The 53,681-nt window shown below is 71.8% G+C and carries 55 protein-coding genes (2 of these 55 cut by a window edge); 25 read left to right on the top strand and 30 right to left on the bottom strand.

What is annotated here, in order from left to right:
• Nucleotides 1–212, top strand: the 3' end of a protein-coding gene (locus AACH10_RS12150) for an RNA polymerase sigma factor (protein ID WP_341410685.1). It extends 1,144 nt beyond the left edge of the window; 212 of the gene's 1,356 nt are visible here — the last part of the coding sequence; its start codon lies off the left edge, out of view; the stop codon is at nucleotides 210–212.
• Nucleotides 213–225: 13 nt separating this feature from the next.
• On the opposite strand, the gene AACH10_RS12145 is transcribed toward AACH10_RS12150, so the two are convergent.
• Nucleotides 226–1,206, bottom strand: coding sequence for a Bug family tripartite tricarboxylate transporter substrate binding protein (locus AACH10_RS12145; RefSeq protein WP_341410684.1), 981 nt, complete (start codon nucleotides 1,204–1,206; stop codon nucleotides 226–228).
• 260 nt (nucleotides 1,207–1,466) lie between these two features.
• On the opposite strand from AACH10_RS12145, the gene AACH10_RS12140 reads away from it, so the two are divergent.
• From AACH10_RS12140 to AACH10_RS12125, 4 genes are all read left to right on the top strand, one after another.
• A complete protein-coding gene (locus AACH10_RS12140) occupies nucleotides 1,467–2,147 on the top strand; it encodes a response regulator (RefSeq protein WP_341410683.1) in 681 nt (226 codons plus the stop codon).
• Complete coding sequence (locus tag AACH10_RS12135) at nucleotides 2,113–3,492, top strand: sensor histidine kinase (RefSeq protein WP_341410682.1); 1,380 nt, start codon at nucleotides 2,113–2,115, stop codon at nucleotides 3,490–3,492. Before AACH10_RS12140 ends, AACH10_RS12135 begins: the two co-directional genes overlap by 35 nt.
• A gap of 11 nt (nucleotides 3,493–3,503) precedes the next feature.
• Nucleotides 3,504–4,475 (top strand): tripartite tricarboxylate transporter substrate-binding protein, encoded by a 972-nt coding sequence (locus AACH10_RS12130; protein ID WP_341410681.1) that lies wholly within the window; start codon nucleotides 3,504–3,506, stop codon nucleotides 4,473–4,475.
• 119 nt (nucleotides 4,476–4,594) lie between these two features.
• Nucleotides 4,595–5,515 carry a dienelactone hydrolase family protein gene (locus tag AACH10_RS12125; protein WP_341410680.1) on the top strand — a complete coding sequence of 307 codons (921 nt, stop codon included), beginning with the start codon at nucleotides 4,595–4,597 and terminating at the stop codon, nucleotides 5,513–5,515.
• 6 nt (nucleotides 5,516–5,521) lie between these two features.
• Here AACH10_RS12125 and AACH10_RS12120 read toward each other — a convergent pair whose 3' ends face one another.
• The 11 genes from AACH10_RS12120 to AACH10_RS12070 all read right to left on the bottom strand — a co-directional run bounded on the left by AACH10_RS12120 (nucleotide 5,522) and on the right by AACH10_RS12070 (nucleotide 15,668).
• Nucleotides 5,522–6,469 (bottom strand): LysR family transcriptional regulator, encoded by a 948-nt coding sequence (locus tag AACH10_RS12120; RefSeq protein ID WP_341410679.1) that lies wholly within the window; start codon nucleotides 6,467–6,469, stop codon nucleotides 5,522–5,524.
• Nucleotides 6,470–6,594: 125 nt separating this feature from the next.
• Complete coding sequence (locus tag AACH10_RS12115; protein WP_341410678.1) at nucleotides 6,595–7,641, bottom strand: YeiH family protein; 1,047 nt, start codon at nucleotides 7,639–7,641, stop codon at nucleotides 6,595–6,597.
• A 21-nt stretch (nucleotides 7,642–7,662) separates the two neighbouring features.
• Nucleotides 7,663–7,959, bottom strand: coding sequence for a DUF971 domain-containing protein (locus tag AACH10_RS12110; protein WP_341410677.1), 297 nt, complete (start codon nucleotides 7,957–7,959; stop codon nucleotides 7,663–7,665).
• Between the two features lie 20 nt (nucleotides 7,960–7,979).
• Entirely contained in the window at nucleotides 7,980–8,882 is a 903-nt protein-coding gene (locus tag AACH10_RS12105) for an ABC transporter ATP-binding protein (RefSeq protein WP_341410676.1), read from the bottom strand.
• The gene (locus tag AACH10_RS12100; protein ID WP_341410675.1) at nucleotides 8,879–9,616 is read right to left on the bottom strand and encodes an ABC transporter permease; all 738 of its coding nucleotides are present in this window, start codon (nucleotides 9,614–9,616) and stop codon (nucleotides 8,879–8,881) included. Before AACH10_RS12100 ends, AACH10_RS12105 begins: the two co-directional genes overlap by 4 nt.
• A 322-nt stretch (nucleotides 9,617–9,938) precedes the next feature.
• Nucleotides 9,939–11,381, bottom strand: coding sequence for an ABC transporter substrate-binding protein (locus AACH10_RS12095; RefSeq protein ID WP_341410674.1), 1,443 nt, complete (start codon nucleotides 11,379–11,381; stop codon nucleotides 9,939–9,941).
• A 148-nt stretch (nucleotides 11,382–11,529) separates the two neighbouring features.
• Nucleotides 11,530–11,862 (bottom strand): ferredoxin FdxA, encoded by a 333-nt coding sequence (gene fdxA, locus AACH10_RS12090; protein ID WP_341410673.1) that lies wholly within the window; start codon nucleotides 11,860–11,862, stop codon nucleotides 11,530–11,532.
• Entirely contained in the window at nucleotides 11,859–12,821 is a 963-nt protein-coding gene (locus AACH10_RS12085; protein ID WP_341410672.1) for a HEAT repeat domain-containing protein, read from the bottom strand. Before AACH10_RS12085 ends, fdxA begins: the two co-directional genes overlap by 4 nt.
• Nucleotides 12,822–12,858: 37 nt before the next feature.
• Nucleotides 12,859–13,092, bottom strand: coding sequence for a 4Fe-4S dicluster domain-containing protein (locus tag AACH10_RS12080; RefSeq protein ID WP_341410671.1), 234 nt, complete (start codon nucleotides 13,090–13,092; stop codon nucleotides 12,859–12,861).
• An 82-nt stretch (nucleotides 13,093–13,174) separates the two neighbouring features.
• Nucleotides 13,175–14,917, bottom strand: coding sequence for a fumarate reductase/succinate dehydrogenase flavoprotein subunit (locus AACH10_RS12075; RefSeq protein ID WP_341410670.1), 1,743 nt, complete (start codon nucleotides 14,915–14,917; stop codon nucleotides 13,175–13,177).
• A 37-nt stretch (nucleotides 14,918–14,954) separates the two neighbouring features.
• Nucleotides 14,955–15,668 (bottom strand): GntR family transcriptional regulator, encoded by a 714-nt coding sequence (locus AACH10_RS12070; protein WP_341411163.1) that lies wholly within the window; start codon nucleotides 15,666–15,668, stop codon nucleotides 14,955–14,957.
• An 803-nt stretch (nucleotides 15,669–16,471) separates the two neighbouring features.
• On the opposite strand from AACH10_RS12070, the gene AACH10_RS12065 reads away from it, so the two are divergent.
• The 3 genes from AACH10_RS12065 to AACH10_RS12055 all read left to right on the top strand — a co-directional run bounded on the left by AACH10_RS12065 (nucleotide 16,472) and on the right by AACH10_RS12055 (nucleotide 19,608).
• Nucleotides 16,472–17,356, top strand: a complete 885-nt coding sequence (locus tag AACH10_RS12065; RefSeq protein WP_341410669.1) for an HpcH/HpaI aldolase/citrate lyase family protein — start codon at nucleotides 16,472–16,474, stop codon at nucleotides 17,354–17,356.
• A gap of 63 nt (nucleotides 17,357–17,419) precedes the next feature.
• Complete coding sequence (locus AACH10_RS12060) at nucleotides 17,420–18,409, top strand: tripartite tricarboxylate transporter substrate binding protein (protein ID WP_341410668.1); 990 nt, start codon at nucleotides 17,420–17,422, stop codon at nucleotides 18,407–18,409.
• A 17-nt stretch (nucleotides 18,410–18,426) separates the two neighbouring features.
• On the top strand, nucleotides 18,427–19,608 hold the full coding sequence (locus AACH10_RS12055; RefSeq protein WP_341410667.1) for a CaiB/BaiF CoA transferase family protein: 1,182 nt from the start codon (nucleotides 18,427–18,429) through the stop codon (nucleotides 19,606–19,608).
• On the opposite strand, the gene AACH10_RS12050 is transcribed toward AACH10_RS12055, so the two are convergent.
• The 5 genes from AACH10_RS12050 to AACH10_RS12030 form a co-directional block, all read right to left on the bottom strand.
• The gene (locus tag AACH10_RS12050; protein ID WP_341410666.1) at nucleotides 19,584–20,735 is read right to left on the bottom strand and encodes an acyl-CoA dehydrogenase family protein; all 1,152 of its coding nucleotides are present in this window, start codon (nucleotides 20,733–20,735) and stop codon (nucleotides 19,584–19,586) included. The genes AACH10_RS12055 and AACH10_RS12050 overlap by 25 nt on opposite strands.
• An 11-nt stretch (nucleotides 20,736–20,746) precedes the next feature.
• Complete coding sequence (locus AACH10_RS12045) at nucleotides 20,747–21,970, bottom strand: acyl-CoA dehydrogenase family protein (RefSeq protein WP_341410665.1); 1,224 nt, start codon at nucleotides 21,968–21,970, stop codon at nucleotides 20,747–20,749.
• 111 nt (nucleotides 21,971–22,081) lie between these two features.
• Nucleotides 22,082–22,948, bottom strand: coding sequence for an isocitrate lyase/PEP mutase family protein (locus AACH10_RS12040; protein WP_341410664.1), 867 nt, complete (start codon nucleotides 22,946–22,948; stop codon nucleotides 22,082–22,084).
• Complete coding sequence (locus AACH10_RS12035) at nucleotides 22,945–23,925, bottom strand: tripartite tricarboxylate transporter substrate-binding protein (RefSeq protein WP_341410663.1); 981 nt, start codon at nucleotides 23,923–23,925, stop codon at nucleotides 22,945–22,947. The genes AACH10_RS12040 and AACH10_RS12035 overlap by 4 nt, the downstream gene beginning before the upstream one ends.
• Before the next feature lie 28 nt (nucleotides 23,926–23,953).
• A complete protein-coding gene (locus tag AACH10_RS12030; RefSeq protein WP_341410662.1) occupies nucleotides 23,954–25,072 on the bottom strand; it encodes a TauD/TfdA family dioxygenase in 1,119 nt (372 codons plus the stop codon).
• A 130-nt stretch (nucleotides 25,073–25,202) separates the two neighbouring features.
• On the opposite strand from AACH10_RS12030, the gene AACH10_RS12025 reads away from it, so the two are divergent.
• The 7 genes from AACH10_RS12025 (at nucleotide 25,203) to AACH10_RS11995 (ending at nucleotide 32,190) form a co-directional block, all read left to right on the top strand.
• Entirely contained in the window at nucleotides 25,203–26,102 is a 900-nt protein-coding gene (locus AACH10_RS12025) for a LysR family transcriptional regulator (protein ID WP_341410661.1), read from the top strand.
• 22 nt (nucleotides 26,103–26,124) lie between these two features.
• The gene (locus tag AACH10_RS12020; protein ID WP_341410660.1) at nucleotides 26,125–27,345 is read left to right on the top strand and encodes an MFS transporter; all 1,221 of its coding nucleotides are present in this window, start codon (nucleotides 26,125–26,127) and stop codon (nucleotides 27,343–27,345) included.
• An 84-nt stretch (nucleotides 27,346–27,429) separates the two neighbouring features.
• Nucleotides 27,430–28,446 carry an NADPH:quinone oxidoreductase family protein gene (locus AACH10_RS12015; RefSeq protein ID WP_341410659.1) on the top strand — a complete coding sequence of 339 codons (1,017 nt, stop codon included), beginning with the start codon at nucleotides 27,430–27,432 and terminating at the stop codon, nucleotides 28,444–28,446.
• 288 nt (nucleotides 28,447–28,734) lie between these two features.
• Nucleotides 28,735–29,790 carry a TRAP transporter substrate-binding protein gene (locus AACH10_RS12010; RefSeq protein WP_341410658.1) on the top strand — a complete coding sequence of 352 codons (1,056 nt, stop codon included), beginning with the start codon at nucleotides 28,735–28,737 and terminating at the stop codon, nucleotides 29,788–29,790.
• A gap of 33 nt (nucleotides 29,791–29,823) precedes the next feature.
• Nucleotides 29,824–30,369, top strand: coding sequence for a TRAP transporter small permease (locus AACH10_RS12005; protein ID WP_341410657.1), 546 nt, complete (start codon nucleotides 29,824–29,826; stop codon nucleotides 30,367–30,369).
• The gene (locus AACH10_RS12000) at nucleotides 30,366–31,691 is read left to right on the top strand and encodes a TRAP transporter large permease (RefSeq protein WP_341410656.1); all 1,326 of its coding nucleotides are present in this window, start codon (nucleotides 30,366–30,368) and stop codon (nucleotides 31,689–31,691) included. Before AACH10_RS12005 ends, AACH10_RS12000 begins: the two co-directional genes overlap by 4 nt.
• Before the next feature lie 4 nt (nucleotides 31,692–31,695).
• Nucleotides 31,696–32,190, top strand: a complete 495-nt coding sequence (locus AACH10_RS11995) for a MarR family winged helix-turn-helix transcriptional regulator (protein WP_341410655.1) — start codon at nucleotides 31,696–31,698, stop codon at nucleotides 32,188–32,190.
• On the opposite strand, the gene AACH10_RS11990 is transcribed toward AACH10_RS11995, so the two are convergent.
• Entirely contained in the window at nucleotides 32,178–32,540 is a 363-nt protein-coding gene (locus AACH10_RS11990) for an Hsp20/alpha crystallin family protein (RefSeq protein WP_341410654.1), read from the bottom strand. The two genes, AACH10_RS11995 and AACH10_RS11990, sit on opposite strands and share 13 nt — an antisense overlap.
• Before the next feature lie 43 nt (nucleotides 32,541–32,583).
• Nucleotides 32,584–33,045: an Hsp20/alpha crystallin family protein gene (locus AACH10_RS11985; protein ID WP_341410653.1), complete on the bottom strand. Its 462-nt coding sequence runs from the start codon at nucleotides 33,043–33,045 to the stop codon at nucleotides 32,584–32,586.
• A gap of 142 nt (nucleotides 33,046–33,187) precedes the next feature.
• Here AACH10_RS11985 and AACH10_RS11980 point away from each other — a divergent pair, with 142 nt between their 5' ends.
• The 6 genes from AACH10_RS11980 to AACH10_RS11955 all read left to right on the top strand — a co-directional run bounded on the left by AACH10_RS11980 (nucleotide 33,188) and on the right by AACH10_RS11955 (nucleotide 39,108).
• Nucleotides 33,188–33,859, top strand: coding sequence for a TetR/AcrR family transcriptional regulator (locus tag AACH10_RS11980; protein ID WP_341410652.1), 672 nt, complete (start codon nucleotides 33,188–33,190; stop codon nucleotides 33,857–33,859).
• A 195-nt stretch (nucleotides 33,860–34,054) separates the two neighbouring features.
• Nucleotides 34,055–34,615, top strand: coding sequence for a TRAP transporter small permease (locus AACH10_RS11975; protein ID WP_341410651.1), 561 nt, complete (start codon nucleotides 34,055–34,057; stop codon nucleotides 34,613–34,615).
• Between the two features lie 16 nt (nucleotides 34,616–34,631).
• Nucleotides 34,632–35,912 (top strand): TRAP transporter large permease subunit, encoded by a 1,281-nt coding sequence (locus AACH10_RS11970; RefSeq protein WP_341410650.1) that lies wholly within the window; start codon nucleotides 34,632–34,634, stop codon nucleotides 35,910–35,912.
• Nucleotides 35,913–35,931: 19 nt separating this feature from the next.
• Entirely contained in the window at nucleotides 35,932–36,936 is a 1,005-nt protein-coding gene (locus tag AACH10_RS11965; protein WP_341410649.1) for a TRAP transporter substrate-binding protein, read from the top strand.
• The gene (locus AACH10_RS11960; protein WP_341410648.1) at nucleotides 36,933–37,808 is read left to right on the top strand and encodes a shikimate dehydrogenase; all 876 of its coding nucleotides are present in this window, start codon (nucleotides 36,933–36,935) and stop codon (nucleotides 37,806–37,808) included. The genes AACH10_RS11965 and AACH10_RS11960 overlap by 4 nt, the downstream gene beginning before the upstream one ends.
• Before the next feature lie 46 nt (nucleotides 37,809–37,854).
• Nucleotides 37,855–39,108: a YbfB/YjiJ family MFS transporter gene (locus AACH10_RS11955; RefSeq protein ID WP_341410647.1), complete on the top strand. Its 1,254-nt coding sequence runs from the start codon at nucleotides 37,855–37,857 to the stop codon at nucleotides 39,106–39,108.
• Nucleotides 39,109–39,127: 19 nt separating this feature from the next.
• Here AACH10_RS11955 and AACH10_RS11950 read toward each other — a convergent pair whose 3' ends face one another.
• Together AACH10_RS11950 and AACH10_RS11945 are read right to left on the bottom strand one after the other, a co-directional pair.
• Nucleotides 39,128–40,918, bottom strand: coding sequence for a trypsin-like peptidase domain-containing protein (locus tag AACH10_RS11950; RefSeq protein WP_341410646.1), 1,791 nt, complete (start codon nucleotides 40,916–40,918; stop codon nucleotides 39,128–39,130).
• A gap of 31 nt (nucleotides 40,919–40,949) precedes the next feature.
• Complete coding sequence (locus tag AACH10_RS11945) at nucleotides 40,950–41,567, bottom strand: glycoside hydrolase family 108 protein (protein WP_341410645.1); 618 nt, start codon at nucleotides 41,565–41,567, stop codon at nucleotides 40,950–40,952.
• A 134-nt stretch (nucleotides 41,568–41,701) separates the two neighbouring features.
• On the opposite strand from AACH10_RS11945, the gene parS reads away from it, so the two are divergent.
• Genes parS through AACH10_RS11930 form a run of 3 tightly spaced genes read left to right on the top strand, consistent with a single transcriptional unit; the run spans nucleotide 41,702 to nucleotide 43,349 of the window.
• Nucleotides 41,702–42,259 carry a type II RES/Xre toxin-antitoxin system antitoxin gene (gene parS / locus AACH10_RS11940; RefSeq protein ID WP_341410644.1) on the top strand — a complete coding sequence of 186 codons (558 nt, stop codon included), beginning with the start codon at nucleotides 41,702–41,704 and terminating at the stop codon, nucleotides 42,257–42,259.
• 32 nt (nucleotides 42,260–42,291) lie between these two features.
• The gene (locus AACH10_RS11935) at nucleotides 42,292–42,813 is read left to right on the top strand and encodes an RES family NAD+ phosphorylase (RefSeq protein WP_341410643.1); all 522 of its coding nucleotides are present in this window, start codon (nucleotides 42,292–42,294) and stop codon (nucleotides 42,811–42,813) included.
• 44 nt (nucleotides 42,814–42,857) lie between these two features.
• Complete coding sequence (locus AACH10_RS11930; RefSeq protein ID WP_341410642.1) at nucleotides 42,858–43,349, top strand: Lrp/AsnC family transcriptional regulator; 492 nt, start codon at nucleotides 42,858–42,860, stop codon at nucleotides 43,347–43,349.
• 30 nt (nucleotides 43,350–43,379) lie between these two features.
• On the opposite strand, the gene AACH10_RS11925 is transcribed toward AACH10_RS11930, so the two are convergent.
• Together AACH10_RS11925 and AACH10_RS11920 are read right to left on the bottom strand one after the other, a co-directional pair.
• Nucleotides 43,380–44,600, bottom strand: coding sequence for an aldo/keto reductase (locus tag AACH10_RS11925; RefSeq protein ID WP_341410641.1), 1,221 nt, complete (start codon nucleotides 44,598–44,600; stop codon nucleotides 43,380–43,382).
• 32 nt (nucleotides 44,601–44,632) lie between these two features.
• Entirely contained in the window at nucleotides 44,633–45,484 is an 852-nt protein-coding gene (locus AACH10_RS11920) for an aldo/keto reductase (RefSeq protein ID WP_341410640.1), read from the bottom strand.
• Between the two features lie 178 nt (nucleotides 45,485–45,662).
• Here AACH10_RS11920 and AACH10_RS11915 point away from each other — a divergent pair, with 178 nt between their 5' ends.
• Nucleotides 45,663–46,628, top strand: coding sequence for a LysR family transcriptional regulator (locus AACH10_RS11915; protein WP_341410639.1), 966 nt, complete (start codon nucleotides 45,663–45,665; stop codon nucleotides 46,626–46,628).
• A gap of 31 nt (nucleotides 46,629–46,659) precedes the next feature.
• Here AACH10_RS11915 and AACH10_RS11910 read toward each other — a convergent pair whose 3' ends face one another.
• The 7 genes in view from AACH10_RS11910 to AACH10_RS11880 are tightly spaced (at most 40 nt apart) and all read right to left on the bottom strand, a layout consistent with a single transcriptional unit that may run on beyond the window.
• Nucleotides 46,660–48,021 (bottom strand): ArgE/DapE family deacylase, encoded by a 1,362-nt coding sequence (locus tag AACH10_RS11910; RefSeq protein WP_341410638.1) that lies wholly within the window; start codon nucleotides 48,019–48,021, stop codon nucleotides 46,660–46,662.
• A complete protein-coding gene (locus AACH10_RS11905; RefSeq protein WP_341410637.1) occupies nucleotides 48,018–49,337 on the bottom strand; it encodes an aspartate aminotransferase family protein in 1,320 nt (439 codons plus the stop codon). The genes AACH10_RS11910 and AACH10_RS11905 overlap by 4 nt, the downstream gene beginning before the upstream one ends.
• A complete protein-coding gene (locus AACH10_RS11900; protein WP_341410636.1) occupies nucleotides 49,334–50,491 on the bottom strand; it encodes a phosphotransferase in 1,158 nt (385 codons plus the stop codon). Before AACH10_RS11900 ends, AACH10_RS11905 begins: the two co-directional genes overlap by 4 nt.
• A 3-nt stretch (nucleotides 50,492–50,494) precedes the next feature.
• The gene (locus AACH10_RS11895) at nucleotides 50,495–51,523 is read right to left on the bottom strand and encodes a histone deacetylase family protein (RefSeq protein WP_341410635.1); all 1,029 of its coding nucleotides are present in this window, start codon (nucleotides 51,521–51,523) and stop codon (nucleotides 50,495–50,497) included.
• Between the two features lie 31 nt (nucleotides 51,524–51,554).
• Entirely contained in the window at nucleotides 51,555–52,292 is a 738-nt protein-coding gene (locus AACH10_RS11890) for a GntR family transcriptional regulator (protein WP_341410634.1), read from the bottom strand.
• 40 nt (nucleotides 52,293–52,332) lie between these two features.
• Complete coding sequence (locus AACH10_RS11885) at nucleotides 52,333–53,235, bottom strand: DMT family transporter (protein ID WP_341410633.1); 903 nt, start codon at nucleotides 53,233–53,235, stop codon at nucleotides 52,333–52,335.
• Nucleotides 53,232–53,681, bottom strand: partial view of a histone deacetylase family protein gene (locus AACH10_RS11880; RefSeq protein ID WP_341410632.1) — the 3' end only. It continues 639 nt past the right edge of the window; 450 of the gene's 1,089 nt are visible here — the last part of the coding sequence; its start codon lies beyond the right edge, outside the window; it ends in the stop codon at nucleotides 53,232–53,234. Before AACH10_RS11880 ends, AACH10_RS11885 begins: the two co-directional genes overlap by 4 nt.

The following is a 53,681-nucleotide window of genomic DNA, read 5'->3' as shown; positions in this document are numbered from 1 at the left end:
CCGCCGCGCTGCCGCTGGTGCAGGCCCTGCAGGCCGAGCCGGCGCTGCGCGGCTACCCCTGGCTGGCCAGTGTGCACGCCGACCTGCTGGCGCGCCTGGGCCGCCATGCCGAGGCGGCCGAGGGCTTTCGCCAGGCCGCCGCGCTGACGGCCAACCAGGCCGAGCAGGCGCTGCTGCGGCGCCGGGCCGACGAGCAGGCGGGCCTGGCCTGACGCGTGCGCCGGCTCAGTCAGGCTTGATCTTGGCGCGCGCCACCACCTGCTTCCAGCGCTGCTGTTCGGTGGCGATGAACTTGGCGAACTCCGCCGCCGAGCCGCCGACGCCGATGGCCGCCTCGGCGCCCAGCTTCTCGCTGGCGGTGGGCGTCTTCACCGAGGCCGCTGCCGCGGCGCCCAGGCGCTCGGCCGCTGCGGTGGGCAGCGAGGCCGGGGCCAGCACGCCGTACCACTGCGTCATCTCGAAGCCGGGGAAGCCCTGCTCGGCCACGGTGGGCACATCGGGCAGTTGCGCCAGGCGCTGCGTGGTGCCGGTGGCGATGCAGCGCAGCTTGCCGGTCTTGATGAACTGCAGCACCGCCGGCGCACCCACCGAGGCGGCGTCCAGCCGGCCGGCCAGCAGGTCGGTCAGCTGCGGGCCGGTGCCGCGGTAGGGCACGTGCAGCATGAAGGTGTCGCTGACCATCTTCAGGTACTCCATCGCCAGGTGGCCGGCGCTGCCATTGCCGGCCGAGCCGTAGGTCAGCTTGCCCGGGTTCTTCTTGGCGAAGGCGATCAGTTCCTTCAGGTTCTTCACCGGCAGGTCGGGGCGCACCAGGTACAGGCTGGGCACCTTGGCCAGCAGCGAGATCGGGCGGAAGTCCTTGTTCGGGTCGTAGGGCAGCTTGTCGAACATGTACGGGTTGACCGCCAGCGTGCCGATGTGTCCCAGGATGATGGTGTGCTGGTCTTCGGCGCGCGCCACCTCCTGCATGGCCACGTTGCCGGCCGCGCCGGGCTTGTTGTCCACGTAGACCGACTGGCCCAGCTGGCGGCTCATCTCCAGCGCCGTGGTGCGGGCCACGATCTCGCTGCTGCCGCCCGGCGCGAAGGGCACCACGAAGCGCACGGCGCGGCTGGGCCAGGCGTCGGCGGCGTGCGCCAGCGAGGGCAGCAGCGCGCCCGCGGCGGACAGTTGCAGGAAGTGGCGGCGATCGATGCCGTGGGCCATGGGTGTCTCCGGGTGTTCTTGATGGCAGCGTGGCACTGTGCCTGCGCCAACCTCTCAACTGCCTTTCAACGCTGGGCGCCCACAGGTCTCACAATCCAGGGCATGAAGCCCCCATGCTCACTGCGTTCGCTGCCCCCCGAGGGGGTGCGTCATTGCCTTCGGGCGGCCGGGCGGCACTGACATGAAGCCCCCACGCTCACTGCGTTCGCTGCCCCCCGAGGGGGTGCGTCATTGCCTTCGGGCGGCCGGGCGGCACTGACATGCACATCCTTCTCGCCGAAGACGAACACGCCTTGGGCGAATGGCTCAGCAAGGCGCTGGAACAGTCGGGCTTCCGGGTCGACTGGCGTGACGACGGGCGCCTGGCCGATGCCGCGCTGGAAGAGGGCGACTACGACGTGGTGGTGCTCGATCTGGGCCTGCCGGGCCGCAGCGGACAGGAGGTGCTGCGCCGCCTGCGGGCGCGCCAGAGCCCGGTGCCGGTGCTGGTGCTCACCGCGCGCGATTCGTTGGCCGAGCGCGTGGCCACGCTGCACGAGGGCGCCGACGACTTCCTGCCCAAGCCCTTTGCGCTGGCCGAGCTGGAGGCGCGCCTGACCGCGCTGGTGCGCCGTTCGCGCGGGCTCGACCGCCCGCGCCTGGCCTGCGGCCCGCTGCACTACGACAGCGCCACGCGCCGCTTCACGCTGGCCGGCGAGCACCTGCCGCTGTCGCCGCGCGAGCAGGGCCTGCTGCGCGCGCTGATCAGCCGCAGCGGCGAGCCGATGTCGCGCCAGCAGCTGATGGACCGCGTGTTCAGCGACGAGGACGACGTGCAGCCGGCCGTGCTGGACACCCTGATGCACCGCCTGCGCCGCCGCCTGGACGACAGCGGCGTGCGCATCGCCACCTACCGCGGCCTGGGCTATGCGCTGGAACCCGATCCCCGGCGCGACGCTTAGAACCCGGCTGCTGGCCATGCTGCTGCCCGGCCTGAGCGGGGTGCTGGCGCTGGGGCTGTGGACGACGCGTGGCGACGCCGTGCATGCCGCCAACGCGGCCTTCGACCGCTCGCTGCTGGGCGCCATCAAGAGCATGGACCTGAGCGTGTCCACCGCGTCGGGCGGCCTGTCGGTGGAGCAGCCCTACCGGCTGTTCGAGTTCTTCGAGTTGACCGCCAGCGGCCCGGTGCACTTTCGTGTGGCCACCGACGACGGGCTGGTGGAGATCGGCTCGCCCGATCTGCCGCCGCCGCCGCAGCCGCTGGCCGATGGCCAGCCGCAGTTCTACGACGCCCAGTATCTCGACCAGCCGGTGCGCATCGGCGCGCTGCGCCGGCCGCTGGATCCGCCGGTGGGCGATGCGCGCCATGTGCTGATCCAGGTGGCCGAGACCACCGGTTCGCGCGAGCGCTTCACCGCCACCTTCGTGCAGCGCGCGCTGCTGCGCGACGCCGGCGTGCTGGGCGTGCTGGTGCTGGCCGTGGCCTGGGCCTCGGCCTGGGCGCTGCGCCCGGTGCGCCGGCTGGCCGAGGCCACGCGCCGCCGCGCCGCCGACGACCTGCGTGCGCTGCCGGCCACCGGCCTGCCATCCGACCTGGTGCCGCTGGTGGACGCCATCAACCAGCAGGTGGCGCGCACCTCGGCGCTGCTGGCGCAGCGGCGCCAGTTCCTCGACGATGCCTCGCACCAGCTGCGCACGCCGCTGACCACGCTGCGCGCGCAACTGGACTACGCGCTGCGCGAGACCGACCCGGCCCGTTCGCGCGAGGCCATCGATGCCCTGTCGCGCGAGCTGGCACATGCCACCCGCGCCACCAACCAGCTGCTGGCCCTGGCCCGTGCCGATGCCGGCGTGCTGCAGCCCGAGCGGGTGGAGTTGCGTGCACTGGCGCGCGAGGTGGCGCTGGCGCTGCTGCCGCAGGCGCGCGCCCTGGGCGTGGACTTCGGCGTCGAGGCCGACGAGCAGGCGGTGGACGCCGTGGGCGACCGGCTGCAACTGCGCGAGGCGCTGAGCAACCTGGCCCACAACGCGCTGGTGCATGGCATGGGCCCGGTCACGCTGGAGGCGGCGGCCGAGCCCGGCGGCGGCTGGCGCCTGGGCGTGGTGGATGCCGGCCCGGGCCTGCCGCCCGAGGTGCTGGCGCGGCTGGGCGAGCGCTTCGTCAAGGGCCGCGGCAGCCGGGGGGCCGGGCTGGGCCTGTCGATGGCGCGGGCCGTGGCCGAGCGGCACGGCGGCAGGCTGCAGGCCGGCCCCGGCGAGGGCGGGCGGGGCCTGCGCGTGGCGCTGCACTGGGGCCCGGCATGACGGGCGGCCCGATGAGCGGGATCACGCGGCGCAGCGCACTGGCGCTGGGCCTGGCGGCCGCGCCGGCGATGGTGCGGGCGCACGTGTCGCAGTGCGTGGCGCCGGCCAAGCCGGGCGGCGGCTTCGACATGACCTGCCAGCTGCTGCAGGCCCTGCTGGCCGGCCCGGCGGGGCCGCCGCGCATCGTCTACCAGCCCGGCGGCATCGGCGCGCTGGCCTACCGCGAACTGGTGCGCGGCCAGCGGCAGGACCCGCGCGAGCTGATCGCCTTTTCCACCGGCACGCTGCTGAACATCGCCCAGGGCCGCTTCGGCGCCTGGCGGCCCGACCGGCTGCACTGGGTGGCCGGCGTGGCGATGGACCATGGCGTGGTGGCCGTGGCCGCCACGGCGCCGTGGCGCACGCTGGGGGACCTGCTCGACGCGCTGCGGCAGCAACCCACGGCCGTGGCCTTTGCCGCTGGCGGCACCATCGGCAGCCAGGACTGGATGAAGGCGGCGCTGCTGGCGCGTGCCGTCGGCGTGAGCCACCGGGCCTTGCGCATCGTGGCCTTCGAGGGCGGTGGCGACGCGCTGCGGGCGCTGGAAGGCGGGCATGTCCATGTGCTGTGCGGTGACGCGGCCGAGCTGTTGCCGCGGCTGGGGCCGCAGCGCGGCGGCGTGCGCCTGCTGGCCACGCTGTCGGCCAGCCGATTGGCCGGCGCCCTGGCCGCGGTGCCCACGGCCGCCGAGCAGGGCGTGGATGTGCGCTGGCCCATCCTGCGCGGCGTCTACACATCGGCCGACCACCCCGACGCCGAACGGCTGGCGCTGGTGGAACGTCTGGCGCTGGCCCTGCGCACACCGGAGCACGCCGCGCGCGTGCGCGCCAGCGGCATGACGCCGCTGGCCCTGACCGGCGAGCCGCTGGCGCGCGAGGTGGCCGGCCAGCTCGAGGCCTTGCGCGAGATGGCGGCCGGCTTCGGCCTGGTGATGCCGCGTTGACGCCCGGATGACGGCTGTGCTGCCGTCGCGGCCGCGCCGCGGCGCAAACCCCTGCGGCAGCCAGGGCCGCGCCGCCGAAGGTACAAGCCAGCACCGTCATCCACTGCAGGAACCCTCCGATGCCGATCAGCCAGGCCCCCCATGCCGCCCCACCCGCGCTGCCCGCCGACCTCGACCCCGAGCTGTGGAAGCTGTTCGACCAGTACGTGCATGGCGACATCGACCGCCGCGGCTTCCTCGACCGCGCCGGCCGCTTCGCCTCGGTGCTGGGCCTCAGCAGCGCCGGCCTGCTGGCAGCGCTGAGCCCCGACTTCGCCCGCGCCCAGCGCATCCAGCCCGGTGATGCCCGGCTGAAGGTCAGCCGCGTGGACGTGGCCTCGCCCGCCGGCCACGGCAGCATCAAGACCTACGTCGTGCGCCCGGCGGCCGCCAGCGGCACGCTGCCGGTGGTGCTGGTGGTGCACGAGAACCGCGGCCTGAACCCGCACATCGAGGACGTGGCGCGCCGCCTGGCGCTGGAGGGCTACATGGCCGTGGCGCCCGATGCCCTCACCCCGCTGGGCGGCTACCCCGGTGACGAGGACAAGGCGCGCGAGCTGTTCGCCAAGCTCGACCAGGTCAAGACGCGCGAGGACTTCCTCGCCGCCACGCAGTGGGCGCGCACGGTGGAGGGCGGCAACGGCAAGCTGGGCGTGGTGGGCTTCTGCTACGGCGGCGGCATGGCCAACCTGTTGGCCGCGCGCGTGCCCGAGGTGCTGGCCGCCGCGCCCTTCTACGGCGCCCCGGCCCCGGCCGGCGAGGCCGCCAAGATCAAGGCCGAGGTGATGCTGGTCTTCGCCGAGAACGACGAGCGCATCAACGCCGCCTGGCCGGCCTACGAGGCCGCGCTGCGCGAGGCCGGCGTGCGCTACAGCGCCTTCAAGTACCCCGGCACGCAGCACGGCTTCCACAACGACACCACGCCGCGCTTCGATGCCGCCGCCGCGCAGCAGGCCTGGGAGCGCACGCTGGCGCTGTTCAAGCGCAACCTGGCCGGCTGACCGCGCCTAACGGCGCTTGGGTGCGGCGGCCTTGATGGCCTTGGCAGCCTTGGTGGCCGGCAACAGCAGCCGGTCCGCCTCGTGCTCCTGCACCGCCTGGCGGGCGTGCTCGGCCAGCGTCTCGATGGCGCGCTCGCGCACCGCGTGGCGCAGCCACACCATGCCGAAGCGGCGCGCCTCGGTGGCCTGCGGCAGCGGCAGGCGCACCACCGGCCAGTGCGACCACCAGTGCGTGGTGGCATCGGGCGCGATCGACACGCCCAGGCCCTGCGCCACCAGCATGGCAATGGCGGCCAGCGAGCTGACCTCGAAGCGCTCAGCGGGCGTGATGCCGGCGCGCTGCAGGTAGCGTTCGGCCGCCTGGCCGCCGCCCAGGCGGCGGTCGTATCGGATCAGCGGCTGCTCGCGCAGCAGCGTGTGCGGATCCTGCCCGGCCAGCGCGGCCGGGGCCAGCACCACCAGGCGCTCCTCGCGCAGCGAGGTCCAGCGCACGGTCTTGGGCAGCGTGAAGGGCGGGTGCAGGCAGATGGCGGCGTCGAGCTCCTCGCGCAGCACGCCGTCGTACAGCTCGTTGGTGAGGCCCGAGCGCACCACCACATGCGCCTGCGGGCGCTGGTGCACCAGGCGCGCCAACACGGCGGGCATCAGGCCGTGCAGCATGGTGTTGATGGCGCCCACCACCAGGTCGATGTGCTCGTCGGGATCGGCCACCACGGCGCGCAGCTGGCCCACGTCGCGCAGCAGCAGGCGCGCATGCTCCACCAGGCGGTGGCCGGCCTCGGTGGGGCGCACGGTGCGGCCGGCGCGGCGCAGCAGCGGGGCGCCCAGTTCCTGCTCCAGCACCTTGAGCTGCTGGGCCACGGCGGCGGGCGTGATGTCGAGCCGGCGCGCTGCCTCCGACATCGAGCCGGCCTCCACCACCGACAGGAAGCTGCGCAGGTAGTTGGTCTCCATGCGCGCAGATTGTGGCCGCAGCCCGGCGTGCAGGGGCTGTCGCCGGGCGCCGGACTGGTTGCCGCTGGCGCGACAGGCTGGCGACTTGCCGGCGCCGGCTGCTGCGGCTGACCCGGCCGCGCCGGTCAGTGCGTCCAGCCGGCCAGCAGGACCAGCAGCCAGGCGGCGCCCAGCCAGACGGTCTCGGTCAGCAGCAGCACGAACGGTCGCCAGCCGGTGCGCAGCAGCGCCTGGAACGAGGTCTTGACGCCGAGCGCGGCGATGGCGAGCACCAGGCAATCCCTCGAGACCTCGGCAAGCATCGGCAGCATGGCCGGCGGGATGGCGTGGGCGGACTGCAGCAGCACCAGCGCCAGGAACAGCCACAGGAACCAGGGCACCAGGGCCGTGAGGCGCAGGCGTGCGCCGGTGCCGCTGTCGGCCGTGCGCGAGCGGTAGGCCGCGGCGGCGGCGAGCACCACCAGCGCCAGCAACGAGACGCGGAACAGCTTGACCACGGTCGCGGTGTCACCGGCCACCGTGCCGAGCAAGTAGCCAGCGGCGACGACCTGCGCGACATCGTGGATCGACCCGCCGATGAACAGCCCGGCCTGACCGGGCGTCAGGTGCAGCGCATGCGCCAGCAACGGGTAGATCAGCATGGCCAGCGTGGAGAAGGCGGTCACCGTCACGACCACCAGCAGCGTGAACCGGTCCTGCTCGCGGCTGCGCGGCAGCACGGCCGACAGGGCCAGGGCCGCCGAGGCGCCGCAGATGGCCGTGGCGCAGCCCGACAGCAGGCCCTGCGCGGTGTCCAGCCCCAGGCGGCGGGCCAGCCCGATGCCCAGCAGCACGGTGCTGAGCACGCAGGCCACCACCGCCAGCGCGCTGGCCCAGCCGAGCGCGGCGATCTGCTCCAGCGTGATGCGCGCTCCCAGCAGGGCCACGCCCAGTCGCAGGACGAGGCTGGTGCACAGCTCCACGCCGGGCCGGATGCGCTCGTCCTCGTGCAGAAAGTGGAAGGACACCCCGAACAGCAGCGCATAGAGCAGCTGTGGACCGCCGTGCAGCCGCGCGATCAGGCTGGCCGCCATGGCGATGACCGCGCACAGCATCAGCCCCCGCCAGCGCGCAGCCAGCGCGGCGCTCAGCCAGGCCCGTGGTGCTGCGGGGCCGACGAAGGCGGGTTTCATCAGAGCGCCCCGCGGTGCGCGTCAGAGCCCGCCCAGCTGGCGCAAGTAGGCCCAGGGGTAGATCCCGCGGTCGTGCCCGTCGCTGAACTGCAGGTTCAGGCCCTGCGCACCGACAGGTGCGAGGTGTGTCAGCCGCACCGACGCGTCGGCGGGCGCGTCGCCGAGGCCCTGCCGGCGCTGTCGTTCGCAGGCGGCACATCGGCATCGGGCGCGCAGCAGCCCGTGGCGCAGTCGTTGGACCCGGCCATCCGGCCAGGTGATTTCCAGCACGCCTCCGCGGCGGTGGTCGACGATGGCCTGGGGAGCGTCGTGGTGCATGGCGGTGTCCCGTCGTCGGCCTAGACGATGTGTTGCACGCCGGCCGGACCCACCTCGGTGGCAAAGCCCTCGATGCCGCCGGCGTCCAGCTCGTGCCCCATGGCGGCCAGGCTCTCCTCACGAATCAGGTGGCGCAGCTGGTGCAGGACCTGGGTGAACGCGGGCGAGGACATCATCTCGGCGGTGCGCGGCCGGGGCAGCGGGATGGCCAGCTCGGCCTTGATGCGGCCGGGGCGCGCGGTCATCACGTAGACGCGGTCGGACAGGAAGATGGCTTCCTCGATGTCATGGGTGATGAACAGCACCGACAGGCGGAACTTCTGCCACATGTTGGTGAGGATCTGCTGCATCACCACCCGCGTCTGTGCATCCAAGGCACCGAAGGGTTCGTCCATCAGCAGCACCTGCGGGCTGGTGGCCAGCGCACGCACGATGCCCACGCGCTGCTTCATGCCGCCGCTCAGTTGGTCGGGGTAATGGTTCTCAAAGGCCAGCAGCCCGGCCAGGCCCAGCAGCGTGCGCGCGGTCTGCTCACGCTTGTGGGTGGCCACACCTTGCATCCTCAGGCCGAACTCCACGTTCTTGCGCACGCTCATCCACGGGAACAGGGAGTACTGCTGGAACACGACGCCGCGCTCGGGGCCGGGGCCGGTGATCGGCACGCCATCCAGCAAGGCCTGCCCGTCGGAGGGCCTGGCGAATCCGGCCACCACGTTGAGCAGGGTGCTCTTGCCGCAGCCCGAGGGTCCGATGATGGAGACGAACTCGCCCGGCGCCACCGTGAGGTCGACCGCCTGCACCGCATCGACGCGGCTGGCGCCCTGGCCGAAGGACATGGACAGGCGCTGGATCTCGATCCGGCCACGGGCCTGTGCCGCCAGGGCGGGTCCACCGTCCGGCATGGCGTTCAGGGCGGCGCTCATGCCTGGCTCCCGGGCTTGCTGTAGACCAGCCAGGGCAGGCACCAGCGGCTGGCAGCGCGGATCAGCCAGCTGCAGCCCAGGCCCAGCACGCCAATCGTGATCATGCCCAGCACGATGTCGGCGTACGAAATCAGCGCGTAGGCCTCCCAGGTGAAGTAGCCCACGCCGAACTGTCCCGAGATCATTTCGGCCGCGATCAGCGACACCCAGGCCACGCCCATGCCGACCGCCAATCCGGTGAACACCTGCGGGGCTGCGCCTGGCAGCACCACATGCCACATCAGCTGCGGCTCGCGCGCTCCCAGGCACTGGCCGGCGCGCAGCAGCACCGCGTCCACCGCCTGGACGCCGGCAACGGTGTTGAGCAGGATCGGGAAGAACGCGCCGATGAAGGTGATGAAGACGATGCTCACCTCGTTGTCGGGCCACAGCATGATCGAGATCGGCACCCAGGCGATGGCCGGAATCGGCCGCAGCGCCTCGATGGCGGGGAACATCAACTGGCGCAGCAGCCGGTAACGGCCGATGGCCAGGCCCAGGCCCACGCCCAGCACCGTGGCCACGGCGAAGCCGATGCCGATGCGCCGCAGGCTCATGCCCACGTTGTGGATGAACTTGGTGTTGTCCATCGCCTTGCCCAACTGCTGCGCCACTTCCAGCGGCGTGGGCAGGTTGGTGAAGCGGATGTAGAACTCCCAGCGGTACGTCGTCGCCAGGTACCAGAAGAGCACCATCGCCCCCAGCGAACAGGCGCCCAGGAGCAGCGCGAGGCCCTGCTGCCGAAGGACCTGGACGCCACGCGCCAGCACCCGCGGGGTGGTTGCCGGGCCGGCTGCGGGGCCCGGCGCGGCCGGCGGCCTGACCAGGGTCGGGGCGGTCGCCACCGCCGGGGCTGGTGCGCTGGCGGCCGAGGGCAAGCCGCCCGTGGCGGACCTCGGCGCTGCCGGCGCGTCGACGCGCCCGTCGGCCGGTATCAGGTGCAGGGGGAGAGAGGACATGGCGGCAACGCTCCGGTTCAGCGGTGGGGGCGGTCGGTGGGCAGGGCGCCGGGCTGGGTCAGAGTGCGGTGCCCTGGGCCACGGCGAGCACGTCGGCGTAGGCGCCCAGCTTGCCGCCGCCGGTCGCGGCATGGGCCTCGGCGTCCTTCTTCAGCAGGAAGGGGACGATCTCCGGCTTCTTCGGGTTGCCGAGGTTCACCGCGTAGAAGGCCTTGTCTGCGAACACCTTGATGCCCAGCGCCTTGTCATAGACGTAGGCCACCTTGATCTTCTGGCCTGCGGCCTGCGCCTTCGCCACCGCGGCCAGCGTGCACAGCGCGCTGGCATGGGCGGTGGGTGCGGCCGCGCCGTCCACCCAGACCTCGCCGGCCTCCCGGGGGCGGGTGATCGGCGCCTTGCACACCGGATCGGTGCCCCCGATGTCGTAGTTGGCCAGCGTCTGCTTCTGGGCCTCGTAGTCGAGCTTCAGTTCGGTGAAGGCCTGCCTCACATAGCGTTCGTTCACCCAGGCACCGATGTCCAGCGGCTTGACCCGGTTGAGCTTGGTCAGCACCTCGTGGCCGGTCTTGATCGTGTCCAGCCAGCGCGGCTTGATGGTCGGATCCAGCGTGTGGATGCCGCCCGGCCCCAGGTAGAGGTAGGCCACCTCCTTCTCGATCTTGGTCCACTCCTCGACCTTGGCGGCCGCCGCGGCCGGGTTGGCTCGCACCCAGGCGTTGGCTTCCATCAGCGCCTTCACATAGGCCACCACCACCTCGGGGTACTGGCTGGCGAAGTCCTTGCGGACCACCACGCCATGGAAGGTGGGCACCTTGGTCTCGGCCCCATCAAAGATCTTGCGTGCGAAGCCCCGGTAGGGCAGCAGGTCGGCGAAGGGCACGAAGTCGGCGTGCGCGTCGATCTTCTTTTCCTGCAGGTTGGTGGTGCCCACCTCGGGGCTCTGGCTGAGCAGGTTCCAGTACGACTCCGCCCAGCCACGGCTTTGCATGGCCTGCAGCACCATGCCGTGCGCGGCCGAGCCGAACGGCACCGAGAGGGTCTTGCCCTTGAGGTCGGCCAGCTCGTAGTACGGCGAGTCCTTGTGCACCACCACGCCGTTGCCCGAGCCGAAGGCGTTGTAGGCGATGACGGCCACCAGCTGGGTCTCGTTGCCGGCCTGGCTCTGGCCGGTGGCGCCGTTCACCAGCAGCGGATAGTCGCCCATCATGCCGATGTGCAGCTTCTTGGCCATCATCCCGTTGGTGATCGGCGGGCCGCTGGTGAAGTTCTGCCAATCGAGCTTGAAGCGGATGTCCTTGTACTTGCCGGTCTTGGGCAGGTGCTTTTCCAGCAGCTTCAGCTCCTTGACCACGACGCCGCCCGTGACGGTGTTGGTCGTGGTGTTCTGGGTGCCGATGCCGATCACCACCTCTTCGGCGGCTTGCGCACCCATCGCGGCGAAGCCGGTCAGGGAGCTGGTCATGGCTACGGCCAGCAGGCCGCGCAGGGAAAGTCGCGTCATCGTCGATGCTCCAGGATGGGGGGAACTGGGCGTGAAGGGGCGGTCTCCGTGGCTCGTAGCACGACCGGTGCCACGGTCCGGGTGGCTCGGCCCGCAGGCGGGGGGCCTGCGCGGGGCGTGGCACGGAGGCAACTGGCAGCGGGCCATCTCACGGTGCCCCGCGCTGCAGTTCGCTGCGCTTGCCGCGCACGGCGGCCCACTGCGCGGCGTCGGGCAGCGGCTCGCGCGCGTCGGTGATCGTCGGCCACAGCGGGGCCAGTTCGGCGTTGAGCGCCAGGTACTCGGCCTGGTCGGCCTGCAGTTCGGTGTCGGCCACGATGGCCGAGACGGGGCACTCGGGCACGCAGACCGCGCAGTCGATGCACTCATCGGGGTCGATCACCAGGAAATTCGGCCCCTCGCGGAAGCAGTCCACCGGGCAGACCGACACGCAGTCGGTGTACTTGCAGCGGATGCAGGCTTCGGTGACGACGAAGGTCATGCCGCCCCCCCGGTGCGTGCGCCCTGCGCCAAGCCGATGGCGGTGAGCGCAAGGCGCGCCAGCTTGCGCACGTCGGGGTCGGCATCGTTCAGGGCGGCCTCCAGCGGCGCGATGGCCCGGGTGTCGCTGATCTCGCCCAGGGCGATGGCGGCCTCCTTGCGCAGGTTGCTGATCGGGTGCTGAAGCGCGGCCACGAGCGGCGGCAGGCCGGCCTCGGCCTTGAGCTGGCCCAGGGCACGCGCCGCCTTCAGCCGCACCTGCCACATCTCGTCGTCCATGGCGCGGACCAGGTCGGGTATCGCCGGCGCCAGGCGCAGCTTGCCGATGGTCTGCGCCGCCTCGTCGCGCACAGGCCAGTGGGCGTCGCCCAGGGCGCGGGTCAGGGCCGGCAGCACGCTGACGCTGCTGGCATAGCCCAGTGCGCCCACGGCGATGCGGCGCACCTCGGCCGTCGGGTCGTTGGCGGCCACCTCGGCAAGCTCGCCGATGGCCGCCGGGTCCTTCAGGTAGCCCAGCACGCCCACGGCCTCGGCGCGCACGGCGGCGCTCGGGTCGCGCAGCGAGGCCAGCGCCGGCGCGAAAGCCGCCGGGTAGCGCAGGGCGCGCAGCGCCCGGAAGCCCTGCGCGCGGGCTTCGGCCGGCTGGTGCGGGGCGATCAGCGGCAGCAGGGCAGCGGCCGATTCCGGCAGCTTCAGCTCGCTGAGCACGTCGCCGGCCGCCTGGCGCACCCCGGGGTCCTCGTCCAGCAGCATGGGCACCATGGCGGCCAGCACCTCGGGCTCCTCGTAGCCCTCCAGGGCCTTGACCGCCTCGGTGCGCACGAGCGCGTCGGTGTCGGCCAGACAGGGCAGCAGCAGCGGCACGATCTCGTCCTCGTCGCTGTAGGGCAGGTCGATCACGGCCAGGCGACGCACGGTGGCGTCGGGGTCGCGCAGGCGGTCGGCGATGGCAGCAGTCATCGTGGTGGGTCCTCGGGGTCGGGCGCGGGCCGGTGGCTCAGCGCAGTAGGTAGGGGATGTCGACGGTGATGGCGCCAGTCGGGCAGTCCTGCTCGCAGGGCAGGCAGTACCAACACTCGTCGAAGGCCATGTAGGCCTTGCCCTTGACGATGTCGATCGCCAGCACATCGAGCGGGCAGACGTCGACGCAGACGGTGCAGCCCTTGTGGGCGATGCACTTGTCATCGTCCACGCGCACGGGCACTTGGGTGGCAGTGGTGGCCAGGGTCATGGCGGGGTGACCTCGATTCGTGGATGGGAGGGGTGGCGGGCGGCAGCCCGGCCGGTGCGGTGGCCCGTGGCGCCGGGCGCGGTCAGGCCGCCTGCGGCGCCGGGGTGGCGCCCGGGGCGATGCGCAGGCGCTGGTAGGCGGTGCGCTCTTGCTCGTCCACCGGCACGATGTACGGCTCCACAGCGCGCTTCTCGAGGACCATGGCGCCGCTTTCGCCCCGCTTGAGCAGAACATGGCAGAACCAGTTGGCGTCGTCGCGCTCGGGGTGGTCCACGCAGGCGTGGTACAGGCCCCAGCGGCTCTCGGTGCGAAAGAGGCTGGCGCGCGCGGCCATCTCGGCGCAGTCGAGGATGGAGTGCGCCTCCATCGCCCGCATCAGCTCGTGCGGGTTCGCGGCGGCCATCAAGCCCAGGTCCTCCCGGACCTCGGCCAGGCGCTGCAGTCCGATCTCGAACTTGCGGGTTACCTTGGGCGGTTGCAGGTAGTCGTTGACCAGGCGGCGGGTCTTGTATTCGATCTGGAAGGGTGTGAGGCCATCGCCGCGCTGCAGCGGTGCCAGGATGCGGGTGGCCTCGCGGGCCTCGGCGTCGTCGTCGTGGGCCGCCGGGCCGGTATCGGCGCAGTAGGCGGCGGCCTGCTCGCCGCAGATCTTGCCGTAGACGAAGGCGCCCAGCATGTAGTTGTGCGGCACGCTGGCGCAGTCGCCGGCGGCGTACAGGCCCGGCACCGAGGTCTCGCCGCGGGCATTGACATGGATGCCGGAGGCCGAGTGGCCGGAGCAGAAGCCGATTTCGGAGATGTGCATCTCGACCATCTTCTGGCGGTAGTTCGTGCCGCGGCCTTCGTGGAATCGGCCGCGGCTGGGCCGCTCGTTGCTGTGCAGGATGGTCTCGATCTCCTGGATGGTCTCTTCGGCCAGGTGGTCGAGCTTCAGGAACACCGGGCCGTTGCCGCTCTGCAGTTCGTTGTAGAACTCCTGCATCATCTGGCCGGACCAGTAGTCGCACTCGATGAAGCGCTGGCCATGGGCGTTGGCGGTGTAGCCGCCCAGCGGGCCGGTGACGTAGGCGCAGGCCGGGCCGTTGTAGTCCTTGATCAGCGGATTGATCTGGAAGCACTCCAGGTTGGCCAGCGCCGCGCCGGCATGAAAGGCCATGGCATGGCCGTCGCCGCAGTTGGTGGGGTTCTCGTAGGTACCCATCAGGTAACCCGACGAGGGCAGGCCCAGGCGGCCGGCTGCGCCGGTGCTGATCACCGCGGCCTTGGTGCGGATCACCACCAGTTCGGCCGTGCGACAGTCGAAGCCCATCACCGCCGCCACCTGCCCGTTCGGGCCGGTCAGCACGCGCGTGACCACCACGCGGTTGGTGATCTCCACCCGTGCCCGCTTGAGCTGCCGGTAGAGGATGCGCTTCATGTGGTGACCCTCGGGCATGGGCAGCACATAGGCGCCCAGGTGGTGCACCTTGCGCACGCTGTAGTCGCCGGTCTCGTCCTTCTCGAACTTCACGCCCCAGCGGTCCAGCTCCTCGATCATGGCGAAGCTGTTGGCGGCGTAGGCCATCACCGCTTCCTGGTCCACGATGCCGTCGTTGGCGACGGTGATCTCCTTGACGTACTGCTCGGGCGTGGCGTGGCCGGGGATGACCGCGTTGTTCAGACCGTCCATGCCCATGCTGATCGCGCCGCTGCGCTTGACGTTCGCCTTGTCGATCAGCAGCACGCGCAGCTTGGGGTTGGCCTCCTTGGCCTTCACGGCGGCCATCGGGCCGCCGGTGCCGCCGCCGATCACGACGAGGTCGAATTCCATGTTCAGGGTGTTCATCGGGTGCTCGCGTTGCGTTGGTGTGAGGGGAGGGGTTTCAGGTGCGGTCGATGCGCAGCCGGTACTGGAAGGCGTCGCCGCGGTAGTAGAGGTGTTCGTAGTCGACCGGCTGCTCGTTCACGTAGGTCAGGCGCTCGATGCGCAGCAGCGGCGCGCCTTCGGTCGTGGCCAGATGGCGGGCCAGGGTCTCGTCGGCGCTGATCGCCTCGATCTGCACATCGGCGTGCGTGAGGTGCAGCCCGTGGTCGTTCTCGAGGATGACGAAGATGTCGCGCGTCGGCAGGTCGGCGGTCAGCAGGCGCCGACCGATCGCTGCCGGAAACCAGCTCATGTCCACCGAGATCGGCTCGCGGTTCAGGTAGCGAAGCCGCTGGATCTGCACCACCGCTGCGCCGGGCCTGAGGCCGAGGTGGCGCGCCACCTGCTCGTCGGCCGGCTGCTCGCGGGTGGCAAGTACCTGCGAGAAGGTCTCGTAGCCGGCCGGGCCCATGGCCTCGCCGAAGCCCTGCAGCCGCGACAGGCTCTGGAAGGCCTTGGGCTTGGCGACGAAGCTGCCCTTGCCCGGCACCTTGAAGATCAGGCCTTCCTTTTGCAGGTCGCCGAGGGCCTGTCGGATGGTGATCCGGCTGACGCCGAAGGCCGCGATCATCTGCGTCTCCGAGGGCATCTGCGAATGCGGCGCATAGCTGCCGTCGAGCACGCGGCGGCGGATGATCTCGCGGATCTGCGCGTGCATCGGCACCGACGACATGGGCACCACGGTGCCCGGAGAGTCCACGGCCGCGGCGGTCGTCTGCGTCGCGGCGGGGCGGGGCGGTCGGCGCTGGGGCGAGGCGGACATCGGATGGGCGGAACCTGTTATGACAAGTCATGTCTAGCAACGCACGTGCCATGGTCCGGTCCGGCCAGGGCTTGCGCCGGCGCCAGAAGAACGCGCGCGGACGGGAGCGCACGCGGGCTCGCGCGACCGGACCTTGCGATTGCTCAAGCCGGTGCGCGCCGGGCTGCCGGCGCACCGTCGGGGGGTGGTCGGCACCAAGCCGGAACGGGGCGGCCCTGTCCGACGGCCGGGGTGCCGGCGGCCGCTGCGGCGTGATCGGTGGCGGACATCCACCGGGCGGTCGCGATCACGATGCACGCGTTCAAGCGCATGGTGCGTGACCGCGCCGTCGTGCGGTTGGACTGACATCGGACGTGACCGGCGCGGACCCGGGCCCCTCGCCCCGCGCCCCGCGCCCCGCGCCGATGGCGCCGCAGGTCTGCATGCACCGGTACCGCAGTGCCCTGGGGTGTGGGCATCCGTCCGGCCTGGGACGTGGAGGCCGACGTCACACGCCCGTTCCGGCGCAGGTGCGCCACCGGCACGCTGCCGGTGACCGTCCGCATGGGGTGCCCACCGCCGGCGCTTGGCCAGCCCTGCTGGGGCCGTTCACCGGCGGGTTGGACCGGACCGCGTGCGCGCGGGGCAACCCGCATCAGAACTCAGAAAATCTGTCATCTGATCGAAGACGGCATCGCTTTTTCTCGTGTCTGCGCGTGTTCACACTGTGGGCCATGCGCAGCAAGCTCTTCGTGCCCGGCAGCCGGCCGGAACTCTTCGACAAGGCCGCCGCCGGGCCGGCCGATGCCCTGTCCTTCGACCTGGAGGACTCGGTGCCCGAGGCCCGCAAGGCCGAGGCCCGCGACACGCTGGCCGCCTGGCTGGCGCAGCACGGGCCGCGCGTGGCCGCCAATGGAACGACAGGCAAGACCCTGATCGTGCGCGTCAATGCGCAGGACACGGCGCACTTTGCCGACGATGTGCGCGCCACCGTGCGCCCCGGCCTGCACCTGCTGAACCTGCCCAAGCCCGAGAGCGTGGACCAGGTGCTGGCCGCCGTGGCCGCGCTGGAGGCGGCCGAGCGTGCCAACGGCGTGCAACAGCCCGTGGGCCTGCTGCTGAACATCGAGACGCCGCGCGCGCTGCGCGAGGCGCATGCGCTGGCCTGTGCGCATCCGCGCGTCCAGGGCTTGCAGCTGGGCCTGGGCGATCTGTTCGAGCCGCTGGACATCGCGCGCGACGATGCGGCCGCGCGCCACCACGTGATGCTGCGCGTGCGCCTGGCCGCGGGCGAGGCCGGCCTCTACGCAATGGACGGCGCGCATCCCGATGTGGCCGACGCCAGCGGCTTCGAGGCCGAGGCGCGCATGGCGCGCGCGCTGGGCTTCATCGGCAAGAGCTGCATCCATCCCAGCCAGGTGGCGCGGGCGAACGCGGCCTTCCAGCCCACGGCGGCCGAGATCGAGCGCGCGCGCCGCATGCTGGCCGGGGCGCAGGCGGCGCAAGCGCAGGGCCTGGGCGCCGTGCTGGTGGATGGCCGCATGGTGGATGCGCCGTTCGTGCGCCGCGCGCAGTTGATCGTCGACCAGGCGCGCCAGCTGGGCCTGCTGGCCGACTGACGCAGCGCCCACCGAGCCAGGCACACAGACAGCCAGAACACACCCCCCACGAGACAAGCCGACATGACCCACTTCGCAACCTTCACCACCCGTCGCCGGCGCGCCCTGCTGACGCTGGCCGCCGCGCTGGCCCTGCCCGGCGCGGCCAGCGCGCAGGGCGGCTTTCCCGCCAAGCCCATCACGCTGGTGGTGCCCTATGCGGCCGGGGGCTCCAACGACGTGTTCGCACGCAAGCTGGGCCAGCAGCTGGGCGCGGTGCTCAAGCAGCCGGTGGTGGTGGACAACAAGCCCGGCGCCAGCGGCACCACCGGCACGTTGTTCGTCACCAAGGCGCCGGCCGATGGCCACACGCTGCTGCTGGTGTCGTCGAGCCTGGTGACCAATGGCGCCATCCAGCCCAACATGCCCTTCAACCCGCAGACCGATCTGGCGCCGGTGGCGATGATTGCCAAGGGCCCGTTCATCGTGGCGGTGAACCAGCAGTTCCCGGCGCGCACGCCCAAGGAGCTGATCGCCGAGCTGAAGTCCAAGCCCGGCAAGTACTCGTATGCCAGCTCGGGCGTGGCCAGCACCAACCAGTTCGCCACCGAGAGCCTCAAGGCGCTGAGCGGCAGCTTCGTGGTGCATGTGCCCTACCGCGGCATCGGCCCGGCCGTGACCGACCTGATCGGCAACCAGGTGCAGCTGCTGATCGCCAGCGGCCCGTCGCTGGCGCCGCATGTACGCAGCGGCCGCGTGCGCGCGCTGGCCGTCACCAGCGCCAAGCCCAGCCCCATCGCGCCCGAGCTGCCGGCCATGGCCAGCGCCGTGCCGGGCTACGAGTTCGAGGCCTGGTGGGGCGTGCTGGCGCCGGCCGGCACGCCGGCCGAGGTGGTGAAGCGGCTGAACGCCGAGATCAACGCCATCCTGGCCACGGCCGAGTTCAAGGACTTTCTGTTGAAGGAGGGCGCGCTGGCCGCGCAGATGAGCCCGCAGCAGTTCGCCGCCACCATCGCCGCCGACATCCCGCGCTGGCAGAAGCTGGCCAAGCAGCAGAACATCATTCCGGAATGAGCAGGGCGACGAGCGCGATGACATCCGATCCGATCCGCGGCCCGCTCACCGGCGTCAAGGTGCTGGACCTCAGTGCCTACATCGCCGGGCCCTACGGTTGTGCCATGCTGGCCGACCAGGGCGCCGAGGTGCTGAAGATCGAGCCGCCCGGCGGCGACAACCTGCGCCACTACCCCAGCACGCTGGCGCTGGAAAGCCGCGCCTTCCTGGGTGTGAACCGCAGCAAGCGCGGCCTGGTGCTGGACCTGAAGCGCGCCGACGACCTGGCTGCGCTGCTGAAGCTGGTGCGCGAGGCCGACGTGCTGGTGCACAACTTCCGCCCCAGCGTGCCGCGGCGCCTGGGCATCGCCTTCGACCAGCTGCAGGCGCTGAACCCGCGGCTGATCTACTGCGCCGTGACCGGCTTCGGCGACCGCGGCCCGCTGAAGGACAAGGCCGGCTACGACCAGGTGCTGCAGACCTTCAGCGGCATGTGCGACGAGCAGGGGCCGCGCGGCGGCCCGCCCGAGATCCTGTACGGCTCGGTGGTGGACTACTTCGCCGCCTCGCTGGTGGCGGGCGGCGTGGCCTCCGCGCTGTACGAGCGCGAGCGCAGCGGCCTGGGCCAGGAAGTGGGTGTGTCGCTGCTGCGCGCGGCGCTGACGATGCAGTCGGCGCGCCTGGTGTGGGCCGATGGCGAGCCGCGCGATGTGAGCCGCGACATGCGCTCGGGCGGCATCACCGGCCTGCATCCCACCAAGGCGGGCCACCTGTACCTGTCGGCCAACACGCCGCACTTCTGGCGCGCGCTGTGCGAGCACACCGGCCTGATGGCCCTGCACGACAACCCGCGCTACGACAGCGTGCGCAAACGTGCCGAACACCGCGACGAGATCGTGCCGCAGCTGCGCGCGGCGCTGCAGGCGCGCAGCGCGCTGGAATGGGAAACCGTGTTCGGCGAGAGCGTGCCCTGCGCCGCCTCACGCGGCGTGGCCGACATGTTCGACCACCCGCAGGTGCTGGCCGAAGAGATGGTCGCCACGCTGCCGCACCCCACGCTGGGCCAGTACCGTGGCTTTGCGCAGCCCTGGGTGTTCAGCCGCACGCCGGGGCCGGCGCCGTTTGCCGCGCCCACGCTGGATCAGCATGGTGAAGCCGAGCGGCAGCGCCTAGCCGGGTCAGGGGATCCGGCCAGTCAGGCGGCCACGGGCCACAGCTGATCGGCGATGCGGCGCCGGTGGTGCGCCGCGTCGCCGAACCAGGGCTGCAGCCACAGTGCGCGGCGCAGGTAGAGCTGGGCATCGCAGTCCCAGGTGAAGCCGAAGCCGCCGTGGAACTGCACGGCGCGGTCGCCGGCCAGCATCAGGCTGTCGCCGGCCTCGGCCTTGGCCATGCGCAGCGCCAGTTCGGTGGCCGCGTCGGGCGCACCGTCGTTCATCAGCGTCGCGGCATGGGCCACCAGCGAGCGGGCGCGCTCCAGGCCCACCAGGATGTCGGCGCACGGGTGCTTCAGGCCCTGGTAGCTGCCGATCTTGCGGCCGAAGGCGCTGCGGGTGTTGAGGTAGTCCACCGTGACGTCCAGCGCGCCGGCGATGCCGCCCGCGGCCTCGGCCGCCGCCAGCAGCCAGCCCATGCGCTGGATGGCGGCCACGGCGGCCTGGGCGGAGGCGCCGGTGATCAGGTGGTCGGCCGGCAGTTGCACGCCGTCCAGGCTCAAGCGGTAGACGCGCCGGGACTCGTCGCTCACCACCTCGCGCTGCGTGGCGCCCGGCGGCAGGGCGCTGCAGGGCAGCAGGGCGAGGGCCAGCGCGCCCTCGCATTGCACGGTGACCAGCCGCAGGTTGGCCACGCCGGCATCAGTCACCAGGGTCTTGCTGCCGTTCAGGCGCACGGTGGCGCCGTGGCGCGTGGCGGTGGCAGCCGGGTGGGTCAGGCACCAGTCGCCATCGTCCTCGAACAGCGCCACGGTGGCCGCCATGCCCTGCGCCAGCTGCGGCAGCCAGGCGTCCTGCCAGGCGGGCTGGCCGCTGGCCAGCAGGCCCTGGATGGCCAGTTGCGTGCTGGCGAACGGCGTGGCCAGCAGGTGGCGGCCCAGCGGCTCGGCCACCGTGGCCACGCTGCCCGCGCCCAGGCCACTGCCGCCCCAGGCCTCGGGCACGGCAATGCCCAGCCAGCCGAGCTGGCCGATCTCGGTCCACACGGCGGCATCGAAGCCGGTGTCGCTGTCGATCAGGCTGCGCACGCGAGCGCTGGGCGAGCGCTCGCGGCAGAAGGCGGCGGCCGATTCCAGCAGCATGGCCCGCTCGTCGCTGAAGCGGATGGCCGTGTCTTGAAGGGGGTTGTTCATGACATGAGCCTTCAATCTTTCGGCAGGCCCAGCACGCGCTCGGCCACGATGTTGCTCTGGATCTGGCTGGGCCCGCCGCCGATGGTGGCGGCGAAGGCGTTGAAGTAGCTGCGCGGCCACAGCCCGCCATCGGGCGCGGCGGCATCGCCCACCCAGCGCGCAGCATGGCTGCCCTGCAGGCTGAGCGCGAACTGCATCAGCCGCCGGTGGTGCTCACTCAGCCGCAGCTTGTTCGACAGCGGGATGGCATCGGGCCGCTCGCTCACCAGCGCCGGGATGCGCTGGCGCTCGGTGCTGAGCCGGTCGCCGCGGCTCTCGATGACAAAGCGTGCCAGCTGGTCGCGCACCCACGGGTCCTCGATGGCCGGGCGGCCGTCGCGCTTGACGCGCTGGGCCAGCGCGATCACGTCGTCCACCGTCACCGCCATGCGCGACAGGCCGCCGGCCTGGCCGCCCGAGGCGCCACGCTCGAAGGTCAGCGTCATCATCGCGATCTTCCAGCCCTCGCCCTCGCGGCCCATCAGGCAGCTGGCGGGGATGCGCGCATCGGTGAAGAAGGTCTGCGTGAAGCCGTATTCGCCGGTGAGCTTCTTGATCGGCACGGTCTCGATCCCGGGCGTGTCCATCGGCACCAGGAAGTACGACAGGCCGGCATAGCGCTTGGATTGCGGATCGGTGCGGGCCAGCAGGATCATGTAGCGGGCGTGGTTGCCCAGGCTGGTCCAGATCTTGGCGCCGTTGATCACGTAGTGGTCGCCATCGCGGTGGGCGCGCGTGGTGCAGGCCGCCAGGTCGGAGCCGTTGTCGGGCTCGCTGAAGCCCTGGCACCAGATGTCGTCGGCGCTGAGGATGCCGCGGATGTAGCGCTGCTTCTGTGCCTCGGTGCCGATGGCCAGGATCAGCGGGCCGGCCCAGAACAGGCCGATGGTGTTGGTGCAGAACGGCACCTTGAGCCGTGCCATCTCGGCGTTGGCGATGTCCTGCTCCACCTGCGGCCGGCCGCGGCCGCCATAGGCCTCGGGCCAGGCCCGGCCCAGGTAGCCGGCCTGCCACACCTGCTTCTGCCAGGCGCGCAGGAAGGCGAGCTGCTCGTCGCTGCCCACCTCCATGAAGGATTCGGGCAGCAGAAAGCCGGGGTCGGCCGGGCGGTGGGCTTCCAGCCAGGCCACCACCTCGCGGCGGAAGGCGGCCAGTTCAGGGGTGTCGGCCTCGGGGGCGGGGGTGTCGGTGCTCACGGCGGTCGGATCTCCGGCGAAAAGGCGCCGGGCATCTTCGGTGCCCGGGCCAGCGGGCACTGTCGCCTTGGGAGCAGGCCGGATTGGGGACTGCCCGTAGTCCGCGACGGTTCAGCCTTCGTAGCGCCGGCCCAGGTCCAACAACTCCGGTGTGCCGATCACGCTGTTCAGGCCGTCGAAGTCCAGCATGCGGTCCTGCATGGCGGTGGTGCAGCCGTCACCTTTGAGCGTGGCGAAGTAACCCTGCAGCTGCTGCGCCAGAAAGCGCACCGTGCCACCCGGAAAGATGACGATGCGAAAGCCGATCTCGCCCAGGGCCGCGGCGCTGCGCACCGGCGTCTGCCCGCCTTCCACCATGTTGGCCAGCAGCGGCACGCGCGGGCTGAATCGAGCGCAGGCGGCGGCCATGTCGGGCGGTGTGCGCAGCGCCTCGATGAACAGCGCATCCACGCCGCAGGCCAGGTAGGCCTCGGCGCGCTCGAAAGCGGCGTCCAGGCCTTCGACCGCGATGGCGTCGGTGCGCGCCAGGATCAGCGTGTCGGCGCTGTGGCGGGCATCGAGCGCGGCGTTGAGCTTGCCGCACATCTCGGCCGTGGACACCAGCGACTTGCCGGCCAGGTGGCCGCAGCGCTTGGGGAAGGTCTGGTCCTCGATCTGCAGCATGGCCGCGCCGGCGCGCTCGAAGCAGCGCACGGTGCGCTGGGTGTTGAGCGCGTTGCCATAGCCGGTGTCGGCGTCCACGATCACCGGCAGCGCCACGCGGTCGGTGATGCGCGCCAGCACGTCGGCGGTTTCGGTGGCCGTGGTCAGGCCGATGTCGGAGCGGCCCAGCTGGGTGTAGGCCACGGCACCGCCCGACAGGTACAGCGCCTCGAAGCCGGCCTGCGCGGCCAGCAGGGCCGACAGCGGGTCGTAGACGCCAGGCGCCAGCAGCGGCGTGGGGGCGGCCAGGCGCGGGCGCAGTGTGGCGCTGCTCATGCCGGCTTGGCGCCGGTGGCGGCCACCACCTGGGTCCAGCGGCTGATCTCGGCACGCAGGAAGGCGGCGAACTCGCCGGGCGTGTTGCCCACCGGCGCCAGGCCCTCGCCCTGCAGGCGCTGCTGCATCTCGGCGCTGGCCAGGCTGGCGCGGGTGGCAGCGGCCAGCTGGCTGGCGGCCTCGGCCGGCAGGCCGGCCGGTGCGAACAGGCCGTACCACGAGCTGTAGTCGAAGCCGGGCACCAGCTCGGCCACCGGCGCCACGTCGGGGAAGCCGGCCACGCGCTGCGCCGTGCTGACCGCCAGCGGCCGGACCTTGCCGCTCCTGACCAGCTGCTGCACGGTGGCCATGTTGCTGAACAGCAGGTCGACCTGGTTGCCCATCACGTCGCTGACCGCCGGGCTGGCGCCCTTGTACGGCACGCTGACCAGGTTCAGCCCGGTCTGCACGCGCAGCATCTCGCCGGCCAGGTGGTTGGCGCTGCCCACGCCGGCCACCGCGATGCTGAGCGCCGTGTTGCCGGCCTTGGCCTGGGCCACCAGCTCGCGCAGGTTGGCGGCCTTCAGCCCGGGCCGGGCCACCAGCATCAGCGGCGAGGTGGCCACCAGGCTCAGCGGCGTGAAGTCCTTCACCGCGTCGAAGGGCAGCTTGCCGAACAGCGCCGGGTTGATCGCGTGGCTGGTGTAGCTGAGCAGCAGCGTGCCGCCATCGGGCTCGGCCTTGGCCACGGCGCCGGCGGCGATGTTGCCGGCCGCGCCGGGGCGGTTGTCGACGATGACGCCGCGCCGCAGCCGGCCGGCCAGCTCCTGGGCCAGCGCGCGCGCCACCAGGTCGGTGCCGCCGCCGGGCGTGGCGCCCACCAGCAGCTTGGTGGTGGCCGGCGCCGGGCCCTGGGCCCAGGCCGGCAGCGGCACGCCGGTGGTGGCGCTGAAGGTGGCTGCGCCGGCCAGGCCGGTGAGCAGGTCGCGACGTCGCATGCGGGGTCTCCTGGTGGTGGGCGGGCGCTCAGGCCGGCTGGGCTTCGGCGCGGCGCTTGATCGGCGCCCAGGGCTTGTGCAGCATGCCCAGGGCCGCGGCCTGGCGCGCCTCGTAGGTGGCGAACTCGGGCGTCTGCTGGCTGCCGCGCAGGCCGCCGCGCACGGCGTTGCCACGCGTGTCGATGAAGTACTCGGCCCAGTCGGCCGGCAGCGGCTGCGAGCCCGGCACGGCCAGCCACAGGCGCAGCAGGTGGCGCTTGCGGTCGGCCTCCTCGAAGTCCTCGAAGGCGGTGCGTGAGTGCACGATGACGTAGTTGTTCACCAGCTGCATGTCACCCTCATCCAGGTGCATGCGGTAGCACCAGCGCGGGTCGGCCATCAGCTCTTCCAGCAGGTCCAGCGCTTCCCACTGTTGATCGGTCACGCGCGGCACCTCGGGAAAGTCGCGCTGCGCGGCGACGATGTTCTTGCGGTTCACGCGCATCGTGAACGGCGCCGAGTCGTCGCCGATGATCGGGCAGGCGTAGTAGGGCGGCTGCACCGGGTCCTGCGCGCCCTGGTAGTGGTGATAGAACGGCTGCTTCAGCACGGCCAGCAGGTCGGGGCGGCGCTGTCCCAGTTCCTCGGCCACGGCGATGGTGCTGGTGACGATGCTCTCGCCGCCGCTCTTGGCGGTGCGCCGGCACAGCAGGGCCACCACGTCGGCCGAATCCATGTGGAAATCGAGGCTGGCGTTGGTGTTGTAGCCGCGGCCGTTCTTGCCCTTGTAGACGGCGCCGATGTCGCGCACGTCGTTCATGTGCTGGCTGGCCGGGTTCTGCGTGCGCGCCACGCCCATGTGCAGGCCCATGCCCCAGTACGCGAGCTTGGCGTCGTCCTCGCTCCAGCGGTCGACCGGAAAGCCCTTCAGCAGGCACAGGCCCCAGCGGCCCTGCGTGGTGGCCATGGCGCGGTCCAGCGCGGCGCGGGCCACGTCGTTGAGCGGGAAGTCCTGCGGCGTCATCGCCAGCCAGGGCTTGCCCAGGGCCTTGGCATGGGCCAGCGCGGCGTCCACGCCGGCCACCTCGTCGGCAGACAGGCGCTGGACCCAGCTGGTGTCGGTGCGGGCTTCTTCGGCGGTCCAGGCGCGGGGGGCGGATGCGGTCATTGCCAGGGGGTCTCCAGTGCGGGGGTCGGATGGGGGTGTGAAGCGGCCTGGCCAGGCAGTGGCGCCAGTCTAGGTTTGACCCAGCGCAAGAAAAAGCGATTAGATTTGGCGTGCTTGTTAAGGAATCTTGATGAAGATCGACGCCTTCGCCACGCTGGACGCGGTACTGCGCGGCGGCTCGCTGGCCGCCGCGGCGCAGGAGATGCACCTGACCGCCAGCGCGGTGAGCATGCAGATGAAGCAGCTGGAGCGGTTTCTCGGCCAGCCGCTGTTCGACCGCTCGGGCCACCAGGTGCGGCCCACCGAGTTGGCGCACGATGTGGCAGCCACCCTGCGTGAGCCGCTGCAGCAGCTGCAGGCCCTGCGCCGCCATGCGCCGCGCGCGGTGGAGGGCGTGGTGAAGCTGGGCGTGATCGAGTCGCTGATGCCGGTGCTGCTGGCCGGCACCCTGGCCGAGCTGAAGGCCCGTTACCCGCGGCTGGAGCTGCGGCCGATGCGCGGGCGCAGCACCGGCCTGACCGATGCCGTGAAGGCCGGTGAACTGGACGCCGCGGTGGTGGCCGAGCCCGAGAGCGGCGGCTCGGCGCGGCTGCTGTGGCACCCGCTGTTCCGCCGCGAGATGCGGCTGATCGCCCCGCCCGGCGCGGTGGAGACCTCGGTGCCGGCGCTGTTCAAGCAGCACGACTGGATCCGCTACGACCGGCAGACCATCTCGGGCGCGCTGGCGGCGCGCTTCGTGGCGGCCCATGTGCAGCACAAGCGCGGCACGCTGGAGCTGGACAGCATCCCGGCCATCGTGTCGCTGGTCAGCGCCGGGCTGGGCATTGCCGTGGTGCACCTGGTGGACGCCGGCATCTGCCAGACGCACCCGGTGCGCTTCGTCAAGCTGGGACGTGCGGCGCCGGCGGTGCAGATGTCGCTGGTGATGCGCAAGGCCGATGCCGACAGCCGGCTGCTGGCGGCCGTGCGCGAGGCGATGGGCCAGGCGGTGGCGGCGGCCTTGCGGCACCGGGCGATGGCGGGCCTGTAGGCAGCCTGCCTATCATCGGCCGATGCCTGAACCCGCCGCGCCGCCCTCGTCCGTCAGCAAGCCCGTCATGCCCGCCGGCGTGTGGGTGCTGGGCTTCACCAGCCTGCTGATGGACATCTCGTCGGAGATGATCCACAGCCTGCTGCCGCTGTTCCTGGTGGGGCCGCTGGCACTGAGCGTGCTGACCGTGGGCGTGATCGAGGGCATTGCCGAGAGCACGGCGCTGATCACCAAGGTGTTCAGCGGCATGCTCAGCGACTGGCTGGGCCGCCGCAAGGGCCTGGCAGTGCTGGGCTATGCGCTGGGCGCGGCCAGCAAGCCGGTGTTCGCGCTGGCCCATGGCGCCAGCGCGGCGGGCATCGTGATCGCCGCGCGCTTTGCCGACCGCGTGGGCAAGGGCATCCGCGGCGCGCCGCGCGACGCGCTGCTGGCCGACCTGACGCCGCCGGCCATCCGCGGTGCCGCCTTCGGCCTGCGCCAGAGCCTGGACACCGTGGGCGCCTTCACCGGCCCGTTGCTGGCCAGCGGCCTGATGCTGCTGTGGGCGGGCGACTTCCGCGCAGTGTTCTGGGTGGCGGTGATCCCGGGCGTGCTGTCGGTGGCCGTGCTGGCCTTCGGCCTGCGCGAGCCGCCGCGGCCGGCCGACGCGCCGCCGCCGGTCAACCCGATCCGCCGCGAGGCGCTGGCCCAGCTGCCGCGCGCCTACTGGGCCGTGGTGGCGGTGGGGGCGCTGGCCACGCTGGCGCGCTTTTCCGAGGCCTTTCTGGTGCTGCGCGCCAGTGACCTGGGCGTGCCCGCCGCCTGGGTGCCGCTGGTGATGGTGGCGATGAGCGGCGTGTACGCGGCCAGCGCCTACCCGTTCGGCCGGCTGGCCGACCGCCTGCCCCATCAGGTGTTGCTGGCCGGGGGCCTGGGGGTGCTGATCGCGGCCGATGCCGTGCTGGCGCTGGCCACCGGCTGGGCCGGCCTGGGCCTGGGCGTGGCGCTGTGGGGCGTGCACATGGGCATGACCCAGGGCCTGCTGGGCGCGATGGTGGCCGACACCGCGCCGGCCGCGCTGCGCGGCACGGCCTTCGGCCTGTTCAACCTGGCCAGTGGCCTGGCGATGCTGGCGGCCAGCGTGATCGCCGGTGCGCTGTGGACCACGCTGGGCCCGGCGGCCACCTTCGCGGCCGGTGGCGGCTTTGCGGCGCTCACGCTGCTGGCACTGGTGCCGCTGGCCCGCCGCAGCGTGCCGGCCTGAACCGCCGCCGCCCGCGTGACAGGCGCTGCCCGGCGCCGCTTCCACAATGCGCGACAGCCCTTGTCCCGACGCTGGAGCCTGCCCGTGAAGATCGTCCAAGCCACCGCCCTCGACTCGATCGCCGACTACGCGCTGCGCGATGCGCCGGTGCCTGAACCGGGGCCGGGCCAGGTGCGCATCGACGTGGCGGTGTGCGGCGTGGGCTATGTGGATGCGCTGGTGTCGCTGGGCCGCTACCAGGTCAAGCCGCCGCTGCCGCACATCCCTGGGCAGGAGGTGGCCGGCCGCGTGGCGGCGCTCGGCGAGGGCGTGAGCGGCCTGGCGTTGGGCGATCGCGTGATGGCCACCGTGCGCGGCGGTTTTGCCGAGTGCGCGCTGGCCGATGCCCAGGCCGTCTGGCGCCTGCCCGAGCGCCTGGCGGACGCACCGGCCGCGGGCTTTCGCATCAACCACCTCACCGCGCTGCATGGCCTGCGCGACCGCGCGCGGCTGCAGCCGGGCGAGACCCTGGTGGTGCTGGGCGCCGCCGGCGGCGTGGGCATGGCGGCCGTGCAGGTGGGCCGGGCGATGGGTGCCCAGGTGATCGCCGTGGCGTCCACCGAGGCCAAGCGCGCCTATGCGCTGGCCCATGGCGCCCACCGCGTGCTGGACAGCGCGGTGGAAGGCTGGCGCGAGCGGCTGAAGGCCGTGTGCGCCGAACTGGCCAGCTCGCACACTGCGCGGCCGGGCCCCCTCGGGCCCGACGTGGTGTTCGACCCGCTGTGCGGCCCGCTGTTCGAGCCGGCCTACCGGTCGCTGGCCTGGGGTGGCCGGCACCTGGTGGTGGGCTTCGTCGGCGGGCCCATCCCCGCGCTGAAGGCCAACCTGCCGCTGATGAAGGGCGCCTCGCTGGTCGGCGTGGACGTGCGCCAGTTCGGCGAGTACGAACCCGAGCGCGCCCGCGCCCAGGTGGACGAGCTGCTGCAGTGGGCGGCCGACGGCCGGCTGGCCCCGCCGGTGGGGCGCGAGTTCGCGCTGGGCGAATTTGCCGAGGCGCTGAACTACGCGATGGGCGGCCAGGGTCTGGGCAAGACGGTGCTGCGGGTCGCCGCCGGCACCTGAGCAGCGACGGCCGGACCGGCCTGAACTGTCTCAGTTTGCGAAGCGTTCGGCCGGGAGGCCAGGCGCTGCGCGGCGCTGTCCGCACGTTCGATTGGTTGTTGCTGCAACCAGATTTGATGGCGACTTTCCACTGTAGCAACAGGGTTTCCGATAGTTGTGACCACAACTGTTGACTTATATCGTTGTGATTGCAACCAAATGGATGTGGGTGGTGGCCGTCGCGCGCCCTGGTCAGATAGTTCGGTTGCTGAACAAATTCAACCCATCACACGCTGCCCGGAGATGCCCATGTCGCACCGCTCGCCCCTTCTGCGCTCCCTCACGGCCGTGGCCGCCGCCCTGCCGCTGGTGCTGGGCGCCTTCTCCGCTCAGGCGCAGGAGGTCACGATCAAGTTCTCGCACTTCCTGCCGCCCAACAGCAACTTCCACAAGAACGTGGCCGAGCCCTGGTGCGCCGCCATCGCCAAGGATTCGGGTGGCAAGCTGAAGTGCCAGATGTACCCCGCGCTGCAGCTCGGCGGCACGCCGCCGCAGCTGGTGGACCAGGTGAAGAACGGCGTGGCCGACGTGGTGTGGACCTCGCCCAGCTACTCCACCGGCCGCTTCCCGCGCACCGAGGCGCTGGAGCTGCCCTTCAGCCTGCCGCCGGGCGGCCTGGACGGCAGCCGCGCGATGTGGGACTACTACCAGAAGAACGGCGTCGAGGATTTCAAGGACTTCAAGGTGCTGGCCATCTTCAGCGCCAGCAACGTGGTGATGTCCACCGCCAGCAAGCCCATCCTCACGGTCGATGGCTTCAAGGGCGTGAAGCTGCGCAGCCCCTCGCGCTTTGCCGCGCTGTTCCTCACCGCGCTGGGCGGCACGCCGGTGAACATGCCGGTGGCGCAGGTCACCGAGTCGATCAGCAAGGGTGTGATCGACGGCGCCATGGCGCCGTGGGAGGTGCTGCCGGCCACCAAGATCGACGAGGTCACCAAGTACCACATGGAAGGTCAGGCCAACCAGCCCGGCTTCACGCAGACGCCGATGGCCATCCTGATGAACAAGGCCAAGTACGACAGCCTCGCGCCCGAGCTGAAGGCTGCCATCGACAAGAACAGCGGCCAGAAGCTGGTCGACCTGACCGGCAAGGTCTGGGACGACGGCAACAACGACGCGCGCAAGAAGATGACGGCCCAAGGCAACAAGGTGCTGGTGATCAAGCCCGAGGACTACGCCGCGATGAAGAAGGCCGCCGCCAGCGTGGAGGCCGACTGGATCAAGCAGGCCACGGCCAAGGGCCTGGATGGCGCCAAGCTGGCCGCCGATGTGCGCGCCATCGGCGCCAAGTACATGCCCAAGTGATGGGGCCGGCGGCACCGCAGCGAAAGCGACTTCATGGCTGAACTCAATCCCGTGGCCGAGCCCTCGCACGCGCCCACCCCGGTGGGCGGCGTGCCGCGCTGGCTGGACCGCCTGATCACCGGCTGGGGCCTGGCCGGTGGCGTGCTGTTCTGCGCCATCGTGGCGATGAGCATCGTGTCCATCCTGGGCCGCAAGCTGCTGGCCTCGCCGATCCAGGGCGACATGGAGCTGCTGCAGATGGGCGCGGCCATCGGCTCGGCGGCCTTTCTGCCGCTGTGCGAGCTGTATGACCACCACATCAAGGTGGATGCGCTGACCACCTGGATGAGCGAGCGCGGCCGCGCCGTGCTCGACACGCTGGCCCACACGCTGCTGCTGGGCGTGGCCCTGCTGCTGACCTGGCGCACCGCGCTGTACATGCTGGAGGCGCACGAGAACCAGGAGGTGAGCACGCTGCTGCTGGTGCCGCTGTGGCAGCCGGTGGCGTTGCTGGTGCCCAGCTTCGTGCTGCTGGCGCTGGCGGCACTCAGCCGTGTGAATGCCTCGCTGCGCGTGGCGGTGAAGGGGGCTGCGGCATGAGCGGCATGGCGATCGGCTTGACGGTGTTCGCGGGCCTGCTGGCCCTGCTGGCGCTGCGCGTGCATGTGGGCGTGGGCATGTTCATCGGCGGTGCGGCCGCGTACCTGGCGATGAACCAGGGCGACCCGAACGCGCTGCTGTTCACGATGAACCACCTGGCCTATGCCCGGTTGTCGAACTACGACCTGGCGGTGATTCCGCTGTTCATGCTGATGGGCCAGTTCGCCACGCATGGCGGCCTGTCCAAGAGCCTGTTCCGCTGCGCAGCGGCCTTCCTGGGCCATTTCCGCGGCGGCCTGGCGATGGCGGCCACCGGTGCCTGCGCGGGCTTCGGCGCCATCTGCGGCTCATCGCTGGCCACCGCGGCCACCATGGCCCAGGTGGCGCTGCCCGAGCTGCGCGCGCACGGCTACTCGGGCCGCCTGGCCACCGGCACGCTGGCTGCGGCCGGCACGCTGGGCATCATGATCCCGCCGTCGGTGCCGCTGGTGGTGTATGCGGTGCTCACGCAGGAATCGATCGGCAAGCTGTTCGTGGCCGCGGTGATCCCGGGCCTGATCGCCATGCTGGGCTACATGCTGGTGATCCGCATCGTGGTCACGCTCGATCCCAAGGCCGGACCGGCCGGCGGCAAGGCGCCCTGGAGCGAGCGCCTGGCCGCACTGCTGGGCGTGCTGCCGGTGGCCGGCGTGTTCGTGGTGGTGATCGTGGGCATCTACGGCGGCTGGGCCAACCCCACCGAGGCGGCGTCGATCGGCGCGGCGGCCTGCGGCGTGCTGGCCATCGTCAACGGCGGCATGCGCTGGCCCGGCATCCAGGCCAGCCTGATCGGCACGGCGCACGCCACGGCCATGATCTTCCTGGTGCTGCTGGGCGCCGACCTGCTGAACTCGGGCCTGGCCGTCACGCAGCTGCCCAACGAGCTGGCCACCTGGGTGAAGAACAGCGGCCTGCCGCCGCTGGCGGTGCTGGTGGCCATCCTGGTGGTCTACGTGCTGCTGGGCTGCGTGATGGACTCGCTGGCGATGATCCTGCTGACCATTCCCATCTTCTACCCGATGGTGATGGGCCTGGACTTCTACGGCATGAGCGCGCCCGACAAGTCGGTATGGTTCGGTATCCTGGCGCTGATGGTGGTGGAGATCGGCCTGGTGCATCCGCCGGTGGGCATGAACCTGTTCATCATCCAGAAGCTGGCCAAGGACGTGCCCTACCTCGAGACGGCCAAGGGCGTGATGCCCTTCCTGACGTCGGACTTCATCCGCATCAGCTTCCTGGTGGCCTTCCCGGCGCTGTCGCTGTGGCTGGTCCACTCGATGTGACGCGATGCCTGGATCGAACGCCCCCCGCCGCCGTGGCGCCAGCGGCCAGCTGCCCACGCTGGACCGCTACCTGACCTACCGGCTGCACATGCTGGCCAAGCTGAGCGACCGCGCCAGCCATGACCTGTACCTGCGCGAGTGCGGCCTGCCGCTGGGCGAGGCGCGCTGCCTGGCCTGCATCGGTTCGTTCCCGTCGCTCACGGTCAACGACCTGGCCTTCCAGGCCAACCTCGACAAGGGTCAGGCCAGCCGGGCGGCGGCCTCGCTGGTGGCGCAGGGCCTGGCCCGCAAGGAGGCCAGCCCGCTGGATGGGCGCAGCGTGGTGCTGTCACTCACCCCGGCGGGCCGGGTGCGCTGGTCACAGACCATGAAACTGATCGACGAGCGCAATGCCGCGATCTTCGACTGCCTGACGCCCGATGAACGCGTGCTGCTCGGCCAGCTGTTCGACCGGCTGCTCGAGCATGCGCGCCGGGCGCCCGACGATCAGGCCACCTGAACCTGGATGCGGCGCGGCTGCGCTTGCGCGGCCTTGGGGATGCGCACGCGCAGCACGCCTTGGCTCAGTTCGGCGCTGACGCGCTCCGCATCCAGTTCCTTGCTGAGCGTGAAGGCGCGGCGGTAGCGCGTCAGCCCCACCTCGGTGTGGCTGGGCGTGCTGCCTTCGCGCAGCGTGGCGCTGATCTCGGCCTCGATGGCCAGGCGGTCGCCTTCCACGCGCAGCTGCAGCGCGTCGCGCGCCACGCCGGGCAGATCGGCATACAGGGTGATGCCGCTGGCGTCTTCCACCACGTCCACCAGGGGCAGCAGGGCGGGGGCTTCTTGGGTGTCGCGGGTCGGGGTGTTCATGTCGGGCTCCTGGGCATGGGGGCAAGCGGGAGAGGGCGGCGCCTTACAGCACCGGGATGCGGCGCGGCTGCGTCTGGCCACGGCGTGGCACAGTGATGCGCAGCACGCCATCGCGGTAGGCGGCCTGCACGGCCGCGGCGTCGATGTCGTCGGGCAGGCTCACCACGCGGCGGAAGTGGCCGTCGAAGCGCTCCTGCAGGTGCACCGTCTGGCGCGTCTCGCCCGCACGCTCACCGTTGGCGTTGGCAGGCAGCGTGGCGGCGCGCCGGCCTTCCAGCGTGAGCACGCCACGCTCGAGGTTGACCTCGATGGTGGCCGGGTCCAGCCCGGGCGCGAAGGCCAGGATCTCCACCGCCTCGGGCGTGGCGCCCACGTTCAGCGCGGGGTAGCCGCCGCGCCCGGCGCCCCGGATGGCGGGTGAGCCATCGAAGGCGCCTTGCAGGTCGCGCTGCAGGCGGCCGAATTCGTTCATCAGGTCGTGCGGAAACAGGCTGCGGTAAAGCATGGCGATCCTCGGCGGTTCGGTGGTCGGGTGGGCCGCGTCGGCTTGGCAGCGCGGCCCGTGACGCACAGTTCAGGCCGCTGCGGCGGCTTTCAAGAGGCCGGGAAATAGAGGCGCCGCACCATGCGTTAAGCTGCTGGCCGTCATGAACGAACCAGTACAAAAGCCGCGCCGGGGCCGGCCGCCGAGCGACACCACCGGCCGCACCAACGACCCCGAGCGCACCATGGCCGACATCCTGGCCGTGGCGATGCGCGAGTTCGCCGACAAAGGCCTGGCCGGCGCACGCATCGACGAGATCGCCGCGGCCACGCGCACCAGCAAGCGCATGATCTATTACTACTTCGGCAGCAAGGAAGGGCTGTACGTGGCGGTGCTGGAAGAGGCCTACCGCCAGATGCGCGTGATCGAGAGCGGCCTGCAGCTCGACGACCTGCCGCCCGAGCAGGCGTTGCGCACGCTGGTGGCCTTCACGGTGGATTACCAGCTGGCGCACCCGGAGTTCATCCGCCTGGTGATGACCGAGAACATCCACCGCGGCGAGTACCTGGCGCAAAGCCAGAGCATCCGCGAGCTCAACGTGCCGGCCATCGAGGGCCTGCGCCGCGTGTACCAGCGCGGCGTGGCCGCGGGCGTGTTCCGCGCCGGCGTGGACCCGGTGGACCTGCACATGTCGATCAGCGCGTTGAGCATCTTCAACGTGGCCAACCGCCACACCTTCTCGCTGATCTTCCAGCGCGACCTGGAGTCGCCGGCGGCCATCGCCGCACGGCGCGAGTCCATCGTGGAGATGGTGGTGCGCCACGTGCGCGCCTGATACCTGAGGCACCCGGCTCCGCGGGTACGCGAAGCCACCCGCCGGGCGGGTGCGGGCCTGCTTGGGAGCGGCCCGGCGCTGGCCCGCTGACATGCGGGTTTCCACCCAGAATAAAACTAACCAGTTCGTACAAAATTGGTTCCGCGACGGGCAGCGGGCTGTCCGTTGGCCATGCCGTGTGCGAGGAGACCCCCGATGAACAGAGTGATCAACGGCTACTGCCGGCTGCTGGAATGGGCCATGGTGGCCATGCTGGCGCTGATGGTGTTGCTGGTGTTTGGCAACGTGGTGCTGCGCTATGCGTTCTCGTCGGGCATCACGGTGTCGGAGGAGGTCTCGCGCTGGCTGTTCGTGTGGATGTGCTTCCTGGGCGCCATCGTCGCGCTCAAGGAGCATGGCCACCTGGGCACCGACATGCTGGTGGGCCGCCTGGGCCCGACCGGCAAGCGAGCCTGCCTGGTGCTGGCGCAGCTGGCCATGCTGGGCATCAACGGCCTGCTGCTGCAGGGCAGCTGGGCGCAGATGGTGATCAACCGCGAGGTCGAGGCGCCGGTCACCGGCGCGTCGGTGGCCATCTTCTACGCCTCGGGCGTGGTGTTCGCGGTGTCGGCCACGCTGATCCTGCTGCGCGAGCTGTGGCGCACGGTGAGCGGCCAGGTGCGCGACGAAGACCTGGTGATGGTGCAGGAGAGCGAAGACCTGGCGCAGGTGGAAGACCTGCACCTCGACCGCAGCGTCACCTTCAAGAAGCATTGAGCCGGGAAGGGCTGTCATGACTGTTTTTGTCTTCCTCGGCTCGCTGCTGGCCGCCATGGCCATCGGCCTGCCCATCGCCTATGCGCTGCTGGCCTCGGGCGTGGCGCTGATGTGGCACCTGGACATGTTCGATGCGCAGATCCTGGCGCAGAACGTGGTCAACGGCGCCGACAGCTTCCCGCTGCTGGCCGTGCCCTTCTTCATGCTGGCCGGCGAGATCATGAACGTGGGGGGCCTGAGCCGCCGCATCGTCGATTTGGCCATCACGCTGGTGGGCCACCGCCGCGGCGGCCTGGGCTTCGTGGCCATCCTGGCGGCGGTGATGATGGCCGCGCTGTCGGGCTCGGCCGTGGCCGACACCGCCGCGCTGGCCGCCCTGCTGCTGCCGATGATGGTGCGCGCCGGGCATGACAAGGCCAAGGCCGGCGGCCTGATCGCCAGCGCCGGCATCATCGCGCCGGTGATCCCGCCGTCGATCGGCTTCGTGGTCTTCGGCGTGGCCGCCAACCTGTCGATCGGCAAGCTGTTCCTGGCCGGCATCGTGCCGGGCATCCTGATGGGCGTGTCGATCGCCATCGCGTGGTGGTGGGTGGCCAAGAAGGAGGCCATCACGCCGCCGCCCAAGGCCAGCACCGCGGCACGGCTGAAGGCGCTGCGCGAATCGGCCTGGGCGCTGTTCCTGCCGGTGATCGTGGTGGTGGGCCTGAAGTTCGGCGTGTTCACGCCGACCGAGGCCGCCGTGGTGGCCGCGGTGTACGCGCTGTTCGTGGCCATGGTGGTCTACCGCGAGCTCAGCCTGCACCAGATCGGCGAGGTGTTCATGGCCGCGGCCAAGACCACCGCAGTCATCATGTTCCTGGTGGCTGCCGCGATGGTGAGTGCCTGGCTGATCACGGTGGCCGACATCCCCAGCAAGATGATCGCGCTGCTGCAGCCTTTCATGGGCAACCAGACGCTGCTGCTGATCGCCATCATGGTGCTGGTGATGGCCGTGGGCACGGCCATGGACATGACGCCCACCATCCTGATCATGACCCCGGTGCTGATGCCGGTGATCAAGGCCGCCGGCATCGACCCGATCTACTTCGGCGTGCTGTTCATCATCAACAACGCCATCGGCCTGATCACGCCGCCGGTGGGCACGGTGCTGAACGTGGTGGCCGGCGTGGGCAAGATGAAGATGGATGACGTCACGCGTGGCGTCATGCCTTTCATGATCGCCGAGTTCACGGTGATGTTCCTGATGGTGCTGTTCCCGTCCATCGTGACGGTGCCGGCGAAATGGTTCGCGAACTGATTCTTCCGAGGAGACTTCCATGAAGCGCTTGATGCTCAAGACCCTGGCCGCCGTGGCCGCCCTGGCCGTGTTCGGCACCGCCGCCGCCCAGGACATCAAGGAGCGGACCTTCAAGTTCGCGCTGCAGAACCCCAAGGGCCATCCGCTGGAGATGGGCGCGGTGAAGTTCGCCGAGCTGATGGCGGCCAAGTCGGGCGGCAAGTTCAAGGTCAACGTGTTCGCCGGCGGCACGCTGGGCGGCGACGCGCAGAACGTCTCGGCGCTGCAGGGCGGCACCATCGAGTTCGTGCAGCTGAACTCGGGCATCCTGGCCTCGCAGGTCAAGGACTTCGAGGTCTATGACTTCCCGTTCATGTTCGCCAGCGCCAAGGAGGCCGATGCGGTGGTCGACGGCCCGTTCGGCCAGAAGCTGCACGCCAAGCTGCTGGACAAGAACATCGTCGGCCTGGCCTATGTGGAGCTGGGCTTTCGCAACATCACCAACAGCAAGAAGGCCATCGCCACGGTGGAAGACATCGCCGGCCTGAAGCTGCGCGTGATCCCCAACGCGATCAACGTCGACTGGGTCAAGGCCCTGGGCGCCAACCCCACGCCGATGGCCTTCCCCGAGGTCTATGCCGGTCTGGAGCAGAAGGCCATCGACGGGCAGGAGAACCCGCTGTCGGTGATCCTGGCCAACAAGTTCTACGAGGTGCAGAAGCACCTGGCCGTCACCAACCACCAGTACAACCCGCAGTCGCTGATCTTCAGCAAGAAGGTCTGGGACACGCTCAGCGAGGCCGAGCGCAAGGTGGTGAAGGACGCCGCGACCGAGGCCGCTGCGTACCAGCGCAAGGTCAACCGCGACAAGTCGGCCGACGACCTGCAGGAGCTGAAGAAGGCCGGCATGCAGACCACCGAGTTCTCGGCCGCCGAGCAGGCCAAGCTGCGCGCCAAGCTGCAGCCGGTGGTGGACAAGCATGGCGCCGCCATTGCCGCCACTGTGGCAGAGCTGCAGGCTGAACTCGCAAAGCTCCGAAAGTGAGTGGTCAAAGCAAACGGCTGGTTGGCTTGATCGGCGCGGGGATTCAGCGCTCGCTGTCGCCGGCACTGCACGAGACCGAGGCGCGCGCCCAGGGCCTGGCGCTGCACTACCAGCTGATCGACCTGGATGCAGCCGGCACCGATGCCTCGGCATTGCCGGGCTTGGTGCACGCCGCGCGCCAGATGGGCTTTGCCGGGCTGAACATCACCTTCCCGTGCAAGCAGCTGGTGCTGCCGCTGCTGGACGAGCTGTCGGACGAGGCGCGTGCGATGGGCGCGGTGAACACCGTGGTCTTCCGCGGCGGCCGCGCCATCGGCCACAACACCGACGGCTCGGGCTGGGCCTGGGGCTTCCAGCGCGCGCTGCCGGGTGCCGACCTGGCGCGCGTGGTGCTGCTGGGCACCGGCGGCGCGGGCTCGGCCATCGCCCATGCGGTGCTGCGCGCCGGGGCCGGCCAGCTGCGCCTGGTGGATGCCGATCCGGCCCGCGCCCAGGCCCTGGCCGAGGCCTTGAATGCGCTGTACGGCCCCGGCCGCGCCGTGGCGGCGGCCGACATCGCGTCGGCCATCGGTACACCCGGTGCGCCCGAGGCGGCCACCGGCCTGATCCACGCCACGCCCACTGGCATGGCCAAGCTGCCCGGCCTGCCACTGCCGGCCGCGCTGCTGCATCCGGGGCTGTGGGTGTCGGAGGTGGTGTACTTCCCGCTCGACACCGCGCTGCTGCAGGCGGCGCGCGCTGCCGGCTGCCGTGTGGTGGATGGCGGCACCATGGCCGTGGGCCAGGCGGTGGGCGCCTTCGCGCTGTTCACCGGCCTGACGCCCGACGCCGAGCGCATGGACCGGCATTTCCGTCAGCTGGTGGCCGGCTGACGCCAGCGCGACCCGGCGGCCCGCCGCGGCCGCCCTAACATGGGGCATGCCTGAAGCCAGCCCCCTGCGCCGCACCCTGCTCACCGCCCTGGCCCTGGCGCTGGGGGCGGCGGTGTCGCTGGGGCTGGCGCGCTTCTCGTACGCGCTGCTGCTGCCGCCGATGCGCGAGGCGCTGGGCTGGCGCTATGTCACCGCCGGCGCGATGAACACCGTCAACGCCGCCGGCTACCTGCTGGGTGCGCTGGCCATGCCGGTGCTGCTTCGGCGCTGGGGCGCCACGCGGGCGCTGCTGGGCGGCAGCGCCGCCGCCGCGCTGCTGCTGGCCGCGCACGGCCTGGCCACCGGGCCGGCCTGGGCCGATGCCGTGCTGTACGCGCTGCGCCTGGCCACCGGCACGGCCAGCGCGGTGGTCTTCGTCTCGGGCGGGTTGATGGCGGCGCGCCTGGGGCTGCGGCCGCAGCCAGCCGGCAGCGGCATCACGCCGGGCCTGGTGCTGGGCCTGTACTACGGCGGCACCGGCGCCGGCATCGTGGCCTGCGCGCTGGGCCTGCCGCCGCTGATCGCGTGGCCTGCGGGCGCGCTGCTGGCCGGCTGGCCGGGCGGCTGGATCGCGCTGGGCGCGCTGGCCCTGGCGGCCACCGCCGCGATGGCCGCGCGCCGCCGCGACATGGCCGATCTGGATGCAGCGGCACCGGCCGCCGCGGTGGCCTCGGCCCCGCCCACCTCGGGCACGGCGGCCACCGCGGCGTGGCGGCCGTTCGGCTTCGGGCTGGCGGCCTACTTCATGTTCGGCCTGGGCTACATCGGCTACATGACCTTCATCGTCACGCTGCTGCGCGAGCAGCAGCATGGCACCGGCATGGTGGTGCTGTTCTACAGCCTGCTGGGCGTCGGTGTGATGGCCTCGCCCTGGCTGTGGGCCGGCCTGCTGCAGCGCCACCGCGACGGCCGCCCGCTGGCCAGCCTGAGCGCGTTGCTGGCCGTGGCCACGCTGGCGCCGGTGCTCAGCCCCCATGCGCTGGTGGCGCTGGCCTCGGGCGTGCTGTTCGGCGCGGTGTTCCTGTCGGTGGTGGCCAGCACCACGGCCCTGGTGCGGCACAACCTGCCGCCGGCGGCCTGGCCGGCCGGCATCAGCGCCTTCACCATCGTGTTCGCCGCCGGGCAGATCGTCGGGCCCAGCCTGGTGGGCCGGCTGGCCGATGGCGCCGGTGGCTTGCAGGCCGGGCTGGCGGTGTCGGCCGGCGTGCTGGCGCTGGGCGCGTTGCTGGCCACCCGGCAGAAGGCGCTGCCGGCGCCTTGACGCTGCGCAGCAGGCCCGCTCAGCCGGGGCGGGCGGCCTTCACCGCGGCCACCAGCGTGGCCATGGCCAGGCCCTCGTTGGCGGCGTAGCTGCCCGGCTGGCCGTTCAGCCGCGGCATCTTGAAGCGCCCGCCGCTGTGGTGCAGCGCAATCACCTCCCAGCCGCTGTCGTTGAACACCGGGCTGCCCGAGTTGCCGCCCTCGGTGGGCGCGCGGTAGTGCACCCGCCAGCGCCCCGGCACCGGGGGCTGGCCGGTGGGCGGGCCTTCGTGGTCGATCAGCTCGTTGTCCTGGAACGAGATCGACAGCTCGCGCCCGCCTGGGTAGCCGATGACGTAGACGCGCGGGCGCTGCTTGTCCTCGGGCGGCGGAATCTCGGGCAGCCGCGCGGCGATCGGCAGCGGCGGCAGGCCGGCGGGCTGGCCGCTCAGGCGCAGCAGGCTGGCGTCGTGCTCGGCGATCGGTGAGCACCACAGCAGCCGCTCGACACGGTAGGCGGTGGCCGCGTCCACGGCCTCGAAGATCACCTCGGCCTCGTCGGGCATCAGGCCGTCTTCCACGTGGTCGGGGTTGACCACGTGGTAGTTGGTCAGCAGCAGCGGACCGGCGTCGTCGGGCAGGCCGAAATCGGCCGGCCGCACCAGGAAGCCGGTGCCCATGCGCTGGCCCAGGCGCTTGCGCACCACGCCCACCGAGCGCGAGGCGGCCACGCCGGCCTGCCACCAGGCAAAGGTGCGCGGGCCCTCGACGCCCAGGATGGCCTCGAGCTGCACGTCGCTGGGGGCGTCGGCGGGCACGGCCTGGGCGATGGGCACCGGCGCCACGCCGGGCGTCAGCAGCGCGCGGTCGCCGGTGCCACGCCGGGCGCGGGCCGGCCGGGCGGGCTGGGTGGGCTGGGCTTTGGCCACCGGCAGTTGCAGGCTGGCGCCGGGCAGGCTCAGCAGGCGGGCGCGCAGGATGTCGGCCAGCCCGCGCGCGCGGCGCAGGTCGGCCTCGCCACGCAGGCCGATGCCGGGGCTGCCGGCGCGCAGGCTGTCCAGCGCCCACACCTGGGTGAACTGGCGCAGCGTGCTGGCCACCTGGAAGGCCTGGACGCCGGGCGCACCGACATAGTCCTTCAGCAGCGCCTCCACCGGCGCCAGGTCGCCCGAGGCCAGGCCCAGGCCCAGCGTGACCTCGGCCAGCGTGGGCAGGTGCCATTCGTCGCGCGCCCGGGGCGGCACGGCGTTCAGCGCATCCACCAGCTGGCGCGCCAGCTTGGCGGGGTCGATGCGCGGTGCGATCTCGGTCCAGCCCTCGCGGCGTGCGCGGCTCACCAGGGCCAGCAGGTTCACGCCATGCCAGGTGTGGCGGGCGGGGTCGGCCTGCCAGGGCAGGCGGTAGGCCTGCACCGCCTCGGCCAGCGCGGCGCGGGCGCCGGGGCCGCTGGCATCGGCGGCGTCGAAGAAGAGCTGCTTGCACGCGCGGCCGATCAGGCCCCAGGCCTCGGCGGCTTCGGCATCGCCCTTGGGCAGGCGGGCCACCAGCTGGCGCAGCATGTCCAGCGCGGCGGTGGTCGCGCCGGTCTCGATCAGGCCCTGGGCGTACAGCCGCCGCGTGGGGGCATCGGCGGGGTCGATGCGCGACAGCTGTTCGGCCAGCGGCAGCAGCGCGTCGAACTGGCGCAGGTTGCGCAGCGTGGGCAGCAGCGCGCGCGCCTGCTTCAGCGCCGTGGCCGTGGGGCGCTGGCGCAGCGTGGCCAGCAGGGCATCGGCCGCGGCCCGGGCCTGGTCGGGATCGGGGGCGGCGGCAGGGCTGCGGCGGCTGGGCATGGCCGGGAGGGGGGGGCGGGCCGGGCGGCGCTCAGGGCAGGTCGTAGGCCGGGTCTTCGCCCAGGTCGGGCACCTTGGCCACGTAGCCGGCGTCACCGAAGTCCAGCGGCACCGGCGACTCGTGGCCCGGCAGGCCGATCTGCTGGCGCAGCGCGTTCAGACGGTTCATCCAGCCCTTCAGGAACACGCCCAGCTTCGGGTTGCCGGCCACCAGGTTCTTGTAATAGGCCTCGCGGGTGTTGCAGTAGTTCTCCAGCGCGTCGCCGGGGTCGCAGTTGGCCACGCACTGCAGCGTGCCGGGGCCGATGCTGCCGTCCACCCCGGCGCCCACCGCCTGCTGCAGGAAGCGCGCGGCGCGGCCCACGCCCATGTTCACCGCGGTGTCGAACTGCACCAGGTTCAGTGGATCGTCGAGCTTGTCGCACTTGGGGGGCAGCCAGTAGCCGCTTTCGTACAGCGCGTGCATCTCGCTGTCTTCCAGTTCCTTCACGCTGCGTGCCGGCAGGCCCTGGCGGCCGCGCCACTCGTCGTACACCTTCTGCGTGATGCCCTTATTGGTGGCGCCGCCCGGATCGGCCGGGTGGTTGACATAGCCGCCCTCCCACTTCAGCACGAAGGGCAGGGCTTGCAGGAACGCGGCTGAGGCCATGGCCAATCCTCCAGAGTTTGACCGGATCAATGTAACCAGCGCACCCGTGCGCGGCCCCGCCCGCCGGCCGTCGACTTGGGGATGGCGCGTGGCGTGTTTTGACAATTGGCTGAAAGGAATGGACAATTGACCGCATGGCCCGCATCCTGCACACCCAAGAACCGGCAGCGCCCTGGCGCGCCGGCGCACGGTCCCCGGCTGCCGCGGCGGCTGAGGGCCCGGCGGTGGCGCCGGCCGCGGGTGCAGCGCCCGCGCTGGGCATCGGTGCGGTCGAGTTCATGGGCGGCCGGCGCTGGTTCAAGACCGTGCCGCAAAGCCGGGCCGAGATCCATGGCGCGCTGGTCAAGGGCGTGCCCTATGCCATCCTGGTCAACCTGGTCGACCACCTCACCGCGCTGTCGGCCGACGAGGTGGCCGAGGCCGTGGGCATCAGCGCACGCACGCTGCGCCGCCAGAAGGAGCAGCCGGCCAAGCTGATGCCGCCCGATCTGGCCAGCCGCACCTGGCAGCTGGCCGAGATCCTGGCGCAGGCCAGCGCGGTGTTCGGCGGCCGCGAGGCGGCCGAGCGCTGGATGGCGCACCCGGCGCTGGGCCTCGATGGCGCGCGGCCCATCGACCTGTTGCGCACGCTGCAGGGCGCCGAGCTGGTCACCGAGTTCCTGGGCCGCCTGGAACACGGCGTCTACAGCTGAGCCCGGCTTTGCCCACGCCGGCCGATGCCCGGATGGCGCCGCTGCCCGCCGCGCTGGGCGGCGATGCGGCCGCGCTCACCGCCTGGCGCATCGACGCGCAGCGCTTTGCCGACAGCTGGGACAGCGGCATCGGCGCCGAGCGCTTCGGCGGCCGCTGGAACCCCAAGGGCCTGCGCGCCGTGTACTGCAGCCTCGATCCGGCCACCTGCCTGGTGGAGGCGGCCGTGCACCGCGGCTTCGAAGTGCTGGACACCCAGCCCCATGTGCTCAGCGCCATTGCCGTACCGCCGGCCGCGGTGCGCGTGGTGGCGCCCGACGAGGTGCCCAACCCGGCCTGGCTGCACGCTGGCTGGCCCAGCGCCGGGCAGCAGCGCTGGGGTGGCGAGCTGCTGGCCGCGCATGGCCTGATCGTGCTGCCCAGCGTGGTGTCGCGCGCCAGCTGGAACCTGGTGTTCGCGCCCGATCACCTGCCGGCCACGGCCCGCGCCGGCCTGCGCCTGCTGCAGCAGCGCCGGCTGGCGGTGGACCCGCGCTTCAGTCCGCCGGCTGCCTGAGCGGCCCACCGCTCGCATCGCCCACACCCGCCATCACGCCCGCCATGACCCTCGCCATCGACCGCATCGACGCCCAGCTGCTGGCCGAACTGCAGCGCGACGCGCGCCAGACCGTGCAGCAGCTGGCCGACAAGGTGGGCCTGTCGTCCACGCCCTGCTGGAAGCGCATCAAGGCGCTGGAGGAGGCCGGCGCCATCCGCGCCTACACCGTGGCACTCGACCGCGCCCGCCTGGGCCTGGCCCAGTGCGTGATCGCCGAGGTGAACCTGGCGCGGCACGAGGAGGCCGTGGTGCAGCAGTTCGAGCAGGCGGTGGCCGACTGCCCGCAGATCACCGGCTGCTGGGCCACCACCGGCAATGCCGACTACATCCTGCAGGTGCTGGTGCCCGACGTGGCCGGCTACGAGCAGTTTCTGCACCGCACGGCCTTCAAGCTGCCGGGCGTGACGCATGTGCGCTCGAGCGTGGTGCTCAAGGAAGTGAAGGCGGGCGGGCCGTTGCCGATCGAGGCGGCGGCCACGAGCCGGCGGCGCTGACGCGCGGCACGTCGCCGCCGCGCCGGCCGCTCAGCGCTTCGGCGCGGCCTCCACGCCCGACATCACCGCCACGGCCGGCGGCAGGCGATCGCCCTGGATGCGGATGGCGGCGACCGCCGCATTGAGCTGCCGCAGCTCTTCGGCGGTGAACGAGATCGCTGCAGCGCCCAGGTTCTCGGTCATGTGGGCGGCGTTGGTGGTGCCGGGGATGGGCACGATCCAGGGCCTTTGCGCCAGCAGCCAGGCCAGCGACAGCTGCGCCGGCGTGGCGTTCTTGCGGCGCGCCCAGGTCTGCACCAGGTCGGCCAGCGCCATGTTGGCCGGCAGCACCTCGGGTGCAAAGCGCGGCGAGATGGCGCGGAAGTCCATGTCGGGCGCCATGGCGAAGCGTGAATCGGCCTTCACGCCGCCGGCCAGGAAGCCCTGGCCCAACGGGCTCCAGCACACGAAGCCGATGCCCAGTTCCTCGCACAGCGGCAGCACCTGGGCCTCGGGCCCGCGCCACAGCATCGAGTACTCGTTCTGGATCACCGCCAGCGGCTGCACGGCGTGCGCGCGGCGCACGGTCTGCAGGCCAGGCTCCGACAGGCCGAACTGCCGCACTTTGCCCGCGCCGATCAGTTCCCTGACCGTGCCGGCCACATCCTCGATGGGCACATCCGGGTCCACGCGGTGCTGGATCAGCACGTCGATGCGGTCGGTGCGCAAACGCCGAAGCTGAGCGTCCACCACCTGGCGGATGTGCTCGGGCCGGCTGTTGCGGCCGCCCGACTGGCGGGCGCCGGTGCCGGGGTCGATGTCGAAGCCGAACTTGGTCTCCAGCACCACCTGGTCGCGGATGCCCTGCAGCGCTTCGCCGACGATCTCTTCCGACAGGAAGGGACCATAGGCCTCGGCCGTGTCGATCAGCGTGACGCCCTGGTCCACGGCCTGGCGGATCAGGCGGATGGCGGCCGGGCGGTCGAAGCGGCTGCTGTACGAATCGACCACCACGCCCGGCGCCGCGCCGGGCCGCCACTGGCAGCCCAGACCGACCGGGAAGACCTCCAGCGGTCCGAGCCGGCGCCGCGCCCCGGCGGCTTGCGTGCGATGGGGTGCGGTGCCCGCGGCGGCATCGCCCGCGGCCGTGGCGCAGGCTGAGAGCAGCCAAGGGGCCACGCCCAGCGTGGCGGCCGCGCGCAGCAGCTGGCGGCGCTGTGGGGGGGGCAGGTGGTCGTCACCGGTGCGCGCGGGTGTCGGATGGGTGCTCATGGCTTGTTCCTTTCGATGGAAGGCGTGCCGGTTCAGATGTCCAGGCGCCGCTCGGCCAGGCGTTGCACCCACACCGGGTCCCGGTGCGAGAAGAAGCTGCTCTGGCCGGTCTCCAGCGTGGCGATGCGGGCCATGTCTTCGTCGTCGAGCGCAAAGTCAAAGATCGCCAGGTTCTCGGCCATGCGCGCCTGGCGCACCGACTTGGCCAGCGCCACGATGCCGCGCTGCACCACCCAGCGCAGCACCACCTGGCCCACGGTCTTGCCATGCTTGCGGCCGATGTCCACCAGCACCGGAAGATGGAACAGGTTGTTGCGCCCCTCGGCAAACGGCGCCCAGGCTTGGGCCTGCACGCCGTGCTCGCGCATGAAGGCCACGCTCTCGGCCTGCTGGTGGAAGGGGTTGACCTCGATCTGGTTGACCGCCGGCTTCACCTCGTTGAACACCGTGATGTCCATCAGCCGGTCCGGCTGGAAGTTGCTGACCCCGATGGCGCGCAGCTTGCCGGCCCGGTAGGCCTCTTCCATGGCGCGCCAGGCGCCATGCACATCGCCGAAGGGCTGGTGGATCAGGTACAGGTCGAGGTGGTCCAGCTGCAGGCGGCGCAGCGAGGCATCGATGGCCTTCGTGGTGCGCTCGTAGCCCACGTCCTGCACCCAGAGCTTGCTGGTGACGAACAGCTCGTCACGCGGCACGCCGCTGCGGCGCAGGCCCTGCCCCACGGCCGCCTCGTTCTGGTACGAGGCGGCGGTGTCGATCAGACGGTAGCCCGCGGCGATGGCGTCAGCGACGCTGCGCTCGCACTCGGCGGCGTCAGGGATCTGGAAGACGCCGAAGCCGGCCACCGGCATGCGCACGCCGTTGTGGAGGGTGATGTGGTCCATGGTCCTGGTTCTCCCAATGCGGTCAGAAGTAGGTGGCGCATGGGCGTTTCGGGAAACGCGTCCACAACCACCATGCTCCGCAGTCTATGAAGGCGATTGATCGCTGGATAGCTGCACAAGCCTTGATGGATTGACAACCCAGGACGGACAATCTGGCGCCAGGCAAGCGTGCATCACCATGGCCATCAACGAACTCCGCGCCATCTCCGTCTTCGTCACCGCGGCCGAGCTGGGCAGCCTGCGCAAGACGGCGGCTGCGCTGAACATCAGCCCGCAGGCCGCCAGCCAGGCCCTGGCCCAGCTGGAGCAGTATCTGGATGTGCGGCTGTTCCACCGCACCACGCGCTCGATGGCGCTCACCGACGAGGGCCGGCGCTTTCTCGACGAGGCCCAGCCTTCGCTGCTGGGCCTGCGCCGGGCCTTGCAGACGGTGCGGCAGGTCAAGGACGAGATCGCCGGCCCTCTGCGCATCGTGGGTCCGCGCGCCACCTTCCAGCCGCTGCTGTGGCGCCTGCTGGAGGAGTTCTGCGCGCACTACCCCGAAATCGTGCCCGACGTGCAGCTCGAAGACCGGGTGGGCAACTGGGTGGAAGACCGGGTGGACGTGGGCTTCCGGCTCGGGCTCTCGCCGCACGAGGGTGTCATTGCCCGTCGGCTGATGCCGGTGCAGCTGGTGCTGTGCGCCTCGCCCGACTACCTGCGGCGCCACGGTGTGCCCGACAGCCTGGCGGCCTTGGCCACGCACCGTTGCAGCGTCTATCGCAACCCGGGTACCGGGCATGTGGTGCCGTGGCGCTTCAAGGTGGGCGATGCCGAGGTGGCGCAGCCGGTCACGCCAGCGCTCTACACCAACGATGAGATCCTGGAGCTCGATGCGGTGCTGGCTGGTCAGGTGATGGGCCAGCTGGCGGGTGTCACCGCCGCGCCCTACATCCGCGCCGGGCTGCTGATCCCGCTGCTGGTGGAGCACATCCCGGACCGGTACAGCTATTTCGTCTATTACGGCAGCCGCACCGCCCAGCCGGCGCGGGTGCGTGCCTTCGTGGATCTCGCACTGGCGCGGCTCGTCGACAACCGCGAGTTCGTGCTGAGCGCACGCGAACTGAAGGCCGCAGCGCGCGCCGGCATCCCGCGGCCCGGCTGAGCGTGGGCGGTCGGGCCGTGCCGGCGCCGCCTCAGCGCGCCACCACCCCGCACCAATCCACCAGATAACGCGCCATTACTGTGGCCACGCGCTGCATGCTGGCCAGGCTGACGCACTCGTCCAGGCCGTGGATGTGGCGGGCCTCGGGGCCGTAGTTGGTCACCGGGATGTCGGTCAGCAGGCGGAAGTGGCGGCCGTCGGTGGTGGCGGTGCTGGCAAAGCGGTCGGGTGCGCGGCCGTTGACGGCCTGGTGTGCGTCGGCCAGCGCGCGCATGGCCGGGGCGTCGAGGTCGTACACGCAGCCGGGGGCCTTGAAGCCTTCGTGCGAGATGGCCACGCGCAGGTCGGCGTTGACGGCCGCGGCGGCGGCGTGGATGCGGGCCTCCACCGCGGTGCGCACGATGTCGGGATCCTCGTCGGGGTAGAAGCCCACGCGCAGGCCCATGGTGGCGGTGCAGGGCACCGATGAATGCCACTCGCCGCCTTCCAGCCGGCCCAGGTTGATGTTGATCGGCTGGCCCACATCGGCAAAGGCCGGGTGGCGGCGCTCGGGCGCGTTCCAGTCGGCCTGCAGCTGGCGCAGGTCGGCCAGCACCGCGTGCGCGGCCTCGATGGGGTTCAGGCCGCTGCGCATGTAGCCCACATGCGCCGGCCGGCCGGTGAGCGTGACGGTGAGCCACAGCACGCCCACCTGGGCGCTCATCAGCGTCTCGGCAAAGGGCTCGGGGATGATCACCGCGTCGAAGTCGGTCAGGCGGGCCTGGGCCATCGCGCGGGTGAGTCCGGGACCACGGGCCTGCAGTTCGTTGACCACGGCCAGCGTGCCGTTGCCGGTGTTCTCTTCATCCACCACGGCGTTGAAGCCGACGATGCCGGCCGGCTGCCAGCCCAGTGTCTGCAGCGCCTTGTAGGCCGCCAGCGCGCACACCAGGCCGCCCTTCATGTCGCCGGCGCCGCGGCCGTACAGCCAGCCGTCGGCCACGCGCGGCGCAAAGGGCGGGTGGCTCCAAAGCGCCTCGGGGCCGGTGGGCACCACATCCAGGTGGCCGTTGAACAGCACCGAGCGGCCGCCCGCCGTTCCTTCGGGCGGCAGGTGGCGCGCCAGCAGGTTGTGGCGACCGTTGTCGGGCGTGCAGGGGCAGCTGAACAGCGGCGATCCGGCAATCGCCGCGCTGTCCTGCGCGATGCGCTCGGGTGCCAGGCCCAGGTCGCGCAGCTGCTGCTCGAACACGTCCACCGCCGCCTGCTCGGCGCCTGACAGGCTGGGCGCGGCCACCAGCGCGCTGAGCGTGTCGACCATCCAGGGCTGCAGCGCGGCCACCGCGTCGGCCAGCGCCTGGGTGGTGATGGCGGGTGCGGCAGTGGCGGCGGTGGCGGCGGCGGCGGAAGTCATGCGGCGTTCTCCAGCTCGGTGAGCACGGCGTCCAGCGTATCGGCCAGCAGCGCGGCATGGGCCTCGGTAAAAACCAGCGGCGGGCGGATCTTCAGCGTGCTGGCCTCGGGGCCGGTGGCGCTGATCAGCACGCCGCGCTGGCGCAGGCCGTTCACCACACGCTGGGTGAGGGCCGGGGCGGGCGCGAAGCCGTCGTCGCGGCCCTGCGTGGCATCCACCAGGTCCAGCCCGATGAACTGGCCCGCGCCGCGCACCGCGCCGATGGCGGCATGGCGCCGGCCCAGCGCGGCCAGGCGCTGGCGCAGCACGACGCCGGTGTGCAGCGCATTGGCCTGCAGGCCTTCGCGCTCGATCACATCGAGCACGGCGTTGGCCGCGGCCATCGCCACCGGGTTGCCGCCAAAGGTGTTGAAGTAGCGGCACTGCCGGCCGAAGGCGGCCAGCACCTCGGCGCGCGCCACCAGGCCGGCGACCGGGTGGCCGTTGCCCATGGGCTTGCCCATGGTCACGATGTCGGGCACCAGCGGCGCGGCGGGCGTGCCGTGGCGGGCAAAGCCCCAGAAGGCCTCGCCGGTGCGGCCGAAGCCGGGCTGCACCTCGTCGGCGATGAACACGCCGCCGGCCGCGCGCACGCTGTTCACGGCCTCGTTCAGCCAGCCGGCCGGGTGGGTGAGCACGCCATCGCTGGAGCACACGGTGTCCAGCAGCAGCGCGGCCGGGCGCAGGCCGCGTTGCGCCAGCGTGGCGATGGCCTGGCGCACGCCCTCGGCAAAGCGCGGGCCGATCTCGCTGTGCGGCGCGCGCAGCGGCAGCGGCACCGTCACCACGTTGCTGCCCAGCGGCTGCTGCGGCCCCAGCGAGGGTGAGGCGCCGGCCAGCGGCGCGGTGACGCCGTGGTACGCCCACTGCGTGATGATCAGCCCGGTGCCGCCGGTGTGGGCCTGGGCGATGCGCAGCGCCAGGTCATTGGCCTCGCTGCCGGTGCAGGTGAACATGGCATGGCCGTCGCCAGCCTGCAGGCCCGCCGGCATGGTGGCCAGCAGACGCTCGGCCAGGGCCAGCACGCCCTCGTGCAGGTAGCGGGTGTGGGTGTTGAGCACGGCCGCCTGGGCGGCGATGGCCTGCACCACCTCGGGCCGGCAGTGGCCCACCGAGGCCACGTTGTTGTAGGCGTCGAGGTAGCGCCGGCCATCGGCGTCGAACAGCCACACGCCCTCGCCCCGCACCGGGTGCAGCGGCTGCTCGTAGAACAGGCGGTAGGCCGGGCCCAGCAGGCGGGCGCGGCGGTCAAGCAGCTCGGGTGTGGACAGCGTCATGGCGTGGCAATGGCGGATGCGTCTGTGGCGGGCGCGGCGATGGACGCGCTGTTTGACAGTTGGGCGGATGGGGTCGCTGGGGCAGGGCAGGCGGCGTGCAGCGCCTGGCGCGCGGCGGCCGGGTCCACCTGCTGGGTGGCGGCCAGGCGCTGCCACGAGATGGCGTTGTTGCGCAGCAGGTAGTCGGCCTGGGCCGGCTGGCGCTGCGCGCGCCAGCCGCTGGTGGCCACCACCATCACCAGCCGGGCCTGCACCAGCGGCCACAGCAGGTCGAGCTCGGGCGCGGTGAGCGGGCTTTCGGCATGGTAGGCGGCGGCGAACTGCGCCACGCTGGCCAGGCTGGCGGCGCCGTCGGCATCGTCCAGCTGGTACGAGGCGGCCACCGCCACGTCGCAGATGCGCGGCGCGGCCAGCATGTCGCCGAAGTCGAGCACGCCGCTCACGCGCGCCGGGGCGTCGGGCTGCACCAGCAGGTTGTACAGGTTGAAGTCGTTGTGGATGGCCTGGCGCGGCAGCGCGGCCAGTGCGCCGTGCACCTGGGCCACATGGTGGCGCAGCACGCGCCGCGCCATGGCCAGGCGCTGCGGCTGGCCGGCGGTTTGCGGCAATTGATCGAGCAGGCTGTCGACCGCCTCGGCGCGCTGCAGGTCCCAGGGCAGCTGGCGGGCCTCGGCCGGGTGACGCAGCGTGGCCAGTGCGCGGTGCAGCCGGGCCTGCATGCGCGCCACGTCGTCGCGCAGCGCGGCGGTGCGCGGGGCCTGCGGCGCGGGCAGGCCCTCCAGCCAACTGATCAGGCGCAGCACGCGCGGCCGGCCATCGGGCGCGGTGAGCGCCAGCGACAGCGCACCGCCGCGCGTGGGCCGCAGCCGCTGCACCGGCAGCGCCGGGGCGTGGCGGGCCAGGTGGTCCAGCGCCTGGGTCTGGTAGTCGGTGACTTCGGGCGGCTCGATCGGGTGCGCGGCCTTGAACAGCCAGCGCGTGCCGTCGTCGGCATCGACGCGGAAGTTGGCATCGCGCTCGCCCGACAGTGGCGCCAGCGTGCCGTCCACGCCCCAGTGCGCCTGCAGCACGGCGGCGGCCCAGTCGGTGGGCACCGGGGCCGGCTCGGCGGTGAGCACGGCCGCCTCGGGCAGGGTGTCGAAAGCCGGTGCCATGCCTCAGGCCCCCGCGCCGAAGCCGTGCAGGAAGCTGCGCAGGTTGGCGCCCAGGTCGTCCGCGAGGTAGCCGCCTTCCTGCACCAGCACGGTGGGCAGCTTCAGCTGCGCGATGGCCCGGCCGATGGCGGCAAAGCCCGCTGTGCTGACGGCCAGTGCCTGGTAGGGGTCGCGCTCGTGCGCATCCAGGCCCAGCGCCAGCACCAGCGCGCCGGGCGCGAAGCGGGCCACCTGGTCGATGGCGGTGCCGAGCGCGGCCAGGTACTCGGCATCGCGCGTGCCGCGGGCCAGCGGCAGGTTCAGGTTGAAGCCTTCGCCTTCGCCCTCGCCCCGCTCATGCGCATGGCCGGTGAAGAACGGGGTGCAGAAATGCGGGTCGCCGTGCAGCGAGATGGTGAGCACATCGCGCCGGCGCCAGAAGATGCCCTGCGTGCCGTTGCCGTGGTGCACGTCCACGTCCAGCACGGCCACGCGGGCATGGCGCTGGCGCAGGTGCTGGGCGGCGATGGCGGCGTTGTTCAGGTAGGTGAAGCCGTTGGCGCGGTCGGCATAGGCATGGTGGCCGGGCGGGCGGCACAGCGCGTAGGCGGCGCGCTCGCCATCCAGCACCTGCTGCGCAGCCTGCGTGGCGCAGTGCGCCGACCACACGGCCGCCTGCCAGGTGTGCTGTCCGACGGAGCACGCCATGTCGCCCAGATGCCAGCCGGCCTGGCCCACCAGGCTGTCGGGGTAGCTGGCGGGCTGGCCGGGAAAGGGGTGCACATTGGGCAGCACCTCGTCGCTGGCATTGGGCAGTTCCTGCCAGCGCGCCCAGGCGGTCTCCAGAAAGCGCAGGTAGTTCGGCGTGTGGATGGCCGCGCGCGGGCCGGGGCCGAAGTCCGTCGGCTCGATGGCCACCAGGCCCTCGGCCTGGGCCGCGGCCAGCAGGCGGTCGGCACGCTCGGGCTGCTCGTTGCTGCGCTGGAAGCGGCCGCGCACGATGAACTGCTGCGGATCGTGCCCGCGGTGGTGGGGGGTGTGGATGACGTGCATGGGCGGGCGCTGAACGGCTGCGGTTCGAGGCTCAGGGCTTGCGTGCGCTGCCTTGTTCGGCCAGTGCGCGCACATGGTCGAGCGCCACATCGAGGTGGTAGCGCAGCGCGGCGCAGGCGGCTGCGGCGTCGCGGCGCATCAAGGCCTGGGCGATCGGGCGGTGGGTGTCGGCCAGTGCGGCGATGTCGCCGTACGTGTCTTCGGTGAGCGCCAGGAACAGCTGCACCTCGTGGCTGAGCTGCAGGTACAGGCGCTGCAGGCAGGCGTTGCCCGACAGCGCCACCAGGTGCTGGTGGAAGCCGATGTCCATGGCCACGCGCTGCGCGCGGGTGAGGGTGGCGGCGCGCGCCACCATGCCGTCCACCCGCGGCTCCAGCGCGGCCAGGTCGGCATCGCTGGCCTGGGCGCACACCAGCTCGCAGGCCATCAGCTCCAGGGTGATGCGCACGCGGTACAGGTCTTCCACCTGGCGCGCGGTGAACTCGCGCACCGCGAAGCCGTGGCGCGGCCGCGCCAGCAGCAGGCCGGCGCTTTCCAGCCGGCGCGCGGCCTCGCGCACCGGGGCGCGGCTGATGCCCATCTGGCGCGCCAGCTCGGCCTCGACGATGCGCTCGCCGGGGCCGATGCGGCCGTCGAGGATGGCGTCGCGCAGCTGCGCCTCCACGCGGGCCACCAGGTCGGGCACCTCGATGGCCTGGAAGCCCGGCGCCGGGGCGGGCGGCTCGGCATCGGGGGCGGGGTCTCGGGGCAGCGGGGGGCGGGCGGACATGGGGCGGTGGCGGGGGTGAAATCGACGAGCGCGGATGGTGTCAGCGTGGCTGGGCGACGGCGGGCCGTGGATACCCTGGGGCGGCGCGCCGCGCGGCGCGTGCCAGCGTCACGCCGGCGGCGGCGATCACCGCCATGCCGGCCAGCGCCAGGCCATCGGGCGGGCGCTGGAACCAGAAGCTGCTGATCAGCACCGCCAGCAGCAGCTGCAGGTAGTTCAGCGGCGCCAGCGTGGCCAGCGGCGCACGGCGGAAGGCCGCCAGCAGCAGCAGCTGGGCCAGGCCGCTGAGCGCGCCCCCGGCCACCAGCAGCGCCAGCGCGCCCCAGCCCGGCCACACCGGCGGAGGGCCGAACAGCGCCGGCAGGTGCGTGACCACCAGGCAGGCCGCGGCCATGCTGGCGAACTGCGCTGAAGGCGGCACACGGCCCGACAGCTTGCGCGTGAGCACCTGGAACAGGGCGTAGCACAGCGCCGAGATCACCATCAGCAGCGTGCCGGCCAGCGGCAGCGCGCTGCCCGGCCGCACGATCAGCAGCATGCCGGCAAAGCCGGCCAGCACCGCGCCCCACTGCACCGGCGTGGGCCGCTCGCCCAGCAGCCAGGGCGACAGCGCCACCATCACCAGCGGTGCGGTGAAGTAGATGGCCGTGGCCTCGGCCAGCGGCATGGTGACCAGCGCGGTCATGAAGCTGGTGGCGGTGATGGACAGCATCAGCGCGCGCAGCCACAGCAGGCCCTGGTGCGGCTGGCGCCACGGCCGCCAGTCACCGGCCTGCGCCAGCCACACCAGCGCGATGGCGCCCACGGCGATGTAGCGGCCCAGGTTGACGATGGTGGGCGCATACAGCGCCACCATGGCCTTGGCAAAGGCGTCGTAGCAGGCAAAGCACAGCAGGGCCAGCAGGAACAGGCCGATGCCGCGCGCGGTGCTGCTGTCACTCATCGCGCGGCGCCGGCCTGGCCCAGGCCGGCCAGCAGGGCCTGCAGCCCCGGGCCCAGGGCCTCGACCATGTAGCCGCCTTCCTGCACCACCACCACCGGCAGGTTCAGCGCGCGCACACGCTCGCCCACCAGGCGGTAGGCGTCATGGTCCAGGCGCAGCACGCTCATGGGGTCGTCCTTGAAGGTGTCGAAGCCCATCGCCAGCACCAGGGCCTGCGGCGCGAAGCGGGTGATGGCGGCCTCGGCCTGCGCCAGCGCGGCGGCGAACTCGGCGTTGCCGCTGCCGTGCGCCAGCGGCAGGTTCAGGTTGCAGCCCTCGCCGGCGCCGTGGCCGCGCTCATGCGCATGGCCGGTGAAGAACGGGTAGTAGGCCGCCGGGTCGGCATGGGTGCTGACCGTGAGCACGTCGCCGCGCTCGTAGAAGATGTTCTGCGTGCCGTCGCCATG

Origin of the sequence: Pseudaquabacterium inlustre (assembly GCF_038066595.1) — a bacterium.
Taxonomy (GTDB): domain Bacteria; phylum Pseudomonadota; class Gammaproteobacteria; order Burkholderiales; family Burkholderiaceae_C; genus Pseudaquabacterium; species Pseudaquabacterium inlustre.
Note: the sequence above shows the minus strand (reverse complement) of the source record. Positions and strands in the feature narration are given on the sequence as shown.

Excerpts from the sequence above, each read along its gene's own strand:
- AACH10_RS12000 (WP_341410656.1), top strand. The coding sequence starts at position 30,366 with ATGAGCGGCATGGCGATCGGCTTGACGGTGTTCGCGGGCCTGCTGGCC.
- AACH10_RS11925 (WP_341410641.1), bottom strand. The coding sequence starts at position 44,600 with ATGAGCACCCATCCGACACCCGCGCGCACCGGTGACGACCACCTGCCC.
- AACH10_RS12005 (WP_341410657.1), top strand. The coding sequence starts at position 29,824 with ATGGCTGAACTCAATCCCGTGGCCGAGCCCTCGCACGCGCCCACCCCG.
- AACH10_RS12110 (WP_341410677.1), bottom strand. The coding sequence starts at position 7,959 with ATGCACCACGACGCTCCCCAGGCCATCGTCGACCACCGCCGCGGAGGC.
- AACH10_RS12060 (WP_341410668.1), top strand. The coding sequence starts at position 17,420 with ATGACCCACTTCGCAACCTTCACCACCCGTCGCCGGCGCGCCCTGCTG.
- AACH10_RS11980 (WP_341410652.1), top strand. The coding sequence starts at position 33,188 with ATGAACGAACCAGTACAAAAGCCGCGCCGGGGCCGGCCGCCGAGCGAC.
- AACH10_RS11970 (WP_341410650.1), top strand. The coding sequence starts at position 34,632 with ATGACTGTTTTTGTCTTCCTCGGCTCGCTGCTGGCCGCCATGGCCATC.
- AACH10_RS12120 (WP_341410679.1), bottom strand. The coding sequence starts at position 6,469 with ATGGAGACCAACTACCTGCGCAGCTTCCTGTCGGTGGTGGAGGCCGGC.
- AACH10_RS11955 (WP_341410647.1), top strand. The coding sequence starts at position 37,855 with ATGCCTGAAGCCAGCCCCCTGCGCCGCACCCTGCTCACCGCCCTGGCC.
- AACH10_RS11985 (WP_341410653.1), bottom strand. The coding sequence starts at position 33,045 with ATGCTTTACCGCAGCCTGTTTCCGCACGACCTGATGAACGAATTCGGC.
- AACH10_RS11895 (WP_341410635.1), bottom strand. The coding sequence starts at position 51,523 with ATGCACGTCATCCACACCCCCCACCACCGCGGGCACGATCCGCAGCAG.
- AACH10_RS11995 (WP_341410655.1), top strand. The coding sequence starts at position 31,696 with ATGCCTGGATCGAACGCCCCCCGCCGCCGTGGCGCCAGCGGCCAGCTG.
- AACH10_RS12055 (WP_341410667.1), top strand. The coding sequence starts at position 18,427 with ATGACATCCGATCCGATCCGCGGCCCGCTCACCGGCGTCAAGGTGCTG.
- AACH10_RS12050 (WP_341410666.1), bottom strand. The coding sequence starts at position 20,735 with ATGAACAACCCCCTTCAAGACACGGCCATCCGCTTCAGCGACGAGCGG.
- AACH10_RS12035 (WP_341410663.1), bottom strand. The coding sequence starts at position 23,925 with ATGCGACGTCGCGACCTGCTCACCGGCCTGGCCGGCGCAGCCACCTTC.
- AACH10_RS12085 (WP_341410672.1), bottom strand. The coding sequence starts at position 12,821 with ATGACTGCTGCCATCGCCGACCGCCTGCGCGACCCCGACGCCACCGTG.
- AACH10_RS11990 (WP_341410654.1), bottom strand. The coding sequence starts at position 32,540 with ATGAACACCCCGACCCGCGACACCCAAGAAGCCCCCGCCCTGCTGCCC.
- AACH10_RS11965 (WP_341410649.1), top strand. The coding sequence starts at position 35,932 with ATGAAGCGCTTGATGCTCAAGACCCTGGCCGCCGTGGCCGCCCTGGCC.
- AACH10_RS12105 (WP_341410676.1), bottom strand. The coding sequence starts at position 8,882 with ATGAGCGCCGCCCTGAACGCCATGCCGGACGGTGGACCCGCCCTGGCG.
- AACH10_RS12125 (WP_341410680.1), top strand. The coding sequence starts at position 4,595 with ATGCCGATCAGCCAGGCCCCCCATGCCGCCCCACCCGCGCTGCCCGCC.
- parS (WP_341410644.1), top strand. The coding sequence starts at position 41,702 with ATGGCCCGCATCCTGCACACCCAAGAACCGGCAGCGCCCTGGCGCGCC.
- AACH10_RS12095 (WP_341410674.1), bottom strand. The coding sequence starts at position 11,381 with ATGACGCGACTTTCCCTGCGCGGCCTGCTGGCCGTAGCCATGACCAGC.
- AACH10_RS12040 (WP_341410664.1), bottom strand. The coding sequence starts at position 22,948 with ATGAGCAGCGCCACACTGCGCCCGCGCCTGGCCGCCCCCACGCCGCTG.
- AACH10_RS12145 (WP_341410684.1), bottom strand. The coding sequence starts at position 1,206 with ATGGCCCACGGCATCGATCGCCGCCACTTCCTGCAACTGTCCGCCGCG.
- AACH10_RS12075 (WP_341410670.1), bottom strand. The coding sequence starts at position 14,917 with ATGAACACCCTGAACATGGAATTCGACCTCGTCGTGATCGGCGGCGGC.
- AACH10_RS11950 (WP_341410646.1), bottom strand. The coding sequence starts at position 40,918 with ATGCCCAGCCGCCGCAGCCCTGCCGCCGCCCCCGATCCCGACCAGGCC.
- AACH10_RS12140 (WP_341410683.1), top strand. The coding sequence starts at position 1,467 with ATGCACATCCTTCTCGCCGAAGACGAACACGCCTTGGGCGAATGGCTC.
- AACH10_RS12080 (WP_341410671.1), bottom strand. The coding sequence starts at position 13,092 with ATGACCCTGGCCACCACTGCCACCCAAGTGCCCGTGCGCGTGGACGAT.
- AACH10_RS12030 (WP_341410662.1), bottom strand. The coding sequence starts at position 25,072 with ATGACCGCATCCGCCCCCCGCGCCTGGACCGCCGAAGAAGCCCGCACC.
- AACH10_RS11885 (WP_341410633.1), bottom strand. The coding sequence starts at position 53,235 with ATGAGTGACAGCAGCACCGCGCGCGGCATCGGCCTGTTCCTGCTGGCC.
- AACH10_RS12115 (WP_341410678.1), bottom strand. The coding sequence starts at position 7,641 with ATGAAACCCGCCTTCGTCGGCCCCGCAGCACCACGGGCCTGGCTGAGC.
- AACH10_RS11935 (WP_341410643.1), top strand. The coding sequence starts at position 42,292 with ATGGCGCCGCTGCCCGCCGCGCTGGGCGGCGATGCGGCCGCGCTCACC.
- AACH10_RS12100 (WP_341410675.1), bottom strand. The coding sequence starts at position 9,616 with ATGGTGCTCTTCTGGTACCTGGCGACGACGTACCGCTGGGAGTTCTAC.
- AACH10_RS11900 (WP_341410636.1), bottom strand. The coding sequence starts at position 50,491 with ATGGCACCGGCTTTCGACACCCTGCCCGAGGCGGCCGTGCTCACCGCC.
- fdxA (WP_341410673.1), bottom strand. The coding sequence starts at position 11,862 with ATGACCTTCGTCGTCACCGAAGCCTGCATCCGCTGCAAGTACACCGAC.
- AACH10_RS12135 (WP_341410682.1), top strand. The coding sequence starts at position 2,113 with ATGCGCTGGAACCCGATCCCCGGCGCGACGCTTAGAACCCGGCTGCTG.
- AACH10_RS11915 (WP_341410639.1), top strand. The coding sequence starts at position 45,663 with ATGGCCATCAACGAACTCCGCGCCATCTCCGTCTTCGTCACCGCGGCC.
- AACH10_RS12020 (WP_341410660.1), top strand. The coding sequence starts at position 26,125 with ATGCCTGAACCCGCCGCGCCGCCCTCGTCCGTCAGCAAGCCCGTCATG.
- AACH10_RS11945 (WP_341410645.1), bottom strand. The coding sequence starts at position 41,567 with ATGGCCTCAGCCGCGTTCCTGCAAGCCCTGCCCTTCGTGCTGAAGTGG.
- AACH10_RS11910 (WP_341410638.1), bottom strand. The coding sequence starts at position 48,021 with ATGACTTCCGCCGCCGCCGCCACCGCCGCCACTGCCGCACCCGCCATC.
- AACH10_RS11890 (WP_341410634.1), bottom strand. The coding sequence starts at position 52,292 with ATGTCCGCCCGCCCCCCGCTGCCCCGAGACCCCGCCCCCGATGCCGAG.
- AACH10_RS12130 (WP_341410681.1), top strand. The coding sequence starts at position 3,504 with ATGAGCGGGATCACGCGGCGCAGCGCACTGGCGCTGGGCCTGGCGGCC.
- AACH10_RS12010 (WP_341410658.1), top strand. The coding sequence starts at position 28,735 with ATGTCGCACCGCTCGCCCCTTCTGCGCTCCCTCACGGCCGTGGCCGCC.
- AACH10_RS11920 (WP_341410640.1), bottom strand. The coding sequence starts at position 45,484 with ATGGACCACATCACCCTCCACAACGGCGTGCGCATGCCGGTGGCCGGC.
- AACH10_RS11930 (WP_341410642.1), top strand. The coding sequence starts at position 42,858 with ATGACCCTCGCCATCGACCGCATCGACGCCCAGCTGCTGGCCGAACTG.
- AACH10_RS12025 (WP_341410661.1), top strand. The coding sequence starts at position 25,203 with ATGAAGATCGACGCCTTCGCCACGCTGGACGCGGTACTGCGCGGCGGC.
- AACH10_RS11975 (WP_341410651.1), top strand. The coding sequence starts at position 34,055 with ATGAACAGAGTGATCAACGGCTACTGCCGGCTGCTGGAATGGGCCATG.
- AACH10_RS11905 (WP_341410637.1), bottom strand. The coding sequence starts at position 49,337 with ATGACGCTGTCCACACCCGAGCTGCTTGACCGCCGCGCCCGCCTGCTG.
- AACH10_RS12070 (WP_341411163.1), bottom strand. The coding sequence starts at position 15,668 with ATGTCGTCGGTGCCGATGCACGCGCAGATCCGCGAGATCATCCGCCGC.
- AACH10_RS12065 (WP_341410669.1), top strand. The coding sequence starts at position 16,472 with ATGCGCAGCAAGCTCTTCGTGCCCGGCAGCCGGCCGGAACTCTTCGAC.